The following is a 55431-nucleotide window of genomic DNA, read 5'->3' as shown; positions in this document are numbered from 1 at the left end:
GGTGCCGTAGAGGACGGCCAGGGTCAGCGCGGCCGCGGCCGTCACGCACGCGGCACGCGCCCAGGCCCTGCGGCGGAGCAGCGGCCACACCAGTCCGGCGCCGAGCAGAGCGGCGCTGACCTTCGCACCGCAGGCCAGTCCGATCAGGACGCCGACGGCCAGGTCGTGGTGCCGTCCGCGGGCCCGGCGTGCCAGGTGCACGGCGCACACGGCCAGCCCGGCGACGAGGGTGTCCAGGTGCCCGCCCGCGACCAGCACGCCGATCAGCAGCGGATTGGCGCTCCACATGAGAGCCGCCCGGACCGGGTCGTCGGCGACCCGGATCAGTATGTGGCCGACGCCCAGGAACACGGCCGCGTTCGCCAGCATCAGCACCCATATCGTCAACCACGGCCGGTCGCCCCCGACGTACGCGGCGGCGGTCTGCCACCACATGGCGACCGGTCCGTACACCGACGGCGTGTCCCGCCATGCGTCGCTGACCAGGTGGGCGTACGCGTCGCCGAGCTGGACCGGCGTCGTCAGGTAGGGGTCTCCACCGAGAGCGGCGATCCGGCCGTAGGCGGCGTAGCTGGCCGTGTCGGAGGAGCCGACCGGTGTCAGCTGGGCGACCAGCAGCGCGGCGCATGCCCCGTAGCGGAACAGGGTGCGCGGATCGGGACTCCACCCCCGCCCCTGGGCGTCGAGGAGGCGGAGCGTGCCGACGCACGACAGCAGCACGGCGAGGCACGTGACCACTTCGGAGACGACACCGGGCAGGGCGGGCAGCCCGAGCCAGGTGGTCGGTGCCCTGAGCGTGTTGTAGTTGGGCGCGGTCGCCCCGACCAGCACGAACAGGGCGAGGCCGGCCACGGCGGCGGATAGGGCCGCGCGCGGCCGGGGCGGTCCGTCGGGCGTTCCGGCCGTCCCGCGTGATGCGGTCGTCCCGCGGGCCGTGGGTGTCCGGGCCGCGCCCGGCGCCGCTCCGGACCGGCGGTCCGGCCGCAGGGTCCCCTCGCTGCTCTCGATCGTCAAGGTCGGCCTCTGCGTCGTCCTACGGTCATGGCGGTCGGGCGCGGACCGGGACGGGACGAGCCCTCTGTGCGGCAGTACGCACGCCGGGAAGCCCCCGCGCACGACCCCGCCGGTCCGGTCCGCGGCGGACCCTACTGCCTCGGTGATCCTCCCGGCGAACCGGTGCCCCTCTCCCCGGTACCCCGTCCGCCGCCCGGCACCGCGGCTGCCGCCGGGAGGCCGTCGCCGTACGCGTCGAACCAGCGGTCCGGCCGCGAGGACGTCCCGGGCCGGCTCCCCGCACGACCCGCACGACCCGCACGACCCGCACGACCCGCACGACACTACATCGGACACCGAAGCTTTCGATCGCGCGGACGGGCCGTGTGGCCTCACACCCGCACGGAAATACCCCCGGGGGTACTCATGTTATGGTGACGACAGATACCCCCCGGGGTACTTTTCACGGAAGGGAGCAGCGTCGTGTTCTTCATCGACACCATCGAGCTCGAGGGCCTCGGCAACCGCCACTACCTGGCCGGCGGCCGGCGGGCGGCCGTGGCCGTCGACCCGCCCCGCGACGTCGACCAGGTCCTGGCGGCGGCCGCCCGGCGCGGGGTGCGGATCTCCCATGTCGTGGAGACACACGTCCACAACGACTACGTGACCGGTGGTCCGGAGCTGGCCCGGGTGACGGGTGCCGCCTACCTGGTGCCCGCCCAAGCACGGGTGTCCTTCGCGCGGGTGCCGGTGTCCGACGGCGACACCGTGACCGTCGACGCCGGCCTGGAGCTGCGTGCGGTCGCCACCCCCGGCCACACCCCCCACCACACCTCCTACGTGCTCACCGAGAACGGCGTGCCGGTGGCCGCCTTCACCGGCGGGTCGCTGCTGATCGGCACCGTGGGGCGCCCCGACCTGGTCGAGCCCCGCCTGACCGAGACCCTGGCCCGCGCCCAGCACGCCTCCGCGCACCGGCTCGCGACGGAACTGCCCGACGAGACGCCCGTGCTGCCCACGCACGGCTTCGGCAGCTTCTGCTCCTCCGCGCAGGCCGAGGGCGACGCCACCACCATCGGCAAGGAGAAGGCCCTCAACGCGGCGCTGACCACCGACGTGGACACCTTCGTGATGCGGTTGCTCGCCGGCCTGGAGGACGTCCCGGCCTACTACGCGCACATGGGCCCGGCCAACGCCGCCGGTCCGGCCCCGGTGGACCTCACCCCGCCGGCCGTCGCGGACGCCGAGGACATAGCGGCCCGGCTGAGGGCCGGCGAGTGGGTCGTGGACCTGCGCAACCGCGTCGCCTTCGCCGAGGGCCACGTCGCCGGATCCCTCAACTTCGAGGCCGACGGCAAGATCGCCACCTACCTGGCCTGGATGATCCCGTGGGGCAAGCCCGTCACCCTCCTCGCCGAGTCCCCCGAGCAGCTCGCGGCCGCCCAGCGCGAACTCGTCCGGGTCGGCATCGACCGGCCCGCCGCGGCCGCGACCGGCACACCGCAGGAATGGACACCGGCGGGCGACACCCCGGCCTCCTTCCCCCGCTCGACGTTCGCCGGTCTGGCCGGGCGCGGCACCCACGGCATCGTCGTCCTGGACGTCCGCCGCGACTCCGAGCGGGCCTCGGGCCGCATCGAGGGCTCCGTGCACATCCCGATCCACCAACTGCACCAGCGGCTCAACGAGGTGCCTCCCGGCACCGTCTGGGTGCACTGCGCCGGCGGCATGCGGGCCGGCATCGCGGCCTCCCTGCTGGACGCGGCGGGACGCGACGTCGTGGCCGTCGACGACGGGTTCGACTCCGCCGCCGTCGCCGGACTGGCCGTGGTCACCGACTGACCGTCCGCCCTCCCCCGTCCGACCCCTTTCTCCGACTTCCCGAGAGGCTGTGTGATGTTCCTCTTCCGACCCGGCAAGGACCGCGTCACGGTGGACGAAGCCGTCCGGCGGACGCAGGGCGCCGACGCCCCGGCCGTACTGCTGAACGCGCGCGAACAGGGCGAATGGGCCGCCGGGCACGCGCCCGGCGCCGGACACGCGCCCCTGTCCCGCCTGCAGGGGGGTGCGCCGCTGCCGGACGCGGCGCAGGACCGGCCGGCGGTGGTGATCTGCCGCAGCGGGCACCGCTCACGGCGGGCCGCCGAGCTGCCGACCGGGCGCGGTGTCGACGCCGTCGGCGTCAAGGGCGGCATGCAGGCCTGGGCCGCCGCCGGGCACTCCGTCGTCGACGCACGAGGGAACAACGGCTCGATAGCATGACCGCACTGATCCTCGCGCTCGTCGCCGGCGCCGTCATCGGCCTGGCCCTGGGCGGCCTCGGCGGGGGCGGCAGCGTCCTGGCCGTGCCCGCCCTCATCTACCTCCTCGGCTTCACCCCGGCGGAAGCGACGACGGCCAGCCTGGTCATCGTGACGCTGACCTCGGTCACGGCCCTGGTCGGGCACGCCCGGGACGGCAACGTCGCCTGGCGCACCGGACTGCTGTTCGCCGCGGCGGGCATCGTGCCGGCGATGCTCGCCGGCGCCGCCGCCGGGCACCTGCCCCAGACCGTGCTGACGGTCGCCTTCGCCGTCGTAGCCGCGCTGGCCGCCCTGCGCATGCTCCGGCCCGCCGGCACCGAGACCTCCGGCCGGGTGAGCCCGGGCAAGGCCGGTGCCGCGGGCGCCGGGCTCGGCGCCGTGACCGGCTTCCTGGGCGTGGGCGGCGGCTTCCTCGCCGTACCCGCGCTGGTGAGCGTCCTGAGCCTGCCCATGCGCCGGGCGGTCGGCACCAGCCTGCTGGTCATCACGGTCAACTCGCTCGCCGCGCTGGCCGCCCGGGCCGGCGCCGGCACACACCTGGACTGGGCGGTCGTGGCACCCTTCACCGCGGCCGCCGTCCTGGGCGCCTGGGACGGCAAACGCCTGTCGAAGAAGATCAAGGGCAAGGCGCTGCAGCGCCTCTTCGCCTACGTGCTGCTCGCGGTCGCCGCGTTCATGCTCACCGACGTACTCACCTGACCACACCGCGCACCCCGGCCCCGGGGCCGCGCCCGACCCGAGTCCTCCACGGCCCCACTCTCTCCGGGGCGCCCAAGACCCAAGGACGGCACCTGCCATGACCACCCCCGCGACCCTCGACCCCGGCCAGGCCCGCACCCGGCTGCACGAGCTGACCGTGATCGACGTGCGCACCCCCGGCGAGTACGCCGGCGGCCACATCCCCGGCGCCCTCAACATCCCGCTGGACCAGCTGGACCGGGCCCTGCCCGACATCCGCACCGCCGCGGAGCGCGGCGAGGTCCTCGTCGTCTGCGCCTCCGGAGCCCGCTCCGGGAACGCCTGCCGCACGCTCACCGAGAACGGCATCCGCGCCGCAACCCTCGCCGGAGGCACCGGCGCCTGGGCCGCCCAGGGCCACGGCCTGGACCGCCCCGAGGGAGCGGGCAGGGCCGGCTGGGGCATGGAGCGCCAGGTGCGCCTGACCGCCGGCTCCGTCGTCCTGCTCGGCCTGGCCCTGGGCGAGTTCGTCCACCCGGCCTTCCGGCTGCTGTCCGCGGGCATCGCCGGCGGCCTCGTCCTCTCCGCCGTGACCAACACCTGCGGCATGGCCGCCCTGCTCGCCCGGCTGCCCCACAACCGCCCCCGCCGGGCCGACCTCGACGCCACGCTGACACGCCTGCGCGGCAACTGACCCGAGGGGCCGCGACCGTTCGGCGCGACCGCCCCGGACTCCCCCGGCCGCCCCCGCGCTACCCCCGCGGGATCGCGCCCGACGTCCCCGGTGACACTCGGCGGGGGCATCACGCACCGGGCGTCGGACGCGGTGGGCGTGCCATGCTGGAACCCTGGAGGGCGCCGGGCCCTTGGACCCCGCGTCCTCACCGGGCGTGCCGGCCCCAGGGCGGCGATGCGTATGGCCGAGCAGCAGTGCCGAGATCGTGAGACCCGGTGCGGAGATCGTGAGACCCGCCGACGCCGCGGTGCGAGGCCCGGTCGGGGTGCGTCCTGCCCGCAGGGCGGGACCGGGTGAGTGCCCCTGCTCCGGCGCACGAGCCTGTGCTCGCGCCCGGGGTGATGTCGGCGGCGGCCCTGTCACGGGAAGAGGTCCTCCGTGAACTCCGTGTCGGCGCCGGACGGGGCCTCGGCAGCGAGGAGGTCGCACGGCGGCAGGCGCGGTTCGGCCCCAACGCGGTCGCCACGCACCGTGCCCGGGCGTTCCCCGTGCTGCGGCATCAGCTCCGCTCACCCCTGCTCGGACTGCTGGTGGCGGCCGCCGTCGCGTCCTTCCTGGTGGGCGAGCGAAGCGATGCGGTGATCATCGGGCTGATCGTGAGCGCGTCCGTGGGACTGGGCTTCGTCAACGAGTACCGGGCCGAGCAGGCGGCCGAGGCCCTGCACTCCCAGATCCGCCACCAGGCCGTGGCGCTGCGCGACGGCCGGGCCACGCTGGTGGATGTCACCGCGCTGGTCCCCGGTGACGTGGTGGAACTGCGTCTGGGCGACGTCGTTCCGGCGGATCTGCGGCTGCTGGAGGCCACCGGCCTGGAGTGCGACGAGTCGGTGCTGACCGGCGAGTCGCTGCCGGTGGACAAGAACCTCGCCGCGGTGGCGGCCGGGACCCCGTTGGCCGAACTGTCCGGCTGCGCTCTCATGGGCACCGTCGTCCGGAGCGGGGTTGCCGCCGGGGTGGTGGTGGCCACCGGGGCGCACACCGAGTTCGGCAGGATCGCCGCCGGTCTCGACACCCATCCGCTCGACACCGAGTTCCAGGTCGGTCTGCGGCGCTTCTCCCTGCTGCTGGTGTACGTCGCAGGCGCGTTGACGACCTCGATCTTCGTGATCAACGTGGCCCTGCACAAGCCGATCATCGACGCGCTGCTGTTCTCGCTCGCCATCGCGGTCGGTATCACCCCGCAGCTGCTGCCCGCGGTCGTCTCGACGAGTCTTGCCGCCGGGTCACGCAGGATGAGCCGGCGCAAGGTGCTGGTCAAGCGGCTGGTGTGCATCGAGGACCTGGGCGATGTCGATGTCCTGTTCACCGACAAGACCGGCACGCTCACCCTGGGCCGCATCGAGTACATGCGCGCCGTTCCGGTCGGCGACCACCGTGCCGAGGCGGTGCTGAGGTGGGGGCTGCTCAGCACCGAGGACGCGGCGCGGGACGCGCACGATGTCGGCGGGAACCCGCTGGACCAGGCCCTGTGGCGGTCTCCGGCCGCCGCGGGCGAGCGGGCCGAGCTGGACGGGTACACGCGGGTCGCGGTGCTGCCCTTCGATCACGAACGGCGCATGATCTCGGTCCTGGTGCGCGACGGGGACGGCCGCTCCAGCCTGGTCACCAAGGGTGCTCCGGAGACCGTCCTGGACCGCTGCGTCGAGGTCCCTCCCGGGGTCCGTGACGCGCTGACGGCCGAGTTCGAGGCAGGCAACCGGGTGGTCGCCGTCGCCACCCGGCCCCTCGCCCCCGGAGCACGGGCGGTCGGGCCCGAGGACGAGCGTGGGCTGGCCCTGGCCGGGCTGCTGGTGTTCCTCGACCCGCCCAAGCCGGACGCCGCGACGGCGCTGCGCAGGCTGGCCGACCTGGGCGTCGCGGTCAAGGTCGTCACCGGCGACAACGCCGCGGTCGCCGCCAAGGTCTGCCAGGACCTGGGGCTCACCGTCGCGGGCGCGATGACCGGTGGCGAGGTCGACGCCCTGGACGACGCCCGGCTGGTCGAGGCGATCACCAGGACCACCGTCTTCGCACGGGTGAGTCCCGAGGCCAAGGCCCGGATCGTGCACGCGCAACGGCGCAGCCGCGGCGGCGTGGCCTTCCTGGGCGACGGAGTGAACGACGCACTGGCCCTGCACGCTGCCGACGTGGGCATCTCCGTCGACTCGGCCACCGACGTCGCCAAGGACGCGGCCGACGTCATCCTGCTGGAAAAGGACCTCAACGTCCTCGCGGACGGGGTGGTCGAGGGCCGCAGGATCTTCGCCAACACCATCAAGTACGTGTTGATGGGCACCTCGAGCAACTTCGGGAACATGGCCTCCGCCGCGGGTGCTTCGCTGTTCCTTCCGTTCCTGCCGATGCTCCCTTCCCAGATCCTGCTGAACAATCTTCTCTACGACAGCAGTCAGCTGGCCATCCCGACGGACAACGTGGACGAGGAGCAGCTGCGGAAGCCCTCACACTGGGACATCGCCTTCATCCGCCGCTTCATGATCTCCTTCGGGCCGCTCAGCTCGGTGTTCGACTTCGTCACCTTCGGCGTGATGCTCTGGGTCTTCCACTCCGGTCCGGCCCAGTTCCGCTCCGGCTGGTTCGTCGAGTCACTGGCCACCCAGACCCTGGTGATCTTCGCCATCCGCACCCGGCGCATCCCGTTCCTCCGCAGCCACCCCAGCCTGCCGCTGACTCTCGCCGCGCTCGGCGTCGTCACGGTCGGCGCGGTGCTGCCGGCCACCCCACTCGCCCGCACCCTGGGGTTCCAGCCTCTTCCCGGAGCGTTCTTCGCCACGCTGATCGGCATGATCCTGGCCTACCTGGCCCTCATCGAAATCGGCAAACGGCTCTTCTACGGGGCTGCCGTCGCGGCACCTCCGGTTCCCGGACGCTACGCCGGACGTCGTCACCAGCGGCGCCGGGCCGGCCGCTTCAGCACCGCCGCGCACCGTCCCACGCCCGCCGACGGGCCGCCGTGACGCGGACCGCCGGCCGTGCGGTGAGCGCGGCATGAGCGGACCGCGAAGCGAGACACCCTCCGGGGGACCAGCAGTCGGATGCGCGCCACGGCCAGGCAGGGGCAGGGACCACGCTCCACCGACGAACCGACCGGGTGCGACGCCAACCGACGTGAGGGGGTCCCCGGTCCGGGGTGTCCACGACGTACCGGTTCGTCGTCCGGCCGCCGGTGGTGGTGTGCGCGCCGCGCCGTTCACGTTCCCCCGCCCGAGCCACGGATCACGACGACGGGACACGGGGCGTGCTGCACGCAGTGCATGCCGACCGAGCCCAGCAACGCCTCGCGGAATCCGCCGCGGCCCCGATTCCCCACGACCAGCAGCTGAGCTCCTGCGGCGACGTCGAGCAGAACGGCTGCCGGTTGACCGTGCACCGAGGTGGGGCGAAGGGCGACCGCACGTTCCGGTCCGGGACCCAGGGCCTCGTCGACGGCGCGGTCCAGGATCCTCCGCGCATGCACCTCGAAGTCGCCCGATTCCTTGTCCGTGGGCGGGACCATGCCGAGCCAGGGTGTCGGATACTCCCAGGCGAAGACGGCCTCGACCGCGGCACCGGTCAGTTTCGCCTGGCCCACCGCCCATCGCAGAGCCTGCTTCGAGGGTGCGGAGCCGTCGACGCCCACCACGATGCGCGGGGCGAGTGTTGCTTCATTGCTCATCAGGCACACCTACCGGATCGCGCTGCTTCACTTCCCACCATCCCCGTGGCAGCGAGGGACCGCCACCTCGGCCGGGGCATGCGCACCCGGCACCGGGGATGCCCGCTTTCCGGACTTCAGCCCGCCGTCCTGCCGGGCTTCCTCGGTGGCAGGCCCCGCTCGTGCGCCCCACCGCCCGGCCGGCCTCATCCGGCCGCACCGGTGGCAGGCCCCGCTCGTGCGCCCCACCGCCCGGCCGGCCTCATCCGGCCGCACCGGTGGGCCCGGAGCGTCCGAGCCGCCTCTCGGGGGGCGGAGCCGTCCCGCCCGCTCCCGGGATGCGGAGCCGTCCCGACGGCGTTCCACTGGGATGGTGGACGAGGGGGTCGGCTGCGGTCCACCGGTTGCCGCCGGCGTGACGGATGCCGGACGAGCAGCGCCGGGGCCGCCGCCCGCACGTGAGCCGGTGCCGGGTACCCCCTCCGGCGGCAGGCCGAGCAAGAGGTGGCCGATGAAGCCGGAGAGCCGCGCCGCGGAAGGATCGTCCCCACGGACCCCGGCGTCCGAGGTCGCGATCGTCACGACCGGTCTCACGAAGGTCTACCCGAAGGCGGACTTCCGGGCGGTCGACAGCCTCGACCTGCTGGTGCGCCGCGGGGAGCTCTTCGGGCTGCTGGGCCCCAACGGGGCGGGGAAGACCACGACCGTCGGGATGCTGACGACCAGGGTCGTGCCCACCGCCGGGTCCGCCCGCGTCGCGGGGGTCGACGTGGTGCACAAGCCCACGCTGGCCAAGCAGCTCATCGCGGTGGTCTCTCAGCAGAATACGCTGGACAGGGCGTTGACGGTCCGGGAGAACCTCTATTTCCACGGGCTCCTGTTCGGGTTTCCGCGGCGCGAGTCGAGGAGGAGGGCCGACGGACTCCTCGACGATTTCCGCCTGTCCGGGTGGGCCGACTCCTCCGTGTATGCGCTGTCCGGCGGGATGGCGCAGCGGCTCATGGTGGCACGGGCGATCTTCCACCGTCCGGCGGTGCTCTTTCTCGACGAGCCGACCGCCGGCCTCGATCCGCAGAGCCGGCTTGCTCTGTGGGAGATGCTCGACCAGTTGATCGCGGAAGGGCAGACGATCATGCTCACGACCCACAACATGCAGGAAGCGGACCACCTCTGCGACCGCGTGGCGATCATCGACCACGGCAGGATCCTCGCCCTGGGCACCCCCTCCGCCCTCAAGCAGAGCCTGGGAGCCGACACGATCGTCACGGTCGCCACCTCGGGCCGGCCGGAGCAACTGGCGAGTCGGCTCGACCACGACATCCGCGACGTCGTCCGGACCAGGCTGCTCGACGACCGCGTCGAACTCCAGGTCAAGGGCAACGACCGCCTTCTGCCCAAGGTCGTCGCCAGTGCCGAACGGGGCGGGTTCGACCTGGTCGACCTGTCGATCACCGAAAGCACGCTGGAGACCGTCTTCATCAGCCTCACGGGAAAGGACCTGCGGGACTGATGTCCGGTGCCCAGGCTTCGTCCCGTTCCGCGGACCCCGCGGAGCCCGGACCCGGTCCCCGGACGAGGACCGCGACGGCGTCCAGCCGTACCGCGCTGTCCGCGCTCGTCCAGCGCGATCTGACCGTCCTGAGGAAGAACTTCGGTGAGTTCGTGGGACGCACCGTCATGCAGCCGTTCCTGCTCGTGTTCGTGTTCCTCTACGTCTTTCCCTCGATCGGGCAGGGCGTCGGCTCCTCCGGGGGAGCACACGGGGAGTCTGCGTTCGCCACGGTGCTGGTGCCGGGAGTGGTCGCCATCGCGATCATGTTCCAGGGCATTCAGTCGGTCGCCATCCAGATGTCCCAGGAGTTCGGCTTCACACGGGAGATAGAGGACCGGGTGCAGGCCCCCTGTCCCCTCTGGCTGGTGGCCGTTGCCCGGGTGCTCTCCGGGGCGGCCCAGGGACTGACCTCGGCCGTCATCGTGCTGCCGATCGCCGCGGTGGTCCACGCACCGGGCGTCCACCCCGACCTGAGCATCCACTGGTGGATCGCGGTCACCCTGATCCCGTTGTCCTGTGTCGCGATGACCTCACTCGGGCTCTTCCTGGGAACCTCCTTCGAACCGCGGAACATCGGCGTCATGTTCGGCTTCGTGATTCTGCCGCTGGTCTTCCTCGGCGGCACCTACTACCAGTGGACCAGGCTGTCCACGCTCGAGGTCGGCGGCTTCCCCTGGCTCCAGGCCCTGGTGCTCCTCAACCCGCTGATCTACATCAGCGAGGGCATGCGGGCCGCGTTCACCGACATCTCCCACATGCACCTCTGGATCATCTACCCGGTCCTGTCGCTGTTCTGCGTCATCTTCCTCGGGCTCGGCCTGCGCAACTTCCGCCACCGGGTCCTTTCCTGACCCCGACCGCCGGCTCCCGCCAAGGGGTGTCCCCGGCCCCGCCGAGCCCCCCGCAGATCGACGCGGTGCGCGCCGACGCGTCATCCCCCTCCCTGATCAGCGAGCTCTTCCTCGCGACTCGAGAGGCGGGAGTATGCCCGGCAGGGGAAGGTGCGGCAGCGTGACCTGGGGCCGGTCTCCGTGGTGCAGGTGGAGCCGCTGCTGAACATTCACCTGCTGCCGCTGCTGGGCAGCCGGCGGATGCACACCTTCGACCACGAGGTGGTGGAAAGGCTTCATCCAGAGCATGGAACGCCACAGGGTCGGCCTGGCCGCGCAGGCGAACGCGTTCGCGTGCCGGCCCGACAGGCTCCATTCGGTCTGGCAGCGAGTCCCCTTGCCTCGGGGGAAGGCTGGTGCCGTGACGGCGGCGAAGCCGATGGCCGGTACCGCCGGGCACAGGCCGACGGCGACCACCGTGCCCACCCGTGAGGCGGAGGGTGTGCAGGCGATCGTGGCGGCCTTGGCTGCGGTTCAGGCGGTTGAAGTGATCGCTCGGGCAACGGCCGTGATGGCCGGGGTGGGGTGGCCGGGGAGGCGTGCCACGAGCACCCGGCGGATCTCGGGGGGTGCGCCGTCCACGCGCAGCAGGCTCACCCCGGGCAGCAGTACCGGTGAGAGCCGGGACGGCACCGTCGTCACGCCGAAGCCGCCGGCGACCAGCTGGAGCTTCGTCAGCCAGTCGCGCGCGGAATGGACGATGCGCGGCCGTCCGGGCAGGCCGGGCCAGACGCCGAGCAGCGGCTCGGAGCTCGATGACGGGGTGGCGATCCACGCGGCGTCGACCAGCTCGTCGACGTGCACCGTGGTGCGTCCGGCGAACTCTCCGGTCGACTGCACCGCCACGACCAGTTCGGTGTCCGCGACGGTCTCGATGTGCAGGCGTGGTGGGTCGCCGTCGAAGGGCCGGTGGGGCGGGCGGGATGTCAGCACGGCGAGGTCGAGCGAGCCCGCGCGCAGCGCCCGGATCAGAGTGGGCGTGGTGCCCTCGCTGGTGGTGACCGTGATCTGCGGGCCGGTCGCCGCGAGGTGTGCGAGTGCAGCGGGCAGGATCGCCGCGCCCGCGCTCAGGAACACCCCGAGCCGCACCGGTTCGGCCCGGGGGGCGGTGCCGGTGAGCTCACGCTCGGCCGCGGCGAGAGAGGCCAGGACCGTGTGGGCGTGCCGCAGCAGGGTCAAGCCGGAAGCGGTGAGCCGTACCCCGTCCGGGCGGCGTTCGAACAGGGTGGTGTGGGCGCTGCGTTCGAGGGCGGCGGCCTGGCGTGAGACGGCCGACTGCGTGTAGCCGAGTCGGGCAGCTGCCGCGGTGAAGCTGCCGGACTCGGCGATCTGCCGCAGAACCCGCAGTCCCGCGCTGGAGATGTCCATGCGGCATACGCATACCACGAATGCCGGATCATCGCTTCCTGCATGCTCACCCAGCTCCTAGTGTCGATCCGACAAGGCCGGACGAACACGGAGGTCATCACGTGCGAGCAGCAGTTCTGACGCAGTTCGGCGCCCCTCTCACCGTGCAGGAGATACCCGACCCCGAGGCCGGGGGCGGTGAGGTGCTGGTCGAGGTCCTCGCCGCCGGCGTGGCGCCCTACGCGGCCGAAGTCTTCGGCGGCGAGAGGAACTACCCCCTGGTCCCTCCCGTCGTGCCCGGTGTCGGCGGCGTGGGTCGGATCGTCCAGGCAGGCCCGGACGCCACCCGCCTGCGCGCCGGCGACCTGGTCTGGTGCGACTCGACGGTGCGCTCGCGGGACGACGCGCTGACGCCCGACATCACGCTCCAGGGCTGGAGCGCGCGCGGCGAGGGCGGCGCGCGGCTCGCCCGTCACCTGCACGACGGTTCGTTCGCCGAGCTCATGCGGGTCCCGACGGAGAACGTCTTCCCGCTGCCCGCCGTGGCAGGGGACGACCCGGCCCGCTGGGCCGCACTCACCGTGCACGCCATCTCCTACGGCGGGCTGCTCGCAGGCGGCCTCGCAGCCGGTGAGACCCTGCTGGTCAGCGGGGCCACCGGCAACCTCGGCAGCAGCGCGGTCGCGGTCGCGCTCGCGATGGGAGCGGGTCGCGTCATCGCCCCGGGCCGCAACCGGGCCGCGCTCGACCTCCTCGCCGACCGGTTCGGTCCGCGTGTGCGCCCGGTCCCGCTCACCGGGGACGAGGCCGGCGACCGCGCGGCGATGTCCGAGGCGGCCGACGGCCCGATCGACATGGTGATCGACCTGCTCCCGCCGAGCGCGCCCAGCTCGGCGTCGCGCGCGGCGGCGATGACCGTGCGCGAGTACGGCCGCGTCGTCCTCATGGGCGGCGTCGGCATGCTCGGTGGCGACGACCTCGCACTCCCCTACCCATGGATCATGCGCAACTCGGTCACCGTGCGCGGGCAGTGGATGTACCCGCGCACCGCCAATGTCGGCATCATCCGGCTCCTCGCCTCGGGCACCCTCGATCTCGCCCCCGAACGGGTCCGGTCGTTCGGCCTCGATGCCGTCAACTCCGCCGTCGCGTACGCCGCCGCGCACGGTGGCCCGTTCGACCGCACCAGCCTCACCCCGTCGACGGGCTGAGCCGGCCCACTGGTCCCCACCACCCGCACCCTCCGCCACCATCACGAGCAAAGGCGGCCACCCTGCTGCTGTTTGACGTGAACGAAGCCGATCGGCCCTCGGCCGGCTACTGCTTCCTGGCGGCGCTGCCCGTATCAACCTCGGTGAGGACGCCCGGCTTGACCAGGCGTTTCAACGCGGCTCGGGTGCCTTCAAGGGTTCTTCGGCAGCAGGTCGTGGTCGAGGCGCCCGGACTCATCAGCAGCTGAAAACGGGGCGTGCCGGCCCAGGGGCCGTGCAGTCGACCCGGGTTCCATGGCCCATCGGGATGTCGCCCGAGGCACGGTCAGGAGTTGACGATGCGGCGGACGTTGTCGACCGAGCCGCAGCCGGACTTCAGCTGACGCTCGCGCTCCTCCAGAAACGCCATTCCCAGTTCTTCGCGACGTTCCATCGCCACGTTCTCACGCGCCCCGTTGAGGATGGTGCGCTCCTCCTCATCGGCGTGGTGGGTCACGGCCTCCACCAGGTTCTCCAGCTTGGTGTCCCACTCCTCGGAACCGACCTCCTCCACCTCAAGGAGTTCCAGAAGAGCCTTGTTGCCCTCGTCGTGTTCGTGCTCGCCGTGTTCCACTTCTTCGTTGTCGATGTCCTTGTACCTCTTCAGTGCGGGATAGACCTTGGCCTCTTCGGCCAGCGCGTGGGCGATCAGCAGGTCCGCGAACTCCTGGAGCGCGACGGCTCGATCGGCTTCGACGCTGCGCATCAGGCGGAACAGGTCCTCCATGCGCCGATGATCCTGGAGGATGAGATCGACGGCGTCCTGAGTCTCGGCCATGACGGGTACCACTTTCGTGCGAATCGGTTGGACGAACTACCGCCTACCCTCACGGCCTGCAGTGATGGCTTCCCGGCTGCGCGGCCACGACACCGCTTCGATGCACCCGTCCGGCCGAGCTGTATGTACTTCCCCGCACGGAACGGCAGAGCCTCCCGGAGGCAACGCCTCGACCGTGCCGCCGGGCCCGTCGTTTCCTGATCCGCCCAGTGGGCACACGTCGGGTATGGATCAGGCGCGGATGCCGTGGGGCGCAGGCCCCATACGGTGCAGGCGAGCGGAGGGTACACCCTGCTCGAGCCGGCCCGGTCCCGCCCTCATGTGCCCGTCGTCGGCACCCCGGGCGACCGCCTGACCTCACAGGGCGAACGCGTGACAGCCATGTGGAACCGGCGCGCCTGTGCGCCGGTCAGCCACCGAATCCGAACGGACGAGAGGGGCCGAGTCATGAGTACCTCCGAGGAGAACGACACCCCGCAGGTCGACGAGGAAACAAAGGAACGGTCCGCGGAGCAGCGGAACATCACCGCGCCCACCCCGCCGGACGTGCGGACCGACGGCGAGGACGACGACGAACCCGACCCGCCGAAGGCTGAGACCCGGACCCCGTAACCGCGGGCTGGTCGGGGTCCGGGCACGCGTCGGCGATGCGGATCTCGCGGCTGGTCTCCACCACGGGGGACGGCGAGGTGGACACCGGACCGGTGTGCGGGCCGGGCCGCCCCCGCCCGCCACGCGGCAGGCCCGCGTCAGCCGATCTGTTCGGCCAGGGCGACGACGATGCCTGCGGGGCCGCGGACAGCGATTCGACGTCGGGGACGACGGCACCGATGCCGGTGCGGGCCGAAAGCCCCGCGAGCCCGTGCGTCCCTCCTGCCCGAGCAGCTCTTCGCGCGGGCCGGCGCCAGGGCCGGAAGACCCCTGTGCACCGAGTCCGGGGCGGCCCCCTCCCGGCGGAACCACCGGTCAGTCGTTCACACGGTGCAGCGCCGGTCCGTCGGCCCGCGCGGTCCATGTCGCCGGGCGCACGGGCAAGCTCGAGAGCGATCCGTTCGATGTCGTTCAGCAGCGCCCCGCGCAGGACCAGACAGGACCGGCAGTCGGCAGCGCTCGCCTCGGAGAGCGTGGAGAGACCTTCGAGCGACTCGTGGGCACGGTCGAGGAGGACCGCGACCTCCTCCGGATCCGTGTCCGCCACCCGGCCTACGTGTTCGGCGGCTTCGGCCAGGTGGGTGAGCGCGGTGGCACAAGCGTGGCGGAAGGACTGCGTGAGGCAGTGTCCCTGCCCGTGGGCGGCGTGGTCCAGCGTGCGGGTCAGCGACCGCAGGTGCCCGACGCAACTCCGGACGATCTGCACGGCCGCTTGGGACCGCTGCAGCAGACGGCGCGAACCGACCCGGTCGGGACGCGGGTTGAGCCAGTCGTTCTCCTGCTCGGCGGCCACGGCCGCGGCCGTCCGCTCGGTCTCCTCCGCCAGCTGTGCCGCTGCACTCCTCCACGCGGCGCTGTCCGTGAGGTCTCCGGTTTCCTCTCCCCCACGCAGCCCGGCCGCCACGGTGAACAGGTCCTCGGTGAGCCGCAGATGCAGGTCGGCCACGGCCTTCATACGATCCAGCGGCCTTCGAGCCGGAGCGACCACGGACTGCACCACAGCGCCGCACACCGCTCCGACACCCACTGAGGCGACCAGGGCCCCTACGTAGCCGAGGCGCCCGTGACCAGCGTTGAAGGCGAAGATCGCCACGACGACGACCTGGAGCCCGTACTCCCCCAGCCGTTTGGAGCGAGCCAGCACCAGACCGGCCAGGGTCAGCAGGGCGAATGTCCAGACGCGCACACCGGCCAGCGACGCGAGCCCTGCGGCGAGCGCCGCGCCCAGCGCCAGTGCCGCGCCGTACTGCGTGCCGTGGCGCAGCGACCGGTACAGGGTGGCCTGCAGTACCAGTATGGCTGTGAGCGGCGCGAACGAGACGACGGCCGAGGGCAGGAGCGCCCCTGCGGCCCCCCAGGCAAGGGTCGCCGCCAGCACGGTTTTCGCTACCAGTACGAGATCGTCCCGCTCCGCGCCCGGCGCCCGCAGGCCGGCCCGCACGGACTGGCCCAGTTTCCTAGCCGGGAGAAGCGCCCCCTTGATGCTTGCTTCCACGCTTCCTGCCTGAGCCTTGCGTTCTCCATGCCGTGTCGGCCCACCGCCTGACCAGGGCCCGCGCACGTGCTGAGGCCCGGGAGCACCGGTCACCCGGCGCGGCACGCGGGCCCCTGCCGTGCAGCCGAGGCGACCGAGAGGTCGAAGTCCGCCGACTCGGCGGGAGCGACATGGTCCACGAGGTCACGGGGACCGGCCTGCTCGGTCATCGTCGCGTGTCCGAGCCGACCATGCTTCAGGAGTCCCCACTCGGGAGAAGAGGAAACGGGTGCGCGGTCCGTGGCCCGCAAGGCCGCGTAGCAGGCCCGATTTTCGTGCGGCGGAGAGCTTCTCGAGCCACCCGTGGGTACCCGGTGCCGACGGACCGCGCGATCCGGCGGGCCGACCAGGAGCGAACGGGAGGCGGGCATGACCAGGACCAGGGAGACACCGGCTGCGGTGCTCTTCGACGTCGACGGCACACTCATGGACACGGTGCCCCTCCACACCGTCGCGTGGTGGGAAGCATTCCGGCAGCAGGGGCGGACCGTCGCGATGTCGCGCATTCACCGCGCCATCGGGATGAGCAGCGGGCATCTCCTGGACGCCCTGCTGGGTGAGGACCGGCCGCGTGACGCCGACGGGGTGGTGAAGGCGGCCCACGACGCGCTCTACGCGCAGTACTGGTCGCGCCTCGCCCCCCTGGACCGGGCCGGCGACCTGCTGCGGGCGTGCGCCGGCCGGGGAATCCGGGTCGTTCTGGCGTCGTCCGCGTCCGGGCCGGACGCGGACGCGATGCGCAAGGCCCTCGACGCCGACGACGCCATCCATGCGATGACCACGGCGGACGATGTGAAGGCCGGCAAACCGGCGCCGGACCTCGTGCAGCGGGCCCTGGAGAAGAGCGGCTCCTCCGCCGAGCGGGCCGTGTTCGTCGGCGACGCCGTGTGGGACGCAGCGGCGGCGGGAAAGGCGGGTGTGCGCTGCCTCGGATTGCTGTCCGGGGGCGGATTCTCCAGCGAGGAACTGCGTGCCGCAGGTGCGGAGGCGGTGTACGACTCGCCGGCCGATCTCCTGCACCGCATCGACGAGAGCGCCATCGGCGAGCTGGCTGAGGCACAGGGCGGCATCTGACGAGGTCCTCCCCCACGGCGTTCGTTCAGCGGCCCGGCCGTCCAGCGCTGCGGACTTCTGCCCGGTTGCGCGCGCGGCGAGACGCCGCTGGACGCCGGACAGGCCCGGTGGCAGGTGCCGCTGAAGGGCGGCCCGAGCGGCGTTGGCTCCGGGAGCATCGTGCTCCGTGTGCGGGGGCGATCCGATGTCCCCGGGGCGGCGCGCGGGGACCCGACCGGAAGCTCCTGGGGGGACTCGACGCGCGCGCCCCGCCTCAAGGCCGCGTCGTCCGCAGCCGCAGGTCCACCTCCTTCTCCTGATCCCCCGACGCCTGGCCCTCCTCATGGACGTCGAACGCCGCGCGCAGGACCGTGCAGAGCTGGTCCACAGCGGCGTAGCCGCCCTGGAAGTCGAGCGGCAGCACCCGACGGGCCTCCCCCGCTCACCCCGACGCCCCTGCATTCCTCCAGGTCAGCGAACCCTTCCTCGCGGTTTGAGGGGCACCTGCGGCAGCTCGGGGGCCGGCAGCGGAGCCCCGTCGTACCCCTTCACCTCCCCGAATCGCGACCCTTCCTCCCAGTCCCGCCGGGCCTGGACGATCTCCTCCTGCGACCGTCCGATCCAGTTCCAGAACATGAGGATCTCCTCGTCGAACGGCTCGCCGCCCAGGAGCATCAGGCCCGCGTCGGACGCGGCGCGCAGGGGGAGTTCGGTGCGGCCGCAGCCGAGGTAGAGCATCGAGCCGGGCAGGACGGGGACGCCGTCGACGTGGGTCTCGCCGGACATGCACAGCACGGCGTACTCGAAGTCCGGCTCGAGCGGCAGGCGGACGTCCGCTCCGGCGGTCAGGGCCAGGTCGGCGCCGACGACGGGGGTGTACGCCGTGCCCGGCGACGTCGCGCCGTCGAGGGTGCCGAGGATCGGGGTGGCCGTGAGGCCGGGCGCCGTCACGGTCGGCAGGTCGGCGTGGTGCTCGAAGTGCGGGTCGGTGTGGCGGTGGCGGTCGGGGAGCGCCACCCAGAGTTGCGCACCGTGCAGCAGACGGGCGTGCGAGGCGGGGCTCTCCTCCGAGTGGCTGATCGCGCGGCCGGAGGTCATCAGGCCGAGCTCGCCGGGGCGGATCATCTGCAGGCTGCCGGTGGAGTCGCGGTGCAGGACCTCGCCCTCGTGCAGCCAGCTCACCGTCTGCAGGCCCATGTGCGGGTGCGGGGGCACCTGCATGCCGGGCTCGTCGGCGATGTCGTCGGGGCCGTAGTGGTCGACGAAGCACCAGGCGCCCACCATGCGGCGGCCCAGGTTGGGCAGCAGCCGGCGGACCTCGGTCGACTCGCCGAGGCGGACGCGCCGGGGGCTGAGGAGTTCGCGTACGGGTTCCGCCACCACGAACCCACGGCCGCCGCACACGGCGGGGACCGACTCGCGATCAAGATTGCTCATGGCGCCCAACCTAGCCGCGCGGGCGGCGCGCCGTCAGCGTGTCGTCCGGCCGGTTCCGGCACGCCGTCGCCACCCGGCCGCTCCGCGGCGTGCAGGGGAATATGCGATCGAGGGGGGCCGTTGTGGGGCGCGCAGGTCACCACCTCGTGCGGAGGAGGTCGGGCGTGGACACGACGTACTACGGCCACGGAACGCCCGCGGAGCGCTGGGAGCGTGCGCGGATGTTCTTCGACGCCCGGGACTACGCCGCCGCGGCGCGCGTGCTCGGCGGGCTGGTGGAGGAGGTCCCCGAACAGACCGGGCCGCGGCTGCTGCTGGCGCGGGCCTACTACCACTCCGCCCAACTGAAGCGGGCCGAGGCCGAGTTGCGGATCATCGTCGAACGCGATCCGGTGGAGGCGTACGCGCGGCTCATGCTGGGCCGCACGCTGCAGCGGCAGGGGCGGCACGAGGAGGCCGGAACGCATCTGCGGATCGCCTCGGCGCTCTCCGGTGACGTCGACCGGTCACCGGGGCCCGTGCGGTGACGGCTCGGTGGCCCCGCCCCGGGGCGGCGGGCGCCGTGGGCCACGGACGCGGGGCCGCCTGCAGCGGTGTCGCCGCATGCGGGACCGGGATCAGCGTGACCGCGGAGCCGGCCGACGGCGTCGCCGGGACCACCGCCCCGGCGGCGGCGCCCCGCACGGCGGCGCCGGCCGCCGTCCACACCGGCGGCCGGTGCCGGGCGGCGGGCGGGGGCGCCGGAAGGGCGGCGACCCGGCGCGGCACGGGTCCGGCCGCCGCCGCGGCGGGCGCATCCGCAGCGCGGCCGGGCGGACGGCGTCCGCCGTCGGCGTCCCCGCGAAGGAACGGCCCCCGCGTGCGCGGGAGACGGCGGCCTTGGCGAGCAGCCGGGTCAGGAGGGTCACGGCGGTGGTGTACGCGAGGTCGCCGCCGAGCCGCACCTGCGCCCGGGAGGCGGTGACCGGCCCCTCGGCCTCTCACAGGGCGGCGGGCGCCTGGTCCTCCGGCTCGCCCGGCCGGCGGCGGGCCCGCCGGCGCTCCGTCGCCGTGTCCCGTCTCCCTCCGGCCTCGCTCCTTCACGCCCGCGGCCGGTCCTGCGTCCCGCCGAGCCGCCGAGCCGCCGAGCCGCCCGGAGCGGTCCCCGCGTGCGGGAGCGCGCCCGACCGCGGCCGTGGCATGCTGGCGCGATGGCATCAGGCGACGCGTCCGCACCCCTTGCCGAGCAGATCGAGCAACTCCTGGCCCCCGGCGGCCCGTTGCCCATCGTCGCCGCGGGTGACCCGGTGCTGCGGCGGGGTGCGGTGCCGTTCGACGGGCAGGTGGAGCCGGCGCTGCTGGCCCGGTTCGTGGAGGCGCTGCGGGTCACCATGCATGCGGCGCCGGGCGTGGGCCTGGCCGCGCCGCAGGTCGGCGTGGGGCTGCGGATCGCGGTCGTCGAGGATCCGGCGCCGGTGCCGGAGGAGGTGCGGCGGGCGCGGGGGCGGGTGCCGCAGCCGTTCCGGGTGCTGGTCAATCCCGCGTACGAGGCGGTCGGCGCGGACCGGGCCGCGTTCTTCGAGGGCTGTCTGAGCGTGCCGGGGTGGCAGGCCGTGGTGGCGCGGCACGCCGCGGTGCGCCTGCGGGCGCTCGACGAGCACGGGCGGCCGGTGGACGAGGTCTTCACCGGCTGGCCGGCGCGGATCGTGCAGCACGAGACGGACCATCTCGACGGCGTGCTCTACCTCGACCGGGCCGAGACCCGCTCCCTGTCCTCCACCGAGGCGCTGGCCCGGTACTGGTCCCAGCCGACGCCCGAACGGGCCGCCGATGCCCTCGGGTTCCGCCTGCCGGGGGCGGACCCGTCCTGAGGGGCGCGCCCCCGCCCTCCTCCGCCCCGCTCCCCGGCAGGGGCCACCGGCCGCTCCGCCCGGCGGCGAGGGCGTTCAGCCCCGGTACGCCTCCAGCAGCCGCAGCCACACCTCGCTGATCGTCGGATACGACGGGACCGCGTGCCACAGGCGGGCGACGGGGACCTGCCCGGCGACCGCGACGGTCGCCGAGTGGATCAGTTCGCCGACGCCGGGGCCGACGAAGGTGACGCCGCGCAGGATCTCCTCGTCGAGGTCGACGACCATCCGGGCGCGGCCCCGGTAGCCGTCGCCGTACAGGCCCGCCCCGGCGACCGAGGCGAGGTCCACGTCGACGGCGCGCACCCGGTGGCCGGCCTGCTCGGCCTCGGCCAGGGACAGGCCGACGGCGCCGGCCTCGGGGTCGGTGAAGACGACCTGCGGGACGGCGTGGTGGTCGGCGGTGGCCGCGTGCGCGCCCCACGGGCCGGTCTCCAGCGGGGGCGCGCCGGCGGCGCGCGCGGCGATGGCGGCACCGGCGATCCGGGCCTGGTACTTGCCCTGGTGGGTGAGCAGCGCACGGTGGTTGACGTCGCCGACGGCGTACAGCCAGTCGGTGCCGTCCACCTGGAGGGAGTCGTCCACGGGCAGCCAGGAGCCGGGTTCGAGGCCGACGGTGTCCAGGCCGATGTCGTCGGTGCGCGGGGCGCGCCCGGTGGCGAACAGGATCTCGTCGGCCTCGATGCGCTCGCCGGAGCCGGTGACGACCACGACGGTGCCGTCCTCCCGGGTCACGGACTCCACGGAGGTGGCGGTGCGGACGTCGGCCCCCGCCTCGACGAGCGCCTCGGCGACGAGCTCGCCCGCGAAGGGCTCCATCCGGGACAGCAGCCCCTTGCCGCGGACCAGGACGGTGACCCGGGAGCCGAGGGCCTGCCAGACGGTGGCCATCTCGGTGGCGACCACGCCGCCGCCGACCACGATCAGCCGGCCGGGCACCTCCGGGGAGCTGGTGGCCTCGCGGCTGGTCCACGGCTCGACGTCGGCCAGGCCGGGCAGCGGGGGCAGCTGGGCGCGGGTGCCGGTGCACACGGCGACGGCGTGCCGGGCGGTGAGCACGGTCCGCTCGCCGTCGGGGCCGGTCACGGTGACCGTGCGGGGGCCGGTGAGGCGGCCGTGGCCGCGATGGAGGTCGGCGCCGATGCCGTCGAGCCACTGGACCTGGCCGCCGTCGTGCCAGTGGGAGGTGTACTCGTCCCGGTGCGCGAGGACCGCGGCGGCGTCGAGGGGGCCCTGCACGGCCTGGCGCAGGCCGGGCACGCGGCGGGCGTCGGCGCGGGCGATGACCGGCCGCAGCAGGGCCTTGCTGGGCATGCAGGCCCAGTACGAGCACTCGCCGCCGACCAGCTCGCTCTCCACGACCGCGGTGGACAGGCCGGCCGCGCGGGTGCGGTCGGCCACGTTCTCCCCCACGGGCCCGGCACCGAGCACCACGACGTCGTACGCGATGGATTCCGTTTCCGTCATGGGGTCAGTCTGGTGGGTGGTGTGCGTACCGGCCACACGGGTACGCGCGCGGAATACCCGTAGGGTCGGCCGTGTTGTGCCGACGGCTTCACCCCACACCAGGAAGAGGAACGTGATGAGCAGCACCGTGGAGCTCACCAAGGAGAACTTCGACCGGACGGTCACGGAGAACGAGTTCGTCCTCATCGACTTCTGGGCCTCGTGGTGCGGGCCGTGCCGTCAGTTCGCCCCGGTCTACGAGAAGGCTGCGGCGGAGAACCCCGACCTGGTGTTCGGGAAGGTCGACACCGAGGCGCAGCCCGAGCTGGCGGCGGCCTTCGGGATCCAGTCGATCCCGACGCTGATGATCGTCCGGGACCAGGTGGCCGTGTTCGCGCAGCCGGGCGCCCTGCCCGAGCCGGCGCTGGCGGACGTGATCGGGCAGGCCCGCGACCTGGACATGGACGAGGTGCGCAAGGCGGTCGAGGAGCAGCAGGGGCAGGCCGCGCAGGACGGCCAGGGAGGTCAGGACGGCCAGTAGGACGGTCCGGGGCCCCTCCTCCGGGGTGCCGCCCTCCGTCGGTGGCCCGCCCTCCCCGGAGGGCCCCGGCCACCCGGTCCCGACCGTGCGCACGACGGGCCCCCTCCGGTGTCGGAGGGGGCCCGTCGGCGTGGTCGGGGGCCCTCGGCGTCAGCCGGCCCGCGCGCAGCCCGTCACACGGGTCACGAGGTCGTGCCAGCCCTCCTGGAGGCGCTCCATGGGGACCTGGCACTGGCGGGTGAGGTGGTGGATCAGGGCGGGTTCGAGGTAGCCCAGGAGCGTGTGGGCGAGGAGTTCGCTGTCGCCGTCCGGGACCGCCTGCCGCAGCAGCATGGCCACGTGCGCGTACTGCACCCGGCGGGCCGGCACCAGGAAGCGGCGGTCGGGGACCGGCTCCGCCGCCATCTGGAGTTCCAGGTCGTCGGCGGCGCGGCGCAGGGCGGCGCAGCCGAACGCACCCAGCCGCCGGGCGGGCGGCGCACCGGGGCCCAGCGGGGGCGGTCCGCTGAGGAGGGCGGCCTGGAACTTGCGCTCGGAGTGGTCGAGCAGGGCCCGCAGCAGGCCGGTGCGGTCGCCGAAGCGCCGGAAGACGGTGCCCTTGCCGACCTCGGCCGCGGCGGCCACGGCCTCCATCGTGACCCCGGCGGCGCCGTGCTCGGCCACCAGTCTCGCGGCCGCGTCCAGCAGCCGGGCCCGGTTGCGGGCGGCGTCGGCGCGCAGGCAGGGCTCGTCCGCCTCGGTGCCGATGTCGAGCAGCACCGGGACACCCAGGGGCTCCTGGGGCTCGGTCTGGGGCGGCAGCGCGCTGGACATGACGACAGCGTAAAGCATCGGGAATGAAACTGGACCGCGGTCCGGTTAGTTTGGTAAGAGTTAAGCGGACCCCGGTCCGGATCGAGACCGCACCGTCTCGACGTGCATACCAAACCCCCCTGGAGACCCCCATGTCCGTCCGTATCCTCGCGCTCGTCGGCAGCCTTCGCGCCGGTTCGCACAACCGCCAGCTCGCCGAGGCGGCCGCCAAGCTCGCGCCCGAGGGCGTCGAGGTCGAGCTCTTCGAGGGCCTGGCCGAGGTCCCCTTCTACAACGAGGACCTCGACGTGCCGGACAGCGTGCCGGCCGCCGCCGCCCGGCTGCGCGAGGCCGCCCGGGCCTCCGACGCCTTCCTGTTCTTCTCCCCCGAGTACAACGGCACCATCCCGGCCGTGCTGAAGAACGCCATCGACTGGCTGTCCCGCCCGTACGGCGCCGGCGCCTTCGACGGCAAGCCGGCCGCCGTGGTCGGCACCGCGTTCGGCCAGTACGGCGGTGTCTGGGCGCAGGACGACACGCGCAAGGCCGTGGGCATCGCGGGCGCCAAGGTGATCGAGGACCTGAAGCTGTCCATCCCGGGCTCCGTGACCCGCTTCGCCGACATCCACCCGGTCGACGACGCCGAGGTCGCCACCGGGCTGACCGAGGTGGTGGCCCGCCTGCAGGGCACCGTCGGCGGGTCCGCGGCCGCCTGATCCTCCCGCACGCAGGAGGGCCGGTACCGGGTGCGGGCCCGCCGAGCAGGCCCGCGCCGGGAACCGCCCCTCCTGCGCGCCGCGGGCCGGGGCCGGCCCGCGGCGGTGTGAGCTGCGTCCTCCGTGCGCGGGCCCGGGTGTGAAACGGGGGCCGCGGGAGCACTCGGATCCCGCCGGCCTCGCACCGGCCTCGCCGTACGGGCCGCCGCGGCCCCCGGACCAGGAGCCGCCATGACGTCCCTCCCGCCCCCGTTCGACCCCGAACTCGCCGCCGCGCTGGAGCCCGTGGGGGAGCTGCTGCGGTCCGGATTCACCCCGGCGGACATCGAACCCGCGCGGCAGGGCCCCTACATGCAGCTCCTCGCCGTCCTGGACCTGACCATGGGCGGTGCCTTCGAGGTCGAGGACCGCACGGCACCCGGGCCGCCGGGCGCGCCCGACGTCTCCCTGCTGGTCTGCCGTCCCACCGCAGGGCCGGCCGGTGTGCCGCGGCCGGTGATCTACCACGTCCACGGCGGGGGCATGGTGCTCGGCACCAGCCGGCTCGGGGTGAACGTGGTCCTGGACTGGGCCCGGGAGCTCGGCGCCGTCGTCGTGTCGGTGGAGTACCGGCTCGCGCCCGAGCACCCGCATCCCGCGCCCGTCGAGGACGTCCACGCCGGACTGCTGTGGACGGCGGAGCACGCCCGGGAGCTGGGCGGCGATCCGGACCGGATCGTCCTGGCGGGCGCGAGCGCGGGCGGGGGGCTGGCCGCCGCGCTGGCGCTGATGCTCCGGGACCGCGGCGGCCCCCGGCCGGCCGGGCAGATGCTGCTCTGCCCGATGCTGGACGACCGCAACGACACGCCGTCCGCGCACCAGATGGCGGGCGTCGACGTCTGGGACCGCGCCGCCAACGAGACCGGCTGGACGGCCCTGCTCGGCGACCGGCGCGGCGGCCCCGACGTGTCGCCGTACGCGGCACCGGCCCGCGCGGGGGACCTCGCCGGTCTGCCGCCCGCCTTCCTGGACGTCGGGTCGGCGGAGACCTTCCGTGACGAGGTCGTGGACTACGCCTCCCGCATCTGGCAGGCCGGCGGCGTGGCGGAGCTGCACGTCTGGCCGGGCGGGTTCCACGGCTTCGACGGCTTCGCCCCGGAGGCCGCGCTGTCCCGCTCCGCACAGGCCGCCCACCTGGACTGGCTGCGCCGGCTCCTCGGCGAGGCCGGGGACACCGGGGGCCTCACGGACGCCGGGGGCCCCGGGGACGTCAGCGGCCTCGGGGGGTGAGCCTCCGGGGGGCCGGGTTCGCGATGGTCCCGGCGGCCGGCCGCGGCGGAGGGTGCGCCGGAGTTACCGTGGGGCTGTGGCCTCCGACCCGTCGGCGGCACCGGCCCCTCCTCCGGCCGCCGCCGACCCCATGACCGCGCTCGCCGTGCTCGGCGACGCGTCACGGTGCCGGCTGCTGGACTTCGTACGACGGGCCCCCGGGCCGGTCACCCGCGAGGAGGCCGCGGCCGCCGCCCGGATCTCCCGCAAGCTGGCCGCCCACCACCTGGACCAACTGGTCGCCTCGGGCCTGCTGCGGTCCCGCCGCGGCCCGCAGGGACACCGGGTGCTCGGCCGCGCCCCGAAGGTGTACGAGCCCGGCCCGCACGTGGCGGTGATCGGCCCGCCGCAGCACGGGCACGAACTGCTGGCCTCGCTGCTGGCCGGGACGCTGGCCGGCCTGAGCCCGGGCGAGGACGCCCGCGGCGCCGCACTGCGGGCGGCCCGGGAGCGCGGCGCGGCCCTGGGCCGCGGCCTGTCCCCCGCCGACGCCACCGCCCTGCTGGAGTCGCTCGGCTATGCGCCGGCGAAGAGCACGGACGGGCGGACCGTGCTGCACACGTGCCCGTTCCGGCAGGTCGCCGCCGAGGCGCCCGGGCTCGTCTGCGGCCTCAACCTCGCGTTCCTCCGCGGCTGTTTCGCGGCCTGCGGCGACGGCGCCCTCACCGCCGTCCCGGTGCCGCACGCCGGCCTCTGCTGCGTCGAGCTGCGCCCCGCCCCGGTCCGCCCCGACGTCCCCCACCCCGGCAGCGGCGACGGGCCACCGGGCCGAGGATCACTCCCGGCCCCGGCCCGGCAGGCGCCCCCACGCCCGGGGGGCGCAGGTACGCACCCGGGCCGGGCACCGGATCCGCGCCCGAGCGAGTAGACCCGCCCGGCCGGCCGGCGGGCCGCAAGCGGACGGGCCCATCCGTCTCACTCCGCGCACCACCGCTCCTCGGCCAACGCGGCGCCGTACGCGCCGCCCCTCGGCCAACGCGTCGCACGACCGTTCCCCTGCGACCGCCGGGAGGTTACCGTTCGGTAGACCACGCGCTCCCGGAGGTGCCGCATGCCGCTCGACCGCGCCGCAGGGCTGGCCGAGACCGCCCGATTGCTGGCCGCCGGGGAGGTGTCGTCCCGCGCGCTCGTGGAGGCGGCCCTGGCCCGGATCGAGGCGACGCAGGGCACCCTGAACGCCTTCCGGGTCGTACGCGCAGAGGCGGCCCTGGCGGAGGCCGGGGCGGCGGACCGCGACCTCGCGGACGGGGTGCGCAAGCCGCTGCTCGGGGTGCCGGTCGCCGTGAAGGACGACATGGACGTGGCGGGCGAACCGACCGCGTTCGGCTGCCCCGGTGCCTTCCCCGCCGTGGCCGAGGACGGCGAGGCGGTCCGGCGGCTGCGGGCGGCCGGGGCCGTGATCGTCGGCAAGACGAACACCTGCGAGCTGGGGCAGTGGCCGTTCACCGAGGGGCCCGCCTTCGGCGACACGCGCAACCCGTGGGACACCGGCCGCACCCCGGGCGGCTCGTCCGGCGGTTCGGCAGCGGCGGTCGCCGCCGGGATCGTCCCGGCCGCGCTGGGCTCGGACGGCGCCGGGTCGGTGCGCATCCCGGCCGCCTGGACGCACCTGGTCGGCATCAAGCCGCAGCGCGGCCGCATCTCGACCTGGCCGCACGGCGAGTCCTTCCAGGGCATCACGGTCAACGGCACCCTGGCCCGCACGGTGGCCGACGCCGCGCTGCTGCTGGACGCCGCGGCCGGCAACCATCCGCGGGACCCGCACCGGCCCCCGGCGCTCGACGTCTCGGCCGCGGTGGGCCGCGACCCCGGACGGCTGCGGATCGCCCTGTCGCTGAACCCGCCGTTCACCGCCGTACCCGCGCGGCTCGATCCCGAGGTGCGGGCCCGGGTCGTCGAACTCGCCGGCCTGCTGGCCGCGTCGGGGCACCACGTCGAGGAGGCCGATCCGCCGTACGGGCAGATCGGGCTGACGTTCGTGCCGCGGGCCACCGCCGGGATCGCCGAGCGGGTGCGCGGGACGCCGGAGCCCGCACTGCTCGACCGCCGCACGCACGCGGCCGCCCGGCTGGGCCGGCTCCTCGGCGGGCCGCCGCTGCGCATCGCCCGGCGTGCGGAGGCGCTGCTGCACCGCCGGATCGGCGCGTTCTTCGACACGTACGACGTGGTGCTCGCGCCGACCACGGCGGCGCCGCCGCTGCGGATCGGCGCCCTGCGGGACCTCGGCGGACTGGCCACCGACCGGGCGATGATCGCCGCCTGCCCGTACGCCTGGCCGTGGAACGTCCTGGGCTGGCCCGGCGTCAACGTGCCCGCGGGCTTCGTCTCCGGCGGCCTGCCGGTGGGCGCCCAGCTCCTCGGTCCCGCGCACAGCGAGCCGCTGCTGGTCTCCCTGGCCGCCCGGCTGGAGGAGGAGTCGCGCTGGTTCGAGCACCGGCCGCCGGACCACACCCCGGCTCCCCGGCCGGCGGCTCCCTGAGGGGTGTGGCCTTCAGGATCTATGCGGCCGGCCGTTCCAGCCGCGCGGCGATGGTGCGCGCGCACGCCAGGGACTCGGTGTGCGCGGTGTCCACCTCCAGGTCGTAGTGCACGCCGTCATGGACCGCGTCCGCCTGGAGCGCGGCCATCCCCCGGGCCCGGTCGCCCCGGGCGATCTCCCGGCCCGTGGCGACCTCGCTCGCACACCGTACGCCCACCCAGAGCACCGGCAGTCCGTCCAGCGCCTTCCGCCACCGCTGCTGGGACCCCGGTCCGCCGAGGAAGACGTCGTCGACGACGATCCGGGCCCCGGCGCGGGCCATCGCCGCGATGCCCTCCGTCCAGGCCTCCTCCAACGCCCGGAAGACCGACCCGACTTCGACCCCGCCGTCCGCGCCGATCGCGATCCCGGCCTCCGCGTCCCGCATCCTCGCCGGCAGGGCGTCGACGAACGAGTCGCACCCGAACGCCAGCCACGGATCCGGCAGCACGTCCTGCAGGCACCGCACGATGCCGGACTTCCCGGAGCTGGAACCGCCGTTGAGAATGATCACCCGAGTCTGCACCGCGCCACCGTACGCCGGAGCCGGGACCGTCACGAAACGACTTTCCGACCGTACCCTGTGGCCATGGACGATGCGTCGATGGTGGGGCTCATGGGGCGGGTCACCGGCACGGTGGGACCCGGGCTCGTCGGTGAGGTGATCGTCCGTGTGCGGGGCGGGGCCGAGCACTTCCTCGCCCACCCGGCCGACGGAACCGGCCGCCTGGAACGCGGCACGGTCGTGATGGTGGTGGAGCATCTCCCGCCCAGGACGGTCTACGTCACTGCCGCGTACGACAGTTGAGCACGGTTCGTCGCAGGTGAGAGCCGTACGCGTCAAGATTGCAACAAGGATGCGTCAGTGTCTTCACCCGCGGCCGGGGCAGGAGCACACTCCCCTTCGTTCGGTGCCGAAAGGGCACCATCCAAAGGGGGCGCATGCCGATGATCGTCGGCGTAGTGGCGGGGGCGGCGGTCGCTGCCGTCCTCGTTCTGATCGGTCTGTTCAAGCTGATGTGGCGGGTCGCCGAACCGAACGAGGCACTGATCATCTCGGGGTCGAAGCACCGGACCGAGGGCCTCGAGGAGGGCATGGGCTTCCGCATCGTCACCGGGCGCGGCACGCTGGTGCTGCCCGGGGTGCAGGCGGTGCGCAAGCTGTCGCTCGACCTGAACGAGACCGAACTGCACGTGGACTGCGTGACGCACCAGGGCATTCCGCTGAAGGTGCGGGGCGTGGTCATCTTCAAGGTGGGCGACGACTTCGTGTCGATCGCGAACGCGTCCCGTCGCTTCCTGGACCAGCAGCGGCTGATGGCCGAGCGGGTGCACAACGTCTTCGCCGGCCATCTGCGTTCCATCGTGGGCGGGTTGACGGTCGAGGACATGATCCGCGACCGGGAGAAGCTCACCGGCCAGACCCGGGCCGCCTGCGGAACGGAGATGGAGAAGCTCGGCCTGATCGTCGACTCGCTGCAGATCCACGAGATCGAGGACCCGACCGGCTACATCCAGAACCTGGCCATGCCGCACGCGGCGGCGGTCCAGCGGGACGCGCGCATCGCGCAGGCGGAGGCGAACCGTCTCGCCACCGAGGCGGAGCAGCAGTCGTACGCCCGGATGGCCGAGGCCACCCGGGACAGCGAGATCCTGCAGGCCGGTTACCAGGCCGAGCGGGACAAGGCGGCGGCCTCCGCACGCCAGGCCGGGCCGCTCGCCGACGCGGGCGCCCGGCAGGAGGTCGTGGTCCAGGAGACGCGGGTGGCCGAGCTGGAGGCCCACCGGCGCGAGCAGCAGCTCCAGGCGGACGTGCGCAAGCCGGCCGACGCCAGGGCGTACGAGAAGCGCACGCTGGCCGAGGCGGAGCGCGACGCGCGCATCTCGGCGGCGCAGGCCAAGGCGAAGGAGACGGAGCTCGCGGCGGCGGCCGAGGCGACCCGGGTGAAGGCGGCCGCGGGCGCGGAGGCCGAGGCCACCAAGACCCGGGGCGCGGCCACCGCGGCGGCGACCCGGGCGACCGGTGAGGCGGAGGCGGCCGCCGCCCAGGCGAAGGGCCTCGCGGACGCCGAGGCGACCCGGGCCCAGGGTCTGGCGGAGGCGGAGGCGATCAAGGCGCGGGCCGCCGCCCTCGCCGAGAACCAGGAGGCCGTCGTCGCCCAGCAACTCGCCGAGAACTGGCCGGAGATCGTCCAGGCGGGCGCGTCCGCGTTCGGCAACGTGGACAACATGGTGCTGCTCAACGGCGCCGACGGCATGGCCGAGTTGTTCGCCAAGGCGCTCACCATGGGCGGCACGGGGCTGGGCCTGGCGCGTCAGCTGCTGTCGTCGATGAACCAGAACGACCGGAGCACGAGCGGGCCCTCCCCGTCGCTGAACGGGGTCACGGCGCCGCCGTCGCAGAAGGTCCCGGTGGAGCGCGAGGAGGACTGAGCCCGTGGGGCGGGGCCGCTGACGCCCGCCCCGCCCCACGGGCGACGGCCCGCGGACCCTCCGCACGGAGGGTCCGCGGGCCGTCGTCGTCACGCCAGTTCGATTGCCTGGCATCGGACATGGCGTTCCGTCAGCGACGCGTCCCGTCAGGGCGTGCCGCGATCGACGGGACCTGCGCGCGAGGCACGGCGGACAGACGTTCTAAGGTGCCCCCGTGACTGCGTTTACCGATGAGAACGTCCCCGGCCGGTACGGCCCGACCGCGACCACCGAGGCCGACCCGCGCGAGGTCGGCCGGGTGCGGACCGAGTACGCGCCCGACCACGACGGCGACCCCGATCCCGGGGAGATCGTGTGGACCTGGGTGCCCTTCGAGGAGAACGACGGGCGGGGCAAGGACCGCCCGGTGCTCGTGGTGGCCCGGGAGGCGGGGGGCACGTTCCTCGCCGTGCAGCTGTCGAGCAAGCGGCACGACGGCGACCGGGAGTGGGTGGCCCTCGGCAGCGGCCCCTGGGACCGCACGGGCCGCGACTCGTGGGTCGACGTCGACCGGGTGCTGCGGCTGCACGAGGACGGCATGCGGCGCGAGGCGTGCGCGCTGGACCGGATGCGGTTCAACTCCGTGGTGCACCGGCTCCGGGAACGCTACGGCTGGAACTGAGAGCCGTCCCCCGGGCGGTGACGGCTCTGCGCCGGGGCGTCCGCCGCACGGTCCGTACGGGACGCGCGGGCGGCGCTCCGGCTCAGCCGGCGGGCCGGTCCCCGGGAAAGGTGCGGGCGAACGCGGCCCGCACCCGGTGGTCCGGCGTGCGGTCCAGGACCGCGAAGACCACCTGCGCGAAGGTGCCCGCGAACCGGCCGCCGGGCCCGAGGAGGTCCCGGAAGGCGGCCGCCACCTGCACCGGGTCGTTCCGGAACACACCGCATCCCCAGGCGCCGAGGACGAGCCGGCGGTAGCCGTGGGCGGCCGCCGTCTCCAGCACCCGCCCGGCCCGGGAGGCCAGGGCGGCCGGAAGCTCCACGGCCCGCTCCGGGGCCCGCTGCACCACGACCCCCGCGTTCGGAGCCGCCGCGGTCAGGAAACCGGCCGTGAACGGCTCGTCGAGCAGCCGGCCGCGGTCGTCGCGGAAGACGGGAACCGCGGGCGAGTGGATCACCCGGTCGGAGTAGAACGGATCGCGCTGGGCGCGGTGGTGGTCGTAGTACTCCGGGGCGCGCAGCAGGCACGTGTACAGCGCGGAGGCGCGGCACAGGGCCTCTTCCTGGGCCTGGGCGCCGTTGAGGTAACCGCCGCCGGGATTGCGGGCCGAGGCGAAGTTCAGCACCGCCACCGGGCCGCCGGTGAGGCGGCGGGCTGCCACCAGGCTGCTCTCCCCCGTGACCTCGATGCGGGTGTCGTCCGCCGGGGCGCCCGGCGGTACCGGCACCGGGTCCGGGCCGTGCATCCGGGTGCCGCCCCGGGCGGCCTCGACGGCCTCCACGAGGGACACCTCGCGCCCGTCCGCGGTGCGGTAGCCGCCCGCGGCGACGACCTGCTCCGTCTGCTGGGCGATGCCGCGCAGCCGCGCGCTCATGGCGCCACCCCCGTGCGCGCCATGGCCGGGGCCGGCGAGATGTCCCCCGTGGTGCTCATGCACGCATCGTGAGCGATGCTGGACGTGCGGTGCAACGGAGTTTTCCGGCTCCGGTGCGTCCGGTGCACACGGCTGGAAGGAAGCGCACGTCAGGGCTTCGTCATGATCTGCCCCCTTGTGCGGATCGACCCGAGCGTCTTGGGTAGACGATGCTGTGCCGGGCGGGTCCCTCGGGATCCGGACCGGCGACGTCGTGGAATCTCAGGAGGATCCCGACATGTCCGATGCGGAGAGCGGCTGTGCGAGACCGCGTACGGCCCTGAGTGAGGCAGAGGTCGAGGCACTCGTCCACGGCATCTGTTTCAAGACCGGACCGCCCCGCACCCTCGGGGTGGAAGTCGAATGGCTGGTCCACGAGCTGCGGTCCCCGCAGCTCCCCGTGACGTCCGAGCGCCTGGCGGCGGCCTACGCCGCGCTGCGCACACTACCCCTGAGGTCGGCCCTCACCGTGGAGCCGGGCGGCCAGCTGGAGCTGAGCTCGGCCCCCGCCTCCTCCCTGATGGAGTGCGTCACCGCCGTCTCCGCCGACCTCGCCGCCGTCCGCACACTGCTGGCCGGTGACGGCCTGTGCCTGGTCGGCATGGGCCACGATCCCTGGCACGCGCCCCGGCGGTTCCTGCGCGAGAAGCGCTACGACGCGATGGAGACGGCCTTCGACCGCACCGGCCGTGCCGGGCGGCACATGATGTGCGCGTCCGCGTCGGTGCAGGTGTGCCTGGACGCCGGCCACGAGGAGCCGGGGCCGCTCGGCCACGGGCGCCGGTGGTGGCTCGCGCACCAGCTGGGCGCGGTGCTGGTGGCCGCGTTCGCGAACTCGCCGCTGGTCGGCGGGGAGCCCACGGGCTGGCTGTCCACCCGGCAGCTGGTCTGGACGCAGATCGGCGCGGGCCGGGCGGGGGCACCGCCGCTGGACGGCGACCCGCGGGCCGCGTGGGCCCGGCGCGTCCTGGACGCGCCGGTGATGTGCGTGCGCGGCGACGACGGGCCGTGGGAGGTGCCGGACGGGCTGACCTTCCGGGAGTGGACCCGCGGCGGTGCCGCGCGGCCGCCCACCCGGGACGACCTGGACTACCACCTCACGACGCTGTTCCCGCCGGTCCGGCCGCGCGGCCACCTCGAGTTCCGCATGATCGACGCCCAGCCCGGCGACGACGGCTGGATCGTGCCGCTGGCGGTGACGGCGGCGCTCTTCGACGACCCCGCGGCGGCGGAGACCGCCTACCGGGTGGTGAAGCGGCTCGCCGAGCGGGCCGCTCCGCTGCCCGCGCCGCACAACCCGCTGTGGATCGAGGCGGCCCGGAGCGGGCTCGCCGACGCGGAGCTGCACGAGGTGGCCGTGGCCTGCTTCGGGGCGGCGCTGGAGGCCCTGCCGCGGCTCGGGGCCACCCGGGAGGTGCTGGAGGCGGTCGGCGCCTACACCGACCGGTACGTCCTGCGGGGCCGCTGCCCCGCGGACGACGTGCTCGACGGGCTGCGCGGCCCGGACCGCGCCACGGCACCGTTCGGGGCCGGAGAGCCCCCGGCCGTCTTCGGGAAGGACTTCCGCTCATGACCGACCCCGTTCCCGACGCCGAGCTGCTGCGTGAGCGGGCGCTGGCCTCACTGGTCACCGCGCGCGACCGCACCACGCTCCTGACCTCCTGTGTCGAGGAGCCCGACCTGACGGCGCAGCACTCGCCGCTGATGTCGCCCCTGGTGTGGGACCTCGCGCACATCGGCAACCAGGAGGAGCTGTGGCTGCTGAGGAGGGTCGCCGGGCGGGAGGCGATACGCCCGGAGATCGACGGTCTGTACGACGCCTTCGAGCATCCGCGCGCGGAGCGTCCCTCGCTGCCGCTGCTGCCGCCCGAGGAGGCCCGGCGGTACGCGGCGGAGGTGCGCGGCCGGGTGCTCGACGTACTGGAGGACGCGGCCTTCCACGGAACCCGGCTGACCGAGGCGGGCTTCGCCTTCGGGATGATCGCCCAGCACGAACAGCAGCACGACGAGACCATGCTGATCACGCATCAGCTGCGCAGCGGCCCGCAGGCGCTGACCGCGCCCGACCCGGATCCCGCGCCGCCGTACACCGGCCCGGCCGAAGTGCTGGTGCCCGGCGGGCCGTTCACCATGGGCACCTCGACCGAGCCGTGGGCGCTGGACAACGAACGCCCGGCGCACGTCCGCGAGGTGGCGCCGTTCTGGATCGACACGACGCCGGTGACGAACGCCGCCTACCAGGAGTTCATCGACGACGGCGGCTACGACGAGCCCCGCTGGTGGGCGCCGGACGGGTGGGACCACGTCCGGCGGCACGGCATCCACGCGCCGCTGTTCTGGCGGCGTGAAGGCGGTCGGTGGCTGCGCCGGCACTTCGGCGCCACCGAGACGGTCCCGCCCGACGAGCCGGTGCTGCACGTGTGCTGGTACGAGGCGGACGCCTACGCCCGCTGGGCGGGGCGCCGGCTGCCCACCGAGGCCGAGTGGGAGAAGGCCGCCCGGCACGATCCCGCCCACGACCGCTCGGCGCGCTACCCGTGGGGCGACCAGGACCCGACGCCGGACCACGCCAACCTCGGGCAGCGGCACCTGCGCCCTGCGCCCGCGGGCAGCTACGAGGCGGGCGCCTCGCCCCTGGGCGTACGGCAGTTGATGGGTGACGTGTGGGAGTGGACGGCAAGCGACTTCCTGCCGTACCCGGGCTTCACGGCGTTCCCGTACAAGGAGTACTCGGACGTGTTCTTCGGGCCGGAGCACAAGGTGCTGCGCGGCGGTTCGTTCGCCGTGGACCCGGTGGCGTGCCGGGGCACCTTCCGCAACTGGGACTATCCGATCCGGCGGCAGATCTTCTCCGGTTTCCGCACGGCCCGCTCCGGAGGTGCCTGATGTGCCGTCACCTCGCCTACCTGGGGCCCGAGGAGCCGCTCGGGCGGCTGCTGGTGGAGCCCCCGCACAGCCTGTACACCCAGGCGTGGGCTCCCCGGCGCCAGCGGCACGGGACCGTCAACGCGGACGGTTTCGGCGTCGGCTGGTACGCCCCGGGCGACCCGCTGCCCGCCCGCTACCGGCGGTCCGGGCCCGTCTGGGCGGACCCGTCCTTCGCCGACCTGGCCCGGGTGGTGCGCACCACCGCGCTGCTGGGTGCGGTGCGGGACGCGACCCTGCCCGGGCCGGACGCGGAGGCCGCGGCGGCGCCGTTCGCCGCGGACGGCCTGCTGTTCAGCCACAACGGCGCCGTGACCGGCTGGCCCGGCTCGCTCGCCGCGCTGTCGCGGACGCTGCCGCCCCAGGACCTGCTGGAGCTGGAGGCCCGTACCGACTCCGCGCTCGTGTGGGCGCTGGCGCTGGCCCGGCTGCGCGCCGGCGACCCGGCGGGGCAGGCGCTCGCCGACACGGTGCTGGAGGTCGCGGCCGCGGCCCCCGGCTCCCGGCTGAACCTGCTGCTCACCGACGGCGGGACGATCACCGCGACCGCCTGGGGCGACACCCTGTGGCATCTGACGGAGCCCGGCCACCGCACGGTCGTGGCGTCCGAGCCCTACGACGACGACCCGCACTGGCAGGAGGTCCCGGACCGCACGCTGCTCGTGGCGAGCCGCACGGACGTCCTGCTCACCCCCTTGAAGGATCCCGCCGAGGACCCGGTCCCCGCACCATCCGAGGAGCCCCGTACGTGAGTGAGTTCCGCATCACCCGCACCCTGCCCGAGGACGCCATGGCGGCCGCGCTGCGCGCCGATGTCCAGAGCGGCCTGACCGCCGCACCCAAGTCGCTGCCGCCGAAGTGGTTCTACGACGCTTACGGCAGCGAGCTGTTCGAGCGCATCACCGAGCTGCCCGAGTACTACCCGACGCGCGCCGAGCGCGAGATCCTCGCCGCGCGTTCGGGCGAGGTCGCGGCGGCGCTGCCCGCCCGCACGCTCGTCGAACTGGGCTCCGGTTCCTCGGAGAAGACCCGGTTCCTGCTGGACGCGCTCACCGGCCTGCACACCTACGTGCCCGTCGACGTCAGCGACAGCGCGCTGCGGCAGGCCGGGCAGGCGCTGGTCTCCGAGCGGCCGGGGCTGCGGGTGCACGCCCTGATCGCCGACTTCACCGCGGGCCTGGAGCTGCCGGACACGCCGGGGCCGCGCCTGGTGGCGTTCCTCGGCGGCACGATCGGCAACCTGCTGCCCGCCGAGCGGACCGCGTTCCTGACCGGGGTGCGGGCCCTGCTGTCCCCCGGGGACGCGCTGCTGCTGGGCACGGACCTGGTCAAGGACGAGGAGGTCCTGGTCCGGGCGTACGACGACACGGCGGGTGTCACGGCCGCGTTCGACAAGAACGTCCTGACGGTCGTCAACCGCGAACTCGGCGCCGACTTCGAGCCGGACGCGTTCGAGCACGTCGCCGTGTGGGACCCGGAGCGCGAGTGGATCGAGATGCGGCTGCGCTCCCGCGCCACCCAGACCGTGAAGGTGCCGGCGCTCGGCCTGGCGGTGGACTTCGCGGCGGGCGAGGAGATGCGCACCGAGGTGTCCGCGAAGTTCCGCGAGGAGGGCGTGCGCCGCGAACTGGCCGCCGCGGGGCTGGAGCTGGCCCACTGGTGGACGGACGCCGCGGGCCGGTTCGCACTGTCGCTGAGCATGGCGGGCTGACGTCCACGGACCGGCTGCCGGGCTGCGGGGTGATCACCTCCGGCCCGGCAGCCGGCCGTTCGGTGATCGGGCGTGGGGCGCGGCGGGCCTCGGCCCGTCCTTCCGGCGGACGGGGCGGGGCCCGGCGCGGAGGGGGCGAACCGGGGGCTCGCACGTGCGCCCGGGGTTGTGGTGGGGACCCTTGCCGGAGGGCAAGGGCCGCGGGACCGGCAGGGCGCACGCCTCGCGCTCCGCCTCCGCATACGGCACCGTGGAGGGACGCGCGACATACGCCGCGGCAGGACGGCTGGCCCGTCGGCGGCGGAGAGGAGCACCCTCATGTCCGACCACACCTACCGCCTGACCGAGATCGTCGGCACCTCGACCGAGGGGGTCGACCAGGCCGTCCGCAACGGCATCCGGCGGGCGTCGCGCACGCTGCGCAACCTGGACTGGTTCGAGGTCAGCCAGGTCCGCGGCCAGATCGAGAACGGCGAGGTCGTGCACTTCCAGGTCTGCATGAAGGTCGGCTTCCGCATCGAGGACGCGGACTGACCGCTCCGGCTCGCGCCGGAGATCCCGCCGCCGTCGCGCCGGAGGGCCCACCGCCCTCAGGTGCGGCCCTCGCCCTCCTGGGCCGCCTCCAGCGCGGCCGACGGGGTGGCCCAGCGGGCCCGCAGGACGCGGAATCCCGCCTGCTCGGCGTCCTCGCACACCAGCAGGTCGTCGTCCACGAGGACGCGGACCTCGCGGTCGCGGGCGAGCCTCCGGAGGATCTCCAGCTTGGTGCGCCGGGCGGGCCTGCGGTCGCCGTCGCGCCGCATGAACACCCGGCCCTCGGGCAGCCCGTGCGCGGCCAGCCAGTCGAGCGTGTCCCGGCGGCACCGCTCGGGGCGGCCTGTGAGGTAGACGACCTCGCACTCCCCCGCGCTGTCCCGGGCGCGCCGCACGCCCTCGGCGAGGGGCGGATCCGCGGGCGCCGCCGCGAAGAAGGCGTCCCAGTCCCGGGGCCGGCACTCCAGGAACCGCTGCCGGTGGGCCGTGTCGGCGAGGGTGTTGTCCAGGTCGAACACGGCCAGGGGCCGCCCGCTGTCGTCCGTCACGCGGTCAGCCTAGTGCTGTGGCCGGAAGGGTGTGCCGGGATGCTCGCGGCGTCCGGTGCCGGGGGCACCTCCCACGCCGTTCAGGCTGCGGGGAAGCATCGCAGGGCGGAGCGTCGCCCGCGTACGGGAGGTACCCGGGTGAGGCGACGACGCAGCGAGGCGCCGTGCCGGACGCCGCGAGCCGGTGACCTTCCGGGTCACAGCACCAGGCGTATCGACCCGGGGCGTGGGGTCCGGCGGCCGTCGTCGGCTGCGGGCGGCCACGGGCGGCACGCCGGCCCGTACGGGTGCGCCCGGATGCGGGGCGGGACCGGACGCCCGATCCTGGGAACATGTCAGGTTCACTGCCGGTCGTCGTGCACCCGCCCTCCCCGACGGGTGGCCGCCGCGTCCGGGTGAACGGCGAGATCCTCGGCCTCGCGTACGGCGTCTCGGACGTCGCCGAGTTCCTCCGCCGCGCCGGGCTGGACGTCGACCCCATGCAGGTCGCGGTCTCCCCGCTGATCGACTGGCGCGGCGGCGGCCCGGAGTACTGGGGCCCGGAGCCGGACGCCCCCTCCTGACCGCGGTCGCGGGAATCCCCCGCGGCTGGGTGCGTTGAAGGGGAGGTGAGTGCTGCGATCTCCTCCGTCGGGTCCGTCCGGTTCTCCGTGCTCGACCGCTCCCGGACGCGTGAGGGGCGACCCGGCGCCGAGGCGCTGCGGGACACCGTGGCCCTGGCGCGGGAGGCCGAGGCCCTGGGCTACCACCGGTTCTGGGTGTCCGAGCACCACGGGGTGCCGGGCGTCGCCGGGTCCGCGCCGACCGTCCTCGCGGCCGCCGTCGCCGCGGCGACCCGCACCATCCGGGTCGGCACGGGCGGGGTGATGCTGCCCAACCACCGGCCGCTGGTGGTGGCGGAGCAGTTCGGCGTGCTGGAGGCCCTGTATCCGGGGCGCATCGACATGGGGCTGGGCCGCTCGGTGGGCTTCACCGGCGGCGTGCGCCGGGCCCTGGGCCACGGCACGGAGGACGCCGACGACTTCGCCGCCCAGCTCGACGAACTGCTCGGCTGGTTCCGGGGGACCTCCCCGACGGGGGTGCACGCACGGCCCGCGGAGGGTCTGAGCGTGCCGCCGTTCGTGCTGGCCACGGGCGAGGGGGCCTCCATCGCCGCTCGGGCGGGCCTGCCGGTGGTCGTCGGCGACCTGCGCGACCGCGAGCGGCTGCTGCGCACCGTCGACCGCTACCGCACCGGCTTCCGGCCCTCCCCGTGGGCGGCGGAGCCCCACGTCGTGGTCTCCGGCACGGTCGCGGTGGCCGCGACGTCCCAGGAGGCCCGCCGGATCCTGGTCCCGGAGGCGTGGTCCATGGCACAGGCCCGTACCCGCGGGACCTTCCCGCCGCTGGAGCCGGCCGAGCGGATCGAGGCCCTGGCGGCCGCCGGGCGGATGACCGGCAAGGAGCGCGACCTGTTCGAGTCGGCTCTGGCCGGGCACGTCGCCGGCACCGAGGAGCAGGTCGCGCACGAACTCGGCACGGTCCTGAAGGAGACCGGCGCGCAGGAGGTCCTCGTCACGACCAGCACCTACGACCGGACGGCTCTGCTGGACTCCTACCGGCGCCTGTCCCGCATCATCGGAACGGCACGGCACGGCGGTGTTTGACCCTCGACCTGGTCGAGGGCCCAGAGTGCGGGACGTGGAGAGCGGGATGCGCAGCATCGGCGAGTTGGCGCGGGACAGCGGGCTGGGCGTGAGCGCGCTGCGGTTCTACGACCGGGCGGGCGTGCTGGTGCCCGCCCGGGTGGATCCGGTCAGCGGCTACCGCTGGTACGGGCCGGAGCAGCTGGAGGAGGCCCGGGTCCTGGCGCGGCTGCGCCGGGCCGGGATGCCGCTGGCGGACGTCCGGCTGGTGCTGGCCGCCTGGCCCGGAGCCGACACCGGTCTGGTGCGCGGGCTCCTCCAGGCGCACCTGCGGCGGCTGGAGACGGGACTGTCCGAGGCCCGCGGCGAGTTCTCCGCACTCCGGAACCGACTCGACCTCAAGGAGCACCCCATGACATCGCCTCGCACCGCCGCCGTCCGGCTGACGCTGTCCGCGCCCGAGTTGGCCGCGGCGCTGGACGCGGTCCGGTTCGCGGCCGGCGGCGATCCCGAACTTCCCGTGCTCGGCGGGGTCCTGTTCGACGCCGAGGGCGACGCGCTCACGGTCGTGGCCACCGACCGCTACCGGATGGCCGTCGCCCGGGTGGGCACCGACGGCCACGAAGGCCCCCGTGCCCAGGCCGTCGTACCGGCTCCGCTCACGGACGCGATGCGGGCGCTGCTGCACGGCGGCGGGTCCGCCCGGCTGACCGTCGTGGACGGCCGCGTGGCCCTGGAGACCGCCGGGCGCGAGACGGCGGGCCCCTGCCTCGACCACGACTTCCCCGACTACCGGCGCCTGACCGTCCTCCCGGCGGGGCGGCGGGCCGAGGTCGAGGTGCCGCTGTTCCGGAAGCAGGTGGAGACGGGCCCGGACCGCGCCGAGCGGGTGCGGGAGCAGGACGGCGCGGCCTACGCGCTGAGCGTGCTCCGGTTCACGGACGACGGCGGGGTGACGGTCTGCGCGGACGGTGACGACGGTCCCGACCGGGTCGCCGTGAACCGGGAGTTCCTGCTGGAGGCGCTCACGGCCGGCGCCCGCGACCGGCTGATCCTGGAGTGCGGCGCCCCCACGGCGCCCGTCGCGGTCCGGCGGCCCGACGACGAGGACACGTTCTCGGTCCTGATGCCGGTGCGTCTGGAGGACTGACGGCGGCCGTCGTCCGGCTCGGAGCCTCGGGCCTCGCGCCGGTCCTCGACCGGCGCGTCGCACGGGGGTCGTGTCACGGAAGCTCCGCGCGGACGAGGGGCCGCGCCAGGGGTCCGCCGGTGCGGCGGGCGTGGGCCGTGCGCTCCCCGACCTCGCGGAGGGTGCGGGGACGGTGGCCCGGTCCGCAGGAGCAGCAGTCCGTGCGGAACCCGATGCCCGTCTGGAGCAGGACGGAGAGGACCCGCCAGGCCGCCCGGTCCCGGCGCGGCGGCGCCGCGAAGGCCGAGCCGACGTGGATCAGGGGCCGCGCGCAGCGGGGGCAGGTCCGGCCGGTCCGGGTCGGGGGCCTGCTGTACGAGGCGCGGCAGGGCAGGCAGACGTACGACGTCCGGGCGGGAGGGCAGCGGTCACGGTGGGCGCGGTGTGCGGGCGGGGCGACGTGTCTTTCCGCCCGCACACGTCCCGGCGCGATGAACTGCGCCGATGTGACCGGACGTTCACCGCTGCGGCCGCTGCGCCGGCCGGCCCGGCCTCAGCGGCTGCCGCGGTAGTAGGTGATGTCCCAGTGCGTGCCCTCGCCGGCGTAGACGTTGCCCGCCGGGGACTGGTACTGCTGCGCGTGGTCGCCCGGGCGCGGACCGATGTGGCGGAACCGCGTGGTGATGTAGGCGCTCACGCACGACGTCGGGCTGACGTCGACCTTGTAGCCGTTCCAGTGGCTGTACGTACCGGGCGCGTGCCCGGTCTCGGTGCCCCCGGTGACGGTCACCGCGCAGTTGCCGGCCCTCCTGAAGTCGATCACTCCGGCGACCGTGGTCCGGTTGATCTGCTCGAAGGACGTGCACCTGCCGTTGGTGCGGTCGGTGCAGCCGCCCGACGAGGTCCAGGCGATGCCCGCCTGCCGCAGCATCTGCGCGGCGGCCGCCTGGGAGTACTTCGCGGGGGCGGCGGACGCGGCCGGCGCGGCCGCCGTCAGGAGGCCTCCGGCCAGCAGGGTCGCGGAGGCGGCCAGGGCGGCGGGACGGACCGGGCGTCGCATCATGCGGTGGCTCCTGTGGTGAGCGGTGGGGTGTCGCTCCGGTCACTGCCCCGCCCGACTCGCGGCCACCCCCGGCGAGCAGGGGCGTGCGGAGGTGCCCGGCGCGGCACGGCCGGAGCCGCACGCGGCCGGTCTGCCGGGGCGCGCCGGCACCCTCGCGTAGGATCCCGGGGTTTGCCCTGACTGCCCGCAGCCCGCACGGAGCGCCTCGCCATGCACAGCCCCCACGACCCGTACGTCCGTGTCCGCGGCGCCCGGGAGCACAACCTCCGCGGCGTCGACGTCGACGTCCCCCGCGACGCGCTGGCCGTGTTCACGGGGGTGTCGGGGTCGGGGAAGTCGTCGCTGGCGTTCGGCACGATCTACGCCGAGGCGCAGCGCCGCTACTTCGAGTCGGTCGCCCCGTACGCGCGCCGGCTGATCCACCAGGTCGGGGCGCCCCGGGTCGGTGAGATCACCGGCCTGCCGCCCGCCGTGTCGCTCCAGCAGCAGCGCTCGGCGCCGACCTCCCGCTCCTCGGTGGGCACGGTGACGAACCTGTCCAACTCGCTGCGGATGCTGTTCTCCCGGGCGGGCACGTACCCGCCGGGCGCCCCGCACCTGGACTCGGACGCCTTCTCCCCGAACACGACGGCCGGGGCCTGCCCCGAGTGCCACGGCCTGGGCCGGGTGCACCGCACGACCGAGGAACTCCTGGTCCCCGACCCGTCGTTGTCGATCCGGGAGGGCGCGGTCGCCGCGTGGCCGGGCGCCTGGCAGGGGAAGAACCTGCGGGACGTGCTGGACGCGCTCGGCCACGACGTGGACCGGCCCTGGCGGGAGCTGCCCGCCGCCGAGCGCGAGTGGATCCTGTTCACGGACGAGCAGCCGGTGGTCACCGTGCACCCGGTGCGGGACGCCGACCGGATCCAACGACCGTACCAGGGCACGTACATGAGTGCCCGCCGGTATGTGATGAAGACGTTCTCCGACTCCCGCAGCGCCACCCTGCGGGCGAAGGCGGAGCGCTTCCTGACCGGCGCCCCCTGCCCGGCCTGCGGCGGGAGCCGGCTGCGCCCCGAGGCGCTGGCGGTGACCTTCGCGGGCCGGACGATCGCCGAGCTGGCCGCGCTGCCGCTGGCGGAGCTCGCGGACGCCCTGCACGGCGGTTCCGGGGCCGCGCGCGTCCTCACCGACGACGTGAGGTCCCGGATCGTGCCCGTCACCGAGCTGGGCCTCGGCTATCTGAGCCTGGACCGGGCCACGCCCACGCTCTCGGCGGGCGAGCTGCAGCGCCTGCGGCTCGCCACACAGCTGCGGTCGGGGCTGTTCGGGGTGGTCTACGTCCTCGACGAGCCGTCGGCGGGACTGCACCCGGCGGACACCGAGTCCCTGCTGACGATGCTGCGGCGGCTGAAGGCGGCGGGGAACTCGGTGTTCGTCGTGGAGCACCACCTGGACGTCGTGCGCGGCGCGGACTGGGTCGTGGACGTGGGCCCGCGGGCCGGGGAGCACGGCGGGCAGGTGCTGTACAGCGGCCCGGTGGCCGGGCTGGCCGGGGTGGCCGGCTCGGCCACGGCCCGGTTCCTGTTCGACGGCGCGCCGGCACTCCCGCGCGCGGTCCGCGAGGCGCGGGGGTGGCTGACCGTCGGGCCGGTCACCCGCCACAACCTGAACGCCGTGACCGCACGCTTCCCGCTCGGTGTCCTGACCGCGGTGACCGGCGTGTCCGGGTCGGGCAAGTCGACGCTCGTCGGTGAGATCACCGGGGAACTCGACGGGGTGGAGCGGCTGGTGGCGGTGGACCAGCGGCCGATCGGCCGCACCCCGCGCTCGAACCTGGCCACGTACACCGGGCTGTTCGACACCGTGCGCAAGGTGTTCGCCGCGACCGGGGAGGCACGCGAGCGCGGTTTCGGTGTGGGACGGTTCTCCTTCAACGTGGCGGGAGGCCGCTGCGAGACCTGTCAGGGTGAGGGGTTCGTGAGCGTGGAACTGCTGTTCCTGCCCAGCACCTACGCCCCCTGCCCGGACTGCGGCGGGGCCCGCTACAACCCCGGGACGCTCGCGGTGACCCACCGGGGGCTGAACATCGCGCAGGTGCTGGACCTGACGGTGGAGGGGGCTGCCGACTTCTTCGCGGACACGCCCGCCGTGTCCCGCAGCCTCGGCGCGCTGCTCGACGTGGGCCTCGGCTACCTGCGTCTGGGCCAGCCCGCGACCGAGCTGTCCGGGGGCGAGGCGCAGCGGATCAAGCTCGCGAGCGAGTTGCAGCGGGGGCGGCGGGGCCACACCCTCTACCTGCTGGACGAGCCGACGACGGGCCTGCACCCGGCCGATGTCGAGGTGCTGATGCGGCAGTTGCACGGGCTGGTCGACGCCGGGCACACGGTCGTGGCAGTGGAGCACGACATGGCGGTGGTGGCGGGCGCGGACTGGGTGGTCGACCTCGGTCCCGGAGGCGGCGACGCGGGCGGCCGGATCGTGGCGTCGGGCCCGCCGGAGCGGGTGGCCGGGGCGGCCGACAGCGCGACGGCGCCGTATCTGACGCGGGCGCTGCGCGGCCGCGGCGGGCGGCCCTGACCGGAACTGTCCGGGTGCCGGCCGGCCGGGCCGTGCGGCACCCGGACCCCGGGGGGCGCCCCACCTCCACCGGGCGCCGCCCCGCGCGCTATGCCACCAGCGCCGCGTGGGTCCAGCGGGGCTCGACCGCGCGGGGCGACTGGGCGGCGCGGGCCAGGGCGCGGCGGTCCGGTTGGCTGCCCGGGGCGATGACCGGCCGGACCTCCACCTCGGCGAGCAGTTCGCGGGCCGACGCCACCCGCCACAGGGAGGCCGGCAGGGTGTCGTCGCCGACGAAGGCCGCCGCCGTGGTGGGCGGCCCGCCGGCCAGGCGGTAGCGGATGCGGACCGGCTGCACGGGGACGCCCGCGTCGAGCGCGGCCTGGAAGACGGCCCGGCGGAAGCGGCCGCGGGCCCGGCCGCACCAGGTACTGCCCTCGGGGAAGGCCGCCACCGCGGCGCCCTCGCGCAGCGCCCCGGCGATGCGGGCGACCGTGTCCGGCAGGGCGCGCAGCCGGTCCCGCTCGATGAACAGGGCGCCGCCCAGGGCCACGAGCGGGCCGGCCAGCGGCCAGCGGCGGATCTCCGCCTTGGCGAGCATCCGAGCGGGCCGCACCGCGGCCAGCAGCGGCACGTCCAGCCAGGAGATGTGGTGGGCGACCAGGAGCAGACCGCCGGTGGGCGGTGCGGTCCCGGTGATGCGCACCCGGACGCCCGCCGCGCGGACGAGCGCCCGGCACCAGAGCCGCACGACGGAGGCCGGGAGCCGCCCGCCGAGCGGCGCAGTCACGATCCCGGCGAGCAGCAGCAGGGCGACCGCGGTGAGCCGCAGGACGGCCCGGAGCGCGCCGGCCCGGGTCCGGGTCGCCTGCACGCACGCCTGCGGGGTGCAGGGCGCGCCGGGCAGCCAGACGCTCATCAGGCCGGGACGAGGGAGAGGAAGTGGCGCAGGTAGCGCGGATTGACCCGGCGCATCGACAGCAGCACGTAGAAGTCCGCCACCCCGAAGTCCGGGTCGTGCGCGGGCTGCCCGCACACCCAGGCGCCCAGGCGCAGGTAGCCGCGCAGGAGGGCCGGGAGCTCCCCGCCGGACACCGGCGGGGTGGTGTCCGGCGGGGTCCACGGCAGCAGCGGGCCGACCCGGAACTCCTCGGGGGCGAGGTGCTTGGCGCGGACCCGCTCCCAGGTGGCGGAGGCGAGCGCGCCGCCGTCGGCGAGCGGGACGGAGCAGCAGCCGGCCAGCCACTCGTGGCCGCGGTCCAGCATGTAGCGGGCGATGCCCGCCCAGATCAGCCCGATGACGGCGCCGTCGCGGTGGTCGGGGTGCACGCAGGAGCGGCCCACCTCGACCAGGCCGGGGCGGAGGGCGTCCAGGGCGCCGAGCCCGAACTCGCCCTCGGCGTAGAGGCGTCCGGCGACTGCGGCCCTCTCCGGGGGCAGCAGGCGGTAGGTGCCGACGACCTGGCCGGTGGCGGTGTCGTGCACGAGGAGGTGGTCGCAGTACGCGTCGAAGGCGTCGATGTCGTACCCGGGTTCCGGTGTGGACAGCAGGGCCCCCGCCTCCCCGGCGAAGACGTCGTGCCGCAGCCGCTGGGCCGCGCGGACGTCCGCCTCGTCGCGGGCCAGGGAGACGGTGTAGGGAGCGGGGGCCGCGGACTGCGGGGGGCGGTCGAGCGTGGTGGCACCGGTCATGGCTCTCTCCTGGTCACGGGCCGGGTTCGGCGGGGCGGCGGCGGTCCGGTGGCGGGTCCGCCGTTCCCTGTTCTTCCGGGACCGGCTGACCGGCGCGTGACCGGCGCGGAGAGGCCGGGTGTGGGGTGGCTGAATGCCAGGAGCGGCCGGGAGTGCCTGGCGGGGCCGGGAGGAGCACCTCTCCCGGCCCCACCCGTCCGCACCTTCCGGCGAACGTTTCCGGGGCCCGCGGGGGCCGGCTGGGGCCGCTAGCGGTCGGACGCCTTGCGGGTGGCCCGCAGCCATTCCCTGTTCATGCGGGTGATGGAGGTGAGCGGGATGCCCTTCGGGCAGGCGGTGGCGCACTCGCCGGTCAGGGTGCAGCCGCCGAAGCCCTCGCCGTCCATCTGCGCCACCATGTCGAGGACACGGGTCTCCCGCTCGGGTGCGCCCTGCGGCAGCACGTTGAGGTGGTTGACCTTGGCGGAGGTGAACAGCATGGCCGCACCGTTGGGGCAGGCGGCGACGCAGGCGCCGCAGCCGATGCACTCGGCGTGCTCGAAGGCCTGGTCGGCGACCGGTTTGGGCACGGGCGTGGCGTGCGCCTCGGGGGCGGATCCGGTGGGGGCGGTGACGTAGCCGCCGGCCTGGATGATCCGGTCGAGGGCGGAGCGGTCCACGACGAGGTCCTTGACGACGGGGAAGGCGGCCGCCCGCCACGGCTCGACGTCGATGGTGTCGCCGTCGCGGAAGGAGCGCATGTGCAGCTGGCAGGTGGTGGTGCGCTCGGGGCCGTGGGCGTCGCCGTTGATGACGAGGCTGCACGCGCCGCAGATGCCCTCGCGGCAGTCGTGGTCGAAGGCGACGGGGTCCTCGCCGTCGAGGGCGAGCCGTTCGTTGAGGACGTCCAGCATCTCCAGGAAGGACATGTCGGGCGAGACGCCGTCGACCTCGTAGGTGGCCATGGCGCCGTCGGCGCGGGCGTTCTTCTGGCGCCAGACGCGCAGGGTGAGCTTCATGCGTAGCTCCGCCGGGTGGGGTGGACGTACTCGAAGGCCAGGTCTTCCCGGTGCAGGACGGGGGCCTCGCCGGTGGCGGTGAACTCCCAGGCGGCCGCGTAGGAGAAGGTGTCGTCCTTGCGGGCGGCCTCACCGTCGGGGGTCTGGGACTCCTCGCGGAAGTGGCCGCCGCAGGACTCGGTGCGGTGCAGGGCGTCCAGGCACATCAGCTCGGCGAGTTCGAGGTAGTCGACGACGCGGTTGGCCTTCTCCAGGGACTGGTTGAACTCCTCTCCGGAGCCGGGCACCTTGATGCGCCGCCAGAACTCCTCGCGGATCTGCGGGATGCGTTCCAGCGCCTTGCGCAGTCCGGCGTCGGTGCGGGCCATGCCGCACAACTCCCACATGAGTTCGCCGAGTTCGCGGTGGAAGGAGTCGGGCGTGCGGTCGCCGTCGACGGCGAGGAGCAGGTGCAGCCGGTCCTCGGTCCCGGCCACCGCCTCCTGGACGGCGGGGTGTTCGGCGGTGACGGCCTCCTGGTGCGGGTTGCGGGCCAGGTAGTCGTTGACGGTGGCGGGGAGGACGAAGTAGCCGTCGGCGAGACCCTGCATCAGGGCGGACGCGCCGAGACGGTTGGCGCCGTGGTCGGAGAAGTTGGCCTCGCCGATCGCGAACAGGCCCGGGATCGTCGTCTGCAGGTCGTAGTCGACCCACAGGCCGCCCATCGTGTAGTGCACGGCCGGGTAGATCCGCATCGGCACCTCGTACGGATCCTCGTCGGTGATCCGCTGGTACATGTCGAAGAGGTTGCCGTACCTGGCCTCGACGGCCTTGCGCCCCATGCGGCGGATCGCGTCGGCGAAGTCGAGGTACACGCCCTGGCCGCCGGGGCCGACGCCGCGGCCCTCGTCGCAGACGTTCTTCGCGGCGCGGGACGCGATGTCGCGGGGCACGAGGTTCCCGAAGGCGGGGTAGATGCGCTCCAGGTAGTAGTCGCGCTCGTCCTCGGGGATCTCGTTCGGCGGCCGCCGGTCGCCCTGCGCCCTGGGCACCCAGATGCGGCCGTCGTTGCGCAGCGACTCGCTCATCAGGGTGAGCTTGGACTGGTGGTCGCCGGTGCGCGGGATGCAGGTGGGGTGGATCTGGGTGAAGCAGGGGTTGGCGAAGTGGGCGCCGCGGCGGTGCGCCCGCCAGATCGCGGTCGCGTTGGAGTTCATGGCGTTGGTCGACAGGCGGAAGACGTTGCCGTAGCCGCCGGAGGCGAGGACGACGGCGTCCGCGACGTGGGTGCTGATCGCGCCGGTGACCAGGTCGCGGGCGACGATGCCGCGGGCCCGGCCGCCGGCGACGATCAGGTCGAGCATCTCGGTGCGCGGGTGCAGTTCGACGTTCCCGGCGGCGATCTGCCGGGACAGCGCCTGGTAGGCGCCGAGCAGGAGCTGCTGGCCGGTCTGGCCGCGGGCGTAGAAGGTGCGGGACACCTGGACGCCGCCGAAGGAGCGGGTGTCGAGGAGGCCGCCGTACTCGCGGGCGAAGGGGACGCCCTGGGCGACGCACTGGTCGATGATCTCCACGGATACCTGGGCGAGGCGGTGCACGTTGGACTCGCGGGCCCGGAAGTCGCCGCCCTTGACGGTGTCGTGGAACAGCCGGTGCACCGAGTCGCCGTCGTTGCGGTAGTTCTTCGCGGCGTTGATGCCTCCTTGCGCGGCGATGGAGTGGGCGCGGCGCGGGGAGTCCTGGTAGCAGAACTGGACGACGTGGTAGCCCTGTTCGGCGAGGGTGGCGCCCGCGGAGCCGCCGGCCAGGCCGGTACCGACGACGATGACGGTGTGCTTGCGGCGGTTGGCCGGGTTGACCAGCTTCGCCTCGAAGCGGCGCCGGTCCCAGCATTCCGCGATCGGGCCGTCGGGGGCCTTGGTGTCGGTGACCGGTTCTCCGGTCGTGTAGTCGGCGTACGAGGTCATCTCCAGCTCACCACTCCGGTCATGACGCCCACGGGTACGGCGATGAAGCCGGCCGTGAGCAGCAGCGCGAGGACGTCGGCGACGGTCTTCAGGGCGCGGTCGCGGGCGCCGCTGCCGACGCCGAGGGTCTGGGCGGCGCTCCAGAAGCCGTGCCGGACGTGCAGGCCGAGCGCGAGCATGGCGACGATGTAGACGACGTCGCCGTACCAGGTGGAGAAGGTGTCCACCACGTTCTGGTAAGGATGGCCCGGCTGGAAGCCGCCGGCGTGCACGGTGCCGGTGGTCAGGTCGAGCAGGTGCCAGACGACGAACAGGCCGAGGATGATCCCGCCCCAGCGCATGGTCCGGGTCGCGTAGCTCGCCCGGCGCCTGCGGTGCACGTACGGGGTGGGCCGCGCCCTGATGTCGCGGCGGCTGAGTTGGTAGGCGGAGACGGCGTGCGCGACGACGGCCGCGACCAGCACGACGCGGACGAGCCAGAGCGTCCACTCGTCGTGCATGAACGGCTCGCCGACCGTGCGCAGCCAGTGCGCGTAGGCGTTGAACTCGCCGGCCCCGAAGTAGATCTCCAGGTTGCCGATCATGTGGACGACCAGGTACAGCAGCATGACGAGTCCGCTGACCGCCATCACGGCCTTCTTGCCGACGGTGGAGTCCCACGCGGTGCGTGCTCTGGACGGCCGTCGGTCCGTCCGCGTTGCCAGTGCCATGGGTCAGCACGCTAGGGCCGCCGAACCCCATCGGTCCAAGACATGGTCCGGCTCGTTTCGATAGACACGGCCTATGATGGGAGGGTGCAGTTCCAGCAGCTCCAGTACTTCGTGGCCGTCGCCGAGACCCGGCACTTCACCCGGGCCGCCGAGCGCGTGCATGTCGCGCAGCCCTCGCTGTCGCAGCAGATCAAGGCGCTGGAGCGGGAGCTGGGCGCCGACCTGTTCCGGCGCGCCCGGGGGAACATCACCCTCACCGACGCCGGTGAGGCGCTGCTGCCGCCGGCCCGCCGTATCCTCGCCGACGCGGACACCGCCCGGCAGGAGGTGCAGGAGCTGGCCCGGCTGCGGCGGGGCCGGGTGCGGCTCGGGGCCACGCCGAGCCTGTGCACGGGTCTGCTGCCGGACGTGCTGCGCGCCTTCCACGACCGGTATCCCGGCGTCCGGCTGCTCGTCGAGGAGGGCGGCTCCCACGACCTGGTCCGGGAACTGGCGCGCGGGGCGCTGGACCTGGCGCTGGTCGTGCTGCCGCTGCCCAGCCCGTCGCCCGCGCTGACCACGGTGGAGCTGCTGCGCGAGGACCTGGTGGTGGTGTCGTCGCCGGAGGCCCCGGCGCCGGGCGCGGGGCGCCGCACCGTGCGGGTCGCGGACCTCGCCGGGGAGCGCCTGGTGACGTTCCGGCACGGCTACGACCTGCGGGAGCTGACCGTCGCCGCCTGCCGGGCCGAGGGGTTCGAGCCGGAGTTCGCGGTGGAGGGCGGGGAGATGGACGCGGTCCTGGGCTTCGCGCGGGCGGGTCTGGGGGTGGCCGTGGTGCCGCGCATGGTCGCGACCCGCTCCGGACGCGGGCTGCGCGTCACCCCGCTCACCCGTCCCGGCCTGCACCGTACGATCGCCCTCGCCCACCGCAGCGACGTGGCGCCACCGCGGGCGGCACGCGAACTGCAGCGGATGCTGCTGGAGCGATGACTCCGGACGCCGCCGGCGACGGTGCGGCACTCCCGGCGGAGGCCGGCAGCGCGCGATCGCGGCGCAGGACCGCTGCCGGGCGGCACCGCCGGGGACGACCGCGCGGGGACGGTCGACGACGGAGCTGCGCGGGGCCGGGCCGCCGAAGCAGGGCTGCGCGGTGCCGGCCGCCGGGAGCGGAGGCGTGGGACGGCCGCGGGACGCGGCCACCGGGGCTTCCCCCGGGCGTCAGCCCGCCGCGTCCGCCAGGGCCAGTTCGTGCAGGCGCTCCGGCGGGCCGGGGCGGGCGTAGTACCAGCCCTGGGCGGTGTCGCAGCCCAGGATGCGCAGCTGCTCGGCCTGGGCGCCGGTCTCCACGCCCTCGACGGTGACGGCGAGGTCGAGGCTGTGGGCGAGGGAGACGATGCCCTCGACGATCTTCAGGTCGACGGGGTCGGCCGGGAACTGCTGCATGCCCCGGGTGAAGGAGCGGTCCAGCTTGAGCACGCTCACCGGCAGGCGCCGCAGGTTGGCGAGGTTGGAGTAACCGGTGCCGAAGTCGTCCAGGGCGATGTCCACGCCCATCTCCGCCAGCCGGCGCAGCGGTTTGAGCAGGTCGTCGTCGGCGCCGATGAGGGCCGACTCGGTGACCTCCAGGCACAGGGCGTCGGGTTGCACCCCGGCCCGCTCCAGGATGTCGACGGTGTCCTGCACCAGCCCGGGGTGGGTGAGCTGGCACGGCGAGAGGTTGACGTTGATGCGCAACGGGCAGCCGTCGCCGTGCCGTTCGCGCCAGGTGCGGGCCTGCCGCACGGACTGCTCCATGACCCAGCGGCCCAGCGGGACGATCAGCCCGGTGTGCTCGGCCAGCGGGATGAACCGGTCGGGCCCGAGGATGCCGTGCTGCGGGTGGAGCCAGCGCACCAGCGCCTCGGCGCCCCGCACGCTGCCGTCGCCGAGATGCACCAGCGGCTGGTACTCGATGAAGAACTCGCCCCGGTCCAGGGCCGCGGGCAGCGCCGTGGTCAGCCCGTGCCGGGTGATGGCGCGGGCGTCGGCCTCGGGGTCGGCCAGCTCGTAGCGGTTGCCCCCGGCCGACTTGGCCCGGTACATGGTGATGTCGGCGCTGCGCAGCACCTCCGCCGCGCTGCGCTCCCCCGCCGGGCCCTCGACGACGCCGATGCTGCCGCGCACGGTCAGCTCCCGGCCGTCGATGCGGATGGGCGCCACCAGGACGTTCATGATGCGGTGGGCCAGTTCGTCGACCTCGCGCTCGGTGCCGGGTCCGGTGGTGAGGGCGACGAACTCGTCGCCGCCGAGGCGGGCGACCATCTCGCCGGGCGCGGTCGCGCACGACTGGAGCCGGTCGGCGACCTCGACGAGCAGCCGGTCTCCGGCCGCGTGCCCGAGGCTGTCGTTGATGGTCTTGAAGCCGTCGAGGTCGAGGTAGCACAGGCCGAAGCGCTGGCCCGGGCCCGCGTTGAGCGCCTTCTCCAGGCGCTCGAAGAACAGCGTGCGGTTGGGCAGGCCGGTGAGCGCGTCGTGAGTGGCCTCGTAGCGCAGCCGGAGGTTCAGCAGCCGCCGCTCGGTGGTGTCCTCCATCAGCGCGAGCTGGTACTGGGGGCGGTCGTCGGCGTCGCGCAGCAGGGACACGGTGAGGTTGGTCCACAGCGCCGTGCCGTCGGGCCGGGAGAAGGCCTTCTCCACGTGGTAGTGCTCGCGCTCGCCGCGTACCAGTTCCTCGTACAGCCGCCACACCTGCGGGGCGTCCTCGGCGTGCGTCCACTCCTGCACCCGGCGGCCGCGCACGCTCTGCTCGGAGCCGCCGAACATGCGCAGCAGGGCGCCGTTGACCTGGAGGATGTTGCCGTCAAGGTCGGCGATGCCGATTCCTATCGCCGCGCCCTCGAAGACCGCGCGGAAGCGGGCCTCGCTCGCGTGCAGCGCCTGGGCGACCACGCCCTGGGCGCGCAGCGCGGCCTGGGAGATCGCCTCCTGCTCGGCGAGGGTGCGTTCGCGCAGCGCGCGCGCGAACCCGGCGGCCATCGCGTGCTGGAGGCGCGCGGAGCGGGCCCGCAGGTCCTCGAGCGGGCCGTCCTCGCCGCAGTAGAGCACCAGGTAGGCGTCGACGCAGTCCAGGGAGCGGCTGAGCGCCTCGGGGGCGGTGCAGTGGGCGGCGACGAGCGCGGCGCCGACCGCCTCGCCCTCCTGCGCGTCGAAGTCGCGGGCGTGCAGGGCGCGGCTCAACCGTTCGGCGAGCGGGAGCAGTTCCGCTTCGAACTCCGGCCGGGTGAGCGAGGTGGAGGTGACCGGGAAGACCGCCCGGCTCCAGATCGTCGTCAGCCGGCGCAGTCTGTCCTGTGGCCCGTCCGGCTCCGCGCTCACGCCGAACGCCCCACGCCCGCGTACCCGGAGAAGGCGTACGGATCCTCGTCCTCCGCCGCCGTCTCCGGCCGCCATTCCGGCATCGGCACCAGTCCGGGCTCCACCATGTCGTACCCCTCGAAGAACCGCGCGATCTCGTCGCGCGAGCGCATGATCAGCGGGTTGCGGATGTCCTTGTACACGTCGACCGCGCCCTCGCTCCGCTCCGGCGGCAGCGGGATCCGCTCGTACGAGGCATGGGTGAGCACGAGCAGGCTGCCGGGCGCGAGCGCGTCGCGCAGTTCGGCCACCGCAGCGCCGGGGTCGTCCGCATCTTCCACGAAGTGCAGTATGGCAACGAGAAGCAGCGCCACTGGCTGATTCAGGTCGATCAGGTGCTGCAACTCGGGGCTTTTCAGGATCTCATGGGGCTTGCGCAGGTCGGCCGCGACGACGTCCGCGTCGTCGTTTCCGGCCAGGACGGCCTGGCTGTGGGCGACCGCCACCGGGTCGTGGTCGACGTAGAGCACGCGGGCGCCGGGCCGGGCCGCCTGCGCGACCTCGTGGACGTTGCCGAAGGTCGGGATGCCGGAGCCGATGTCCAGGAACTGGGTGATGCCCTCGTCCGCGGCGAAGCGCACCGCGCGGCGCATGAACGCCCGGTTCGCCTGCATGATCTTGGGCAGTCCCGGCAGGAACTCCATGGCGCGGCGGGCCGCTTCCCGGTCGGCCTCGAAGTTGTGCGAACCGCCCAGGTAGTAGTCGTAGATGCGCGCGACGCTCGGCACCGAAACGTCGATGCTCCGCGGGGCCCAGGCGGGACGCTCCATCGATCTCTCCAAGGCGTAGGCGATCCGGTGTTCGACCAGAGGCTACTGATCGCCTGCCGAAGGAGCGAGTAAAAACGGAAATTGACCATCCGTTCCCGGTCACGGCCTGAGATGCTGACCAGCAGGTCAGTACGCGGGCCGGGCCGGGCCGGATCCGGGCGCAGCGAACCGCCCCCTCCGTGCGGTGCGGAGGGGGCGGTCCGGTCCATGCGCGCCGTCGTGCTCGTCCGGCACTCTCGCCTTCTTCTCGTCGCCCCCTTCCGTGTCCCGGCACCGTGCGGAGGGTGATCGACCCTGGGGGAGGTGATCCCTACTTGGCCGGCGCGCCGACCGGCTTTCCGTCGGGGGAGACGGCGTACCAGGTGCCGCCCACGCCCTGACCGTTGACGTCTCCGGGCACCTTGTCCCCGGAGAAGGTGTAGATCGGCCAGCAGTCCACCGTCATCTGCTTGGTGCCCTCCGGCCGGGTGAAGCCCATCAGGCCCTTCTTCTGGACACCCTTGGTGTCGGAGGCGGGCACGGGCGCGACGGCCGGCCACTTCTCCAGGCAGGCGCCGGTGCAGTGGGACACCGACTTCGGCCACGCCTTGTCCTTCAGGAAGCGGTAGACCGTCATGCCGTTGTGGTCGACGACGATGTCGCCCAGGTCGGACTTCTTCACCGACAGGCCCGGCAGGTCGGCCAGCGTGGCCTTCTTGCCGTTGGGCGCCAGCGCGTACCACTTGCCGCCCACGCCCTGGCCCTTGGTGTCGCCCGCCTGGGCGTCCTTGGCGTAGCGGTACGCGGGCCAGCCGGCCACGGTCAGCTGCTTGGTGCCGTCGGAGCGGGTGACCTCGCCGAGCATGGCCTTGTCGATGCCGGCGCCGGCCGTGGCGTCGTCGGCCGGGACCGGGGGCCACGTCTTGGCGCAGTCGCCGTCGCAGCTGGACTTGGGGGGTTCGGCCGTGTCCTGGTCGAAGCGGTAGAGGGTCATCCCCGCACTGTCGGTGAGCACCTTGCCGAGCCCGGCGTTGGTGGAGACGGCGAGCCGCCCGGCGGACTTGGAGCCGGTCGCGGCCTGCTGGCCGTCGGCCCCGTAGCCGTTGCCCGCGCCGGCGCCGTTGCCCGTGCCGGAGTTGCCGTAGTCGCCGGCCGCGGCCGTCGCTCCGACGTTCTGGCTGCCCGCCGACGGCGTGCTGTCCTGACCGCACGCCGCCGTCAGCGCCATCACGGCCGCGGCCGTCGCCACGAGCGAGGCGCTCCGCCAGGAGGTCTTCATCGTCAACTCCCCAATATGATAAGGGTGTTGCAGCGCCCTGCTGCGCCGCCGCACGACACTGGGTACGCACGGCGAGGGTGGTTGCGTTCAACGCCGCGGCGAATTTCTTTCCGAGCCGCCGCGGGTGTTTCGCGCCGCGCCCCTCGCTCCTTCGGGGCATTCGGCGGCCCGGGCGGCGTGCCGGGCCGTGCGGCGGCTCATGATCTCCGTCGTGCATCGACCCGAACCGACCCGATTCGCCCCGCTTCTGAGGGTGTTGGTCCCCGTCGCGCTGGCGTGGACCTGCGTCGGCACGCCGGCGGCCGACGCCGCGGCCGGCGCCTGCGCGTACGCGTCCACGGGACCGGACGGCATGGTGGCCGCCGCGGCCGCAGGACCGGACGGCCCGGGCGTCGTGGCGTCCGAGGGACCGGACGGCCCGGCGGCCGTCGTGTCCGCGGGACCCGACGGCGCCCTGGTGGCGGCCGGCGACGGCCCCTGGCCCGTACCGCCCCCGCCCTGCCCGGAGCCGCCACCCCCGCCC

At 74.3% G+C, this 55431-nt stretch carries 52 protein-coding genes and 1 pseudogene (1 of these 53 only partly in view); 30 read left to right on the top strand and 23 right to left on the bottom strand.

Annotated elements, in window-relative coordinates:
• On the bottom strand, positions 1-852 hold the 5' portion of the coding sequence (locus tag P3H78_RS09295) for an MptA/MptB family glycosyltransferase (RefSeq protein WP_276108383.1). Its footprint begins 390 nt before the window's first position; 852 of the gene's 1242 nt are visible here — the first part of the coding sequence; the start codon lies at positions 850-852; the stop codon falls past the left edge of the window.
• Between the two features lie 624 nt (positions 853-1476).
• Between P3H78_RS09295 and P3H78_RS09290 the strand changes: the two genes are divergently transcribed.
• From P3H78_RS09290 to mgtA, 5 genes are all read left to right on the top strand, one after another.
• Entirely contained in the window at positions 1477-2835 is a 1359-nt protein-coding gene (locus P3H78_RS09290; protein WP_276108382.1) for an MBL fold metallo-hydrolase, read from the top strand.
• A gap of 54 nt (positions 2836-2889) precedes the next feature.
• Positions 2890-3255, top strand: a complete 366-nt coding sequence (locus P3H78_RS09285; RefSeq protein ID WP_276108380.1) for a rhodanese-like domain-containing protein — start codon at positions 2890-2892, stop codon at positions 3253-3255.
• The gene (locus P3H78_RS09280; protein WP_276108379.1) at positions 3252-3995 is read left to right on the top strand and encodes a sulfite exporter TauE/SafE family protein; all 744 of its coding nucleotides are present in this window, start codon (positions 3252-3254) and stop codon (positions 3993-3995) included. The genes P3H78_RS09285 and P3H78_RS09280 overlap by 4 nt, the downstream gene beginning before the upstream one ends.
• Before the next feature lie 97 nt (positions 3996-4092).
• Positions 4093-4668: a rhodanese-like domain-containing protein gene (locus P3H78_RS09275; RefSeq protein ID WP_276108378.1), complete on the top strand. Its 576-nt coding sequence runs from the start codon at positions 4093-4095 to the stop codon at positions 4666-4668.
• Positions 4669-5003: 335 nt separating this feature from the next.
• Positions 5004-7664: a magnesium-translocating P-type ATPase gene (mgtA, locus tag P3H78_RS09270; RefSeq protein ID WP_276108377.1), complete on the top strand. Its 2661-nt coding sequence runs from the start codon at positions 5004-5006 to the stop codon at positions 7662-7664.
• 233 nt (positions 7665-7897) lie between these two features.
• Here mgtA and P3H78_RS09265 read toward each other — a convergent pair whose 3' ends face one another.
• Entirely contained in the window at positions 7898-8362 is a 465-nt protein-coding gene (locus P3H78_RS09265; RefSeq protein ID WP_276108376.1) for a universal stress protein, read from the bottom strand.
• Positions 8363-8852: 490 nt separating this feature from the next.
• Between P3H78_RS09265 and P3H78_RS09260 the strand changes: the two genes are divergently transcribed.
• The gene (locus tag P3H78_RS09260; RefSeq protein WP_276108375.1) at positions 8853-9851 is read left to right on the top strand and encodes an ATP-binding cassette domain-containing protein; all 999 of its coding nucleotides are present in this window, start codon (positions 8853-8855) and stop codon (positions 9849-9851) included.
• Positions 9851-10744, top strand: coding sequence for an ABC transporter permease (locus tag P3H78_RS09255; RefSeq protein ID WP_276108374.1), 894 nt, complete (start codon positions 9851-9853; stop codon positions 10742-10744). Before P3H78_RS09260 ends, P3H78_RS09255 begins: the two co-directional genes overlap by 1 nt.
• Before the next feature lie 513 nt (positions 10745-11257).
• On the opposite strand, the gene P3H78_RS09250 is transcribed toward P3H78_RS09255, so the two are convergent.
• A complete protein-coding gene (locus P3H78_RS09250) occupies positions 11258-12151 on the bottom strand; it encodes a LysR family transcriptional regulator (protein ID WP_276108373.1) in 894 nt (297 codons plus the stop codon).
• Positions 12152-12252: 101 nt separating this feature from the next.
• Here P3H78_RS09250 and P3H78_RS09245 point away from each other — a divergent pair, with 101 nt between their 5' ends.
• A complete protein-coding gene (locus P3H78_RS09245; protein WP_276108371.1) occupies positions 12253-13341 on the top strand; it encodes an alcohol dehydrogenase catalytic domain-containing protein in 1089 nt (362 codons plus the stop codon).
• A 325-nt stretch (positions 13342-13666) separates the two neighbouring features.
• On the opposite strand, the gene P3H78_RS09240 is transcribed toward P3H78_RS09245, so the two are convergent.
• On the bottom strand, positions 13667-14158 hold the full coding sequence (locus tag P3H78_RS09240; RefSeq protein WP_276108370.1) for a hemerythrin domain-containing protein: 492 nt from the start codon (positions 14156-14158) through the stop codon (positions 13667-13669).
• 523 nt (positions 14159-14681) lie between these two features.
• On the bottom strand, positions 14682-16304 hold the full coding sequence (locus P3H78_RS09235) for an aromatic acid exporter family protein (RefSeq protein ID WP_276108369.1): 1623 nt from the start codon (positions 16302-16304) through the stop codon (positions 14682-14684).
• Positions 16305-16712: 408 nt separating this feature from the next.
• Between P3H78_RS09235 and P3H78_RS09230 the strand changes: the two genes are divergently transcribed.
• Positions 16713-17417, top strand: a complete 705-nt coding sequence (locus P3H78_RS09230; RefSeq protein ID WP_276108368.1) for an HAD family hydrolase — start codon at positions 16713-16715, stop codon at positions 17415-17417.
• Positions 17418-17670: 253 nt separating this feature from the next.
• Here P3H78_RS09230 and P3H78_RS09225 read toward each other — a convergent pair whose 3' ends face one another.
• The gene (locus tag P3H78_RS09225; RefSeq protein WP_276108808.1) at positions 17671-17820 is read right to left on the bottom strand and encodes a hypothetical protein; all 150 of its coding nucleotides are present in this window, start codon (positions 17818-17820) and stop codon (positions 17671-17673) included.
• A 47-nt stretch (positions 17821-17867) separates the two neighbouring features.
• Positions 17868-18833, bottom strand: a complete 966-nt coding sequence (locus tag P3H78_RS09220) for a pirin family protein (RefSeq protein ID WP_276108367.1) — start codon at positions 18831-18833, stop codon at positions 17868-17870.
• Between the two features lie 164 nt (positions 18834-18997).
• On the opposite strand from P3H78_RS09220, the gene P3H78_RS09215 reads away from it, so the two are divergent.
• A complete protein-coding gene (locus tag P3H78_RS09215) occupies positions 18998-19360 on the top strand; it encodes a tetratricopeptide repeat protein (protein WP_276108366.1) in 363 nt (120 codons plus the stop codon).
• Positions 19361-19450: 90 nt separating this feature from the next.
• Here the strand turns inward: P3H78_RS09215 and P3H78_RS33500 are convergent, their stop codons facing one another.
• On the bottom strand, positions 19451-19777 hold the full coding sequence (locus tag P3H78_RS33500; RefSeq protein ID WP_438827928.1) for a BlaI/MecI/CopY family transcriptional regulator: 327 nt from the start codon (positions 19775-19777) through the stop codon (positions 19451-19453).
• 246 nt (positions 19778-20023) lie between these two features.
• On the opposite strand from P3H78_RS33500, the gene P3H78_RS09200 reads away from it, so the two are divergent.
• Positions 20024-20683 (top strand): peptide deformylase, encoded by a 660-nt coding sequence (locus P3H78_RS09200; protein ID WP_276108365.1) that lies wholly within the window; start codon positions 20024-20026, stop codon positions 20681-20683.
• A 75-nt stretch (positions 20684-20758) separates the two neighbouring features.
• Here P3H78_RS09200 and P3H78_RS09195 read toward each other — a convergent pair whose 3' ends face one another.
• Entirely contained in the window at positions 20759-22189 is a 1431-nt protein-coding gene (locus P3H78_RS09195; RefSeq protein ID WP_276108364.1) for a dihydrolipoyl dehydrogenase family protein, read from the bottom strand.
• Positions 22190-22304: 115 nt separating this feature from the next.
• Here P3H78_RS09195 and trxA point away from each other — a divergent pair, with 115 nt between their 5' ends.
• Positions 22305-22709 (top strand): thioredoxin, encoded by a 405-nt coding sequence (gene trxA, locus P3H78_RS09190; protein ID WP_276108363.1) that lies wholly within the window; start codon positions 22305-22307, stop codon positions 22707-22709.
• Positions 22710-22859: 150 nt separating this feature from the next.
• Here the strand turns inward: trxA and P3H78_RS09185 are convergent, their stop codons facing one another.
• Complete coding sequence (locus tag P3H78_RS09185; RefSeq protein WP_276108362.1) at positions 22860-23522, bottom strand: TetR/AcrR family transcriptional regulator; 663 nt, start codon at positions 23520-23522, stop codon at positions 22860-22862.
• A gap of 131 nt (positions 23523-23653) precedes the next feature.
• Here P3H78_RS09185 and P3H78_RS09180 point away from each other — a divergent pair, with 131 nt between their 5' ends.
• From P3H78_RS09180 to P3H78_RS09165, 4 genes are all read left to right on the top strand, one after another.
• Complete coding sequence (locus P3H78_RS09180; protein WP_276108361.1) at positions 23654-24217, top strand: NAD(P)H-dependent oxidoreductase; 564 nt, start codon at positions 23654-23656, stop codon at positions 24215-24217.
• Between the two features lie 231 nt (positions 24218-24448).
• Complete coding sequence (locus P3H78_RS09175; protein ID WP_276108360.1) at positions 24449-25486, top strand: alpha/beta hydrolase; 1038 nt, start codon at positions 24449-24451, stop codon at positions 25484-25486.
• A gap of 76 nt (positions 25487-25562) precedes the next feature.
• The gene (locus tag P3H78_RS09170) at positions 25563-26393 is read left to right on the top strand and encodes a helix-turn-helix domain-containing protein (RefSeq protein WP_276108359.1); all 831 of its coding nucleotides are present in this window, start codon (positions 25563-25565) and stop codon (positions 26391-26393) included.
• 183 nt (positions 26394-26576) lie between these two features.
• Positions 26577-28004 carry an amidase gene (locus P3H78_RS09165; RefSeq protein WP_276108358.1) on the top strand — a complete coding sequence of 476 codons (1428 nt, stop codon included), beginning with the start codon at positions 26577-26579 and terminating at the stop codon, positions 28002-28004.
• 19 nt (positions 28005-28023) lie between these two features.
• Here the strand turns inward: P3H78_RS09165 and cpt are convergent, their stop codons facing one another.
• Positions 28024-28569 (bottom strand): chloramphenicol phosphotransferase CPT, encoded by a 546-nt coding sequence (gene cpt, locus P3H78_RS09160; protein WP_276108357.1) that lies wholly within the window; start codon positions 28567-28569, stop codon positions 28024-28026.
• Between the two features lie 63 nt (positions 28570-28632).
• Between cpt and P3H78_RS09155 the strand changes: the two genes are divergently transcribed.
• From P3H78_RS09155 to P3H78_RS09145, 3 genes are all read left to right on the top strand, one after another.
• Entirely contained in the window at positions 28633-28851 is a 219-nt protein-coding gene (locus P3H78_RS09155) for an NfeD C-terminal domain-containing protein (RefSeq protein WP_276108356.1), read from the top strand.
• Positions 28852-28985: 134 nt separating this feature from the next.
• Positions 28986-30476, top strand: coding sequence for an SPFH domain-containing protein (locus tag P3H78_RS09150; RefSeq protein WP_276108355.1), 1491 nt, complete (start codon positions 28986-28988; stop codon positions 30474-30476).
• A gap of 214 nt (positions 30477-30690) precedes the next feature.
• Complete coding sequence (locus P3H78_RS09145; RefSeq protein WP_276108354.1) at positions 30691-31137, top strand: type II toxin-antitoxin system PemK/MazF family toxin; 447 nt, start codon at positions 30691-30693, stop codon at positions 31135-31137.
• 82 nt (positions 31138-31219) lie between these two features.
• On the opposite strand, the gene P3H78_RS09140 is transcribed toward P3H78_RS09145, so the two are convergent.
• Positions 31220-32050 carry a TIGR02452 family protein gene (locus tag P3H78_RS09140; protein ID WP_276108353.1) on the bottom strand — a complete coding sequence of 277 codons (831 nt, stop codon included), beginning with the start codon at positions 32048-32050 and terminating at the stop codon, positions 31220-31222.
• A gap of 277 nt (positions 32051-32327) precedes the next feature.
• On the opposite strand from P3H78_RS09140, the gene egtA reads away from it, so the two are divergent.
• The 5 genes from egtA to P3H78_RS09115 all read left to right on the top strand — a co-directional run bounded on the left by egtA (position 32328) and on the right by P3H78_RS09115 (position 37259).
• The gene (egtA, locus tag P3H78_RS09135; RefSeq protein ID WP_276108352.1) at positions 32328-33662 is read left to right on the top strand and encodes an ergothioneine biosynthesis glutamate--cysteine ligase EgtA; all 1335 of its coding nucleotides are present in this window, start codon (positions 32328-32330) and stop codon (positions 33660-33662) included.
• Positions 33659-34975: an ergothioneine biosynthesis protein EgtB gene (gene egtB / locus P3H78_RS09130; RefSeq protein WP_276108351.1), complete on the top strand. Its 1317-nt coding sequence runs from the start codon at positions 33659-33661 to the stop codon at positions 34973-34975. Before egtA ends, egtB begins: the two co-directional genes overlap by 4 nt.
• A complete protein-coding gene (gene egtC / locus P3H78_RS09125; RefSeq protein ID WP_276108350.1) occupies positions 34975-35766 on the top strand; it encodes an ergothioneine biosynthesis protein EgtC in 792 nt (263 codons plus the stop codon). The genes egtB and egtC overlap by 1 nt, the downstream gene beginning before the upstream one ends.
• Positions 35763-36725, top strand: coding sequence for an L-histidine N(alpha)-methyltransferase (gene egtD / locus P3H78_RS09120; RefSeq protein WP_276108349.1), 963 nt, complete (start codon positions 35763-35765; stop codon positions 36723-36725). Before egtC ends, egtD begins: the two co-directional genes overlap by 4 nt.
• Before the next feature lie 318 nt (positions 36726-37043).
• Positions 37044-37259 carry a dodecin gene (locus tag P3H78_RS09115; RefSeq protein ID WP_276108348.1) on the top strand — a complete coding sequence of 72 codons (216 nt, stop codon included), beginning with the start codon at positions 37044-37046 and terminating at the stop codon, positions 37257-37259.
• A gap of 56 nt (positions 37260-37315) precedes the next feature.
• Here the strand turns inward: P3H78_RS09115 and P3H78_RS09110 are convergent, their stop codons facing one another.
• Complete coding sequence (locus tag P3H78_RS09110) at positions 37316-37807, bottom strand: phosphatase domain-containing protein (RefSeq protein ID WP_276108347.1); 492 nt, start codon at positions 37805-37807, stop codon at positions 37316-37318.
• 332 nt (positions 37808-38139) lie between these two features.
• Here P3H78_RS09110 and P3H78_RS09105 point away from each other — a divergent pair, with 332 nt between their 5' ends.
• Genes P3H78_RS09105 through P3H78_RS09095 form a run of 3 tightly spaced genes read left to right on the top strand, consistent with a single transcriptional unit; the run spans position 38140 to position 40582 of the window.
• Positions 38140-38370, top strand: coding sequence for a hypothetical protein (locus tag P3H78_RS09105; protein ID WP_276108346.1), 231 nt, complete (start codon positions 38140-38142; stop codon positions 38368-38370).
• A 45-nt stretch (positions 38371-38415) separates the two neighbouring features.
• Complete coding sequence (locus P3H78_RS09100; RefSeq protein ID WP_276108345.1) at positions 38416-39453, top strand: MsnO8 family LLM class oxidoreductase; 1038 nt, start codon at positions 38416-38418, stop codon at positions 39451-39453.
• A 46-nt stretch (positions 39454-39499) separates the two neighbouring features.
• Positions 39500-40582, top strand: a complete 1083-nt coding sequence (locus P3H78_RS09095; protein WP_276108344.1) for a DNA polymerase III subunit beta family protein — start codon at positions 39500-39502, stop codon at positions 40580-40582.
• A 73-nt stretch (positions 40583-40655) separates the two neighbouring features.
• Here the strand turns inward: P3H78_RS09095 and P3H78_RS09090 are convergent, their stop codons facing one another.
• Together P3H78_RS09090 and P3H78_RS09085 are read right to left on the bottom strand one after the other, a co-directional pair.
• The gene (locus P3H78_RS09090) at positions 40656-40955 is read right to left on the bottom strand and encodes a deoxyxylulose-5-phosphate synthase (RefSeq protein WP_276108779.1); all 300 of its coding nucleotides are present in this window, start codon (positions 40953-40955) and stop codon (positions 40656-40658) included.
• Between the two features lie 159 nt (positions 40956-41114).
• Positions 41115-41624, bottom strand: coding sequence for a hypothetical protein (locus P3H78_RS09085; protein ID WP_276108343.1), 510 nt, complete (start codon positions 41622-41624; stop codon positions 41115-41117).
• Between the two features lie 210 nt (positions 41625-41834).
• Between P3H78_RS09085 and P3H78_RS09080 the strand changes: the two genes are divergently transcribed.
• Positions 41835-44183, top strand: coding sequence for an ATP-binding cassette domain-containing protein (locus P3H78_RS09080; protein WP_276108342.1), 2349 nt, complete (start codon positions 41835-41837; stop codon positions 44181-44183).
• Between the two features lie 88 nt (positions 44184-44271).
• Here the strand turns inward: P3H78_RS09080 and P3H78_RS09075 are convergent, their stop codons facing one another.
• The 5 genes from P3H78_RS09075 to P3H78_RS09055 form a co-directional block, all read right to left on the bottom strand.
• Positions 44272-45081, bottom strand: a complete 810-nt coding sequence (locus tag P3H78_RS09075; RefSeq protein WP_276108341.1) for a lysophospholipid acyltransferase family protein — start codon at positions 45079-45081, stop codon at positions 44272-44274.
• Positions 45081-45854: a GNAT family N-acetyltransferase gene (locus P3H78_RS09070; RefSeq protein WP_276108340.1), complete on the bottom strand. Its 774-nt coding sequence runs from the start codon at positions 45852-45854 to the stop codon at positions 45081-45083. The genes P3H78_RS09075 and P3H78_RS09070 overlap by 1 nt, the downstream gene beginning before the upstream one ends.
• A gap of 248 nt (positions 45855-46102) precedes the next feature.
• A complete protein-coding gene (locus P3H78_RS09065) occupies positions 46103-46852 on the bottom strand; it encodes a succinate dehydrogenase/fumarate reductase iron-sulfur subunit (RefSeq protein ID WP_276108339.1) in 750 nt (249 codons plus the stop codon).
• Positions 46849-48798, bottom strand: a complete 1950-nt coding sequence (locus P3H78_RS09060) for a fumarate reductase/succinate dehydrogenase flavoprotein subunit (protein ID WP_276108338.1) — start codon at positions 48796-48798, stop codon at positions 46849-46851. The genes P3H78_RS09065 and P3H78_RS09060 overlap by 4 nt, the downstream gene beginning before the upstream one ends.
• Positions 48795-49508 (bottom strand): succinate dehydrogenase, encoded by a 714-nt coding sequence (locus P3H78_RS09055; RefSeq protein ID WP_276108337.1) that lies wholly within the window; start codon positions 49506-49508, stop codon positions 48795-48797. Before P3H78_RS09055 ends, P3H78_RS09060 begins: the two co-directional genes overlap by 4 nt.
• 84 nt (positions 49509-49592) lie before the next feature.
• Here P3H78_RS09055 and P3H78_RS09050 point away from each other — a divergent pair, with 84 nt between their 5' ends.
• The gene (locus tag P3H78_RS09050; RefSeq protein WP_276108336.1) at positions 49593-50477 is read left to right on the top strand and encodes a LysR family transcriptional regulator; all 885 of its coding nucleotides are present in this window, start codon (positions 49593-49595) and stop codon (positions 50475-50477) included.
• Between the two features lie 228 nt (positions 50478-50705).
• Here P3H78_RS09050 and P3H78_RS09045 read toward each other — a convergent pair whose 3' ends face one another.
• The 3 genes from P3H78_RS09045 to P3H78_RS09035 form a co-directional block, all read right to left on the bottom strand.
• Complete coding sequence (locus P3H78_RS09045; protein ID WP_276108335.1) at positions 50706-52841, bottom strand: putative bifunctional diguanylate cyclase/phosphodiesterase; 2136 nt, start codon at positions 52839-52841, stop codon at positions 50706-50708.
• Positions 52838-53650 carry an SAM-dependent methyltransferase gene (locus P3H78_RS09040; protein WP_276108334.1) on the bottom strand — a complete coding sequence of 271 codons (813 nt, stop codon included), beginning with the start codon at positions 53648-53650 and terminating at the stop codon, positions 52838-52840. The genes P3H78_RS09045 and P3H78_RS09040 overlap by 4 nt, the downstream gene beginning before the upstream one ends.
• 310 nt (positions 53651-53960) lie before the next feature.
• Complete coding sequence (locus P3H78_RS09035) at positions 53961-54908, bottom strand: SCO0930 family lipoprotein (protein WP_276108778.1); 948 nt, start codon at positions 54906-54908, stop codon at positions 53961-53963.
• Positions 54909-55161: 253 nt separating this feature from the next.
• On the opposite strand from P3H78_RS09035, the pseudogene P3H78_RS09030 reads away from it, so the two are divergent.
• A pseudogene (locus tag P3H78_RS09030) lies at positions 55162-55431 on the top strand (hypothetical protein); the annotation flags it as partial.

The organism is Streptomyces tropicalis (genome assembly GCF_029269835.1).
Classification (GTDB): domain Bacteria; phylum Actinomycetota; class Actinomycetes; order Streptomycetales; family Streptomycetaceae; genus Streptomyces; species Streptomyces tropicalis.
Note: the sequence above shows the minus strand (reverse complement) of the source record. Positions and strands in the feature narration are given on the sequence as shown.

Excerpts from the sequence above, each read along its gene's own strand:
- P3H78_RS09040 (WP_276108334.1), bottom strand. The coding sequence starts at position 53,650 with ATGGAGCGTCCCGCCTGGGCCCCGCGGAGCATCGACGTTTCGGTGCCG.
- P3H78_RS09265 (WP_276108376.1), bottom strand. The coding sequence starts at position 8,362 with ATGAGCAATGAAGCAACACTCGCCCCGCGCATCGTGGTGGGCGTCGAC.
- P3H78_RS09255 (WP_276108374.1), top strand. The coding sequence starts at position 9,851 with ATGTCCGGTGCCCAGGCTTCGTCCCGTTCCGCGGACCCCGCGGAGCCC.
- P3H78_RS09175 (WP_276108360.1), top strand. The coding sequence starts at position 24,449 with ATGACGTCCCTCCCGCCCCCGTTCGACCCCGAACTCGCCGCCGCGCTG.
- P3H78_RS09185 (WP_276108362.1), bottom strand. The coding sequence starts at position 23,522 with ATGTCCAGCGCGCTGCCGCCCCAGACCGAGCCCCAGGAGCCCCTGGGT.
- P3H78_RS09285 (WP_276108380.1), top strand. The coding sequence starts at position 2,890 with ATGTTCCTCTTCCGACCCGGCAAGGACCGCGTCACGGTGGACGAAGCC.
- egtA (WP_276108352.1), top strand. The coding sequence starts at position 32,328 with ATGTCCGATGCGGAGAGCGGCTGTGCGAGACCGCGTACGGCCCTGAGT.
- P3H78_RS09250 (WP_276108373.1), bottom strand. The coding sequence starts at position 12,151 with ATGGACATCTCCAGCGCGGGACTGCGGGTTCTGCGGCAGATCGCCGAG.
- P3H78_RS09230 (WP_276108368.1), top strand. The coding sequence starts at position 16,713 with ATGACCAGGACCAGGGAGACACCGGCTGCGGTGCTCTTCGACGTCGAC.
- P3H78_RS09220 (WP_276108367.1), bottom strand. The coding sequence starts at position 18,833 with ATGAGCAATCTTGATCGCGAGTCGGTCCCCGCCGTGTGCGGCGGCCGT.
- P3H78_RS09180 (WP_276108361.1), top strand. The coding sequence starts at position 23,654 with ATGTCCGTCCGTATCCTCGCGCTCGTCGGCAGCCTTCGCGCCGGTTCG.
- P3H78_RS09060 (WP_276108338.1), bottom strand. The coding sequence starts at position 48,798 with ATGACCTCGTACGCCGACTACACGACCGGAGAACCGGTCACCGACACC.
- P3H78_RS09280 (WP_276108379.1), top strand. The coding sequence starts at position 3,252 with ATGACCGCACTGATCCTCGCGCTCGTCGCCGGCGCCGTCATCGGCCTG.
- P3H78_RS09115 (WP_276108348.1), top strand. The coding sequence starts at position 37,044 with ATGTCCGACCACACCTACCGCCTGACCGAGATCGTCGGCACCTCGACC.
- P3H78_RS09075 (WP_276108341.1), bottom strand. The coding sequence starts at position 45,081 with ATGAGCGTCTGGCTGCCCGGCGCGCCCTGCACCCCGCAGGCGTGCGTG.
- P3H78_RS09195 (WP_276108364.1), bottom strand. The coding sequence starts at position 22,189 with ATGACGGAAACGGAATCCATCGCGTACGACGTCGTGGTGCTCGGTGCC.
- P3H78_RS09260 (WP_276108375.1), top strand. The coding sequence starts at position 8,853 with ATGAAGCCGGAGAGCCGCGCCGCGGAAGGATCGTCCCCACGGACCCCG.
- P3H78_RS09085 (WP_276108343.1), bottom strand. The coding sequence starts at position 41,624 with ATGATGCGACGCCCGGTCCGTCCCGCCGCCCTGGCCGCCTCCGCGACC.
- egtC (WP_276108350.1), top strand. The coding sequence starts at position 34,975 with ATGTGCCGTCACCTCGCCTACCTGGGGCCCGAGGAGCCGCTCGGGCGG.
- P3H78_RS09155 (WP_276108356.1), top strand. The coding sequence starts at position 28,633 with ATGGACGATGCGTCGATGGTGGGGCTCATGGGGCGGGTCACCGGCACG.
- P3H78_RS09070 (WP_276108340.1), bottom strand. The coding sequence starts at position 45,854 with ATGACCGGTGCCACCACGCTCGACCGCCCCCCGCAGTCCGCGGCCCCC.
- P3H78_RS09150 (WP_276108355.1), top strand. The coding sequence starts at position 28,986 with ATGCCGATGATCGTCGGCGTAGTGGCGGGGGCGGCGGTCGCTGCCGTC.
- P3H78_RS09240 (WP_276108370.1), bottom strand. The coding sequence starts at position 14,158 with ATGGCCGAGACTCAGGACGCCGTCGATCTCATCCTCCAGGATCATCGG.
- P3H78_RS09275 (WP_276108378.1), top strand. The coding sequence starts at position 4,093 with ATGACCACCCCCGCGACCCTCGACCCCGGCCAGGCCCGCACCCGGCTG.
- P3H78_RS09165 (WP_276108358.1), top strand. The coding sequence starts at position 26,577 with ATGCCGCTCGACCGCGCCGCAGGGCTGGCCGAGACCGCCCGATTGCTG.
- trxA (WP_276108363.1), top strand. The coding sequence starts at position 22,305 with ATGAGCAGCACCGTGGAGCTCACCAAGGAGAACTTCGACCGGACGGTC.
- P3H78_RS09035 (WP_276108778.1), bottom strand. The coding sequence starts at position 54,908 with ATGAAGACCTCCTGGCGGAGCGCCTCGCTCGTGGCGACGGCCGCGGCC.
- P3H78_RS09200 (WP_276108365.1), top strand. The coding sequence starts at position 20,024 with ATGGCATCAGGCGACGCGTCCGCACCCCTTGCCGAGCAGATCGAGCAA.
- P3H78_RS09140 (WP_276108353.1), bottom strand. The coding sequence starts at position 32,050 with ATGAGCGCGCGGCTGCGCGGCATCGCCCAGCAGACGGAGCAGGTCGTC.
- P3H78_RS09055 (WP_276108337.1), bottom strand. The coding sequence starts at position 49,508 with ATGGCACTGGCAACGCGGACGGACCGACGGCCGTCCAGAGCACGCACC.
- P3H78_RS09080 (WP_276108342.1), top strand. The coding sequence starts at position 41,835 with ATGCACAGCCCCCACGACCCGTACGTCCGTGTCCGCGGCGCCCGGGAG.
- egtB (WP_276108351.1), top strand. The coding sequence starts at position 33,659 with ATGACCGACCCCGTTCCCGACGCCGAGCTGCTGCGTGAGCGGGCGCTG.
- P3H78_RS09065 (WP_276108339.1), bottom strand. The coding sequence starts at position 46,852 with ATGAAGCTCACCCTGCGCGTCTGGCGCCAGAAGAACGCCCGCGCCGAC.
- P3H78_RS09105 (WP_276108346.1), top strand. The coding sequence starts at position 38,140 with ATGTCAGGTTCACTGCCGGTCGTCGTGCACCCGCCCTCCCCGACGGGT.
- P3H78_RS09095 (WP_276108344.1), top strand. The coding sequence starts at position 39,500 with ATGCGCAGCATCGGCGAGTTGGCGCGGGACAGCGGGCTGGGCGTGAGC.